This is a genomic window from Streptomyces sp. NPDC047072, assembly GCF_040643855.1.
In the GTDB taxonomy this organism is placed as follows: Bacteria; Actinomycetota; Actinomycetes; order Streptomycetales; family Streptomycetaceae; genus Streptomyces.
The window spans coordinates 57,104-113,333 of the sequence record NZ_JBEYVC010000015.1; the positions used below are offsets into that span (position 1 = coordinate 57,104).

General features: G+C 71.3%; 47 protein-coding genes, 1 pseudogene and 1 riboswitch. Of the genes and pseudogenes, 11 read left to right on the plus strand and 37 right to left on the minus strand.

The genetic code is table 11. The annotated features are described in order from the left end of the window. Window positions 1-192 precede the first annotated feature (192 nt). The gene (locus tag ABZ896_RS09575) at window positions 193-1,368 is read right to left on the minus strand and encodes an MBL fold metallo-hydrolase (protein WP_360924568.1); all 1,176 of its coding nucleotides are present in this window, start codon (window positions 1,366-1,368) and stop codon (window positions 193-195) included. Between the two features lie 182 nt (window positions 1,369-1,550). Here ABZ896_RS09575 and ABZ896_RS09580 point away from each other — a divergent pair, with 182 nt between their 5' ends. Beyond that, window positions 1,551-2,729: a Glu/Leu/Phe/Val dehydrogenase dimerization domain-containing protein gene (locus ABZ896_RS09580; protein WP_360924571.1), complete on the plus strand. Its 1,179-nt coding sequence runs from the start codon at window positions 1,551-1,553 to the stop codon at window positions 2,727-2,729. A 76-nt stretch (window positions 2,730-2,805) separates the two neighbouring features. Then, a complete protein-coding gene (locus tag ABZ896_RS09585; protein ID WP_360924574.1) occupies window positions 2,806-3,417 on the plus strand; it encodes a TetR family transcriptional regulator C-terminal domain-containing protein in 612 nt (203 codons plus the stop codon). A 93-nt stretch (window positions 3,418-3,510) separates the two neighbouring features. Here ABZ896_RS09585 and ABZ896_RS09590 read toward each other — a convergent pair whose 3' ends face one another. The 7 genes from ABZ896_RS09590 to ABZ896_RS09620 all read right to left on the minus strand — a co-directional run bounded on the left by ABZ896_RS09590 (window position 3,511) and on the right by ABZ896_RS09620 (window position 14,536). Continuing rightward, on the minus strand, window positions 3,511-4,296 hold the full coding sequence (locus ABZ896_RS09590) for an SGNH/GDSL hydrolase family protein (protein WP_360924577.1): 786 nt from the start codon (window positions 4,294-4,296) through the stop codon (window positions 3,511-3,513). A 145-nt stretch (window positions 4,297-4,441) separates the two neighbouring features. After that, complete coding sequence (locus tag ABZ896_RS09595; protein ID WP_360924580.1) at window positions 4,442-5,158, minus strand: DUF6250 domain-containing protein; 717 nt, start codon at window positions 5,156-5,158, stop codon at window positions 4,442-4,444. Continuing rightward, window positions 5,142-7,040, minus strand: a complete 1,899-nt coding sequence (locus ABZ896_RS09600; RefSeq protein ID WP_360924583.1) for a hypothetical protein — start codon at window positions 7,038-7,040, stop codon at window positions 5,142-5,144. Before ABZ896_RS09600 ends, ABZ896_RS09595 begins: the two co-directional genes overlap by 17 nt. Next, on the minus strand, window positions 7,037-8,077 hold the full coding sequence (locus ABZ896_RS09605) for a GDSL-type esterase/lipase family protein (protein ID WP_360924585.1): 1,041 nt from the start codon (window positions 8,075-8,077) through the stop codon (window positions 7,037-7,039). The genes ABZ896_RS09600 and ABZ896_RS09605 overlap by 4 nt, the downstream gene beginning before the upstream one ends. Beyond that, window positions 8,074-10,800: a Tat pathway signal sequence domain protein gene (locus ABZ896_RS09610; RefSeq protein WP_360924588.1), complete on the minus strand. Its 2,727-nt coding sequence runs from the start codon at window positions 10,798-10,800 to the stop codon at window positions 8,074-8,076. Before ABZ896_RS09610 ends, ABZ896_RS09605 begins: the two co-directional genes overlap by 4 nt. Window positions 10,801-11,023: 223 nt before the next feature. After that, window positions 11,024-11,989: a LysM peptidoglycan-binding domain-containing M23 family metallopeptidase gene (locus ABZ896_RS09615; protein ID WP_360924591.1), complete on the minus strand. Its 966-nt coding sequence runs from the start codon at window positions 11,987-11,989 to the stop codon at window positions 11,024-11,026. A gap of 4 nt (window positions 11,990-11,993) precedes the next feature. Beyond that, a riboswitch (cyclic di-AMP (ydaO/yuaA leader) is annotated at window positions 11,994-12,157 on the minus strand. Window positions 12,158-12,460: 303 nt separating this feature from the next. Beyond that, on the minus strand, window positions 12,461-14,536 hold the full coding sequence (locus tag ABZ896_RS09620) for an alpha-galactosidase (RefSeq protein ID WP_360924594.1): 2,076 nt from the start codon (window positions 14,534-14,536) through the stop codon (window positions 12,461-12,463). Window positions 14,537-14,740: 204 nt separating this feature from the next. Between ABZ896_RS09620 and ABZ896_RS09625 the strand changes: the two genes are divergently transcribed. Continuing rightward, the gene (locus tag ABZ896_RS09625) at window positions 14,741-15,538 is read left to right on the plus strand and encodes a tyrosine-protein phosphatase (protein ID WP_360924597.1); all 798 of its coding nucleotides are present in this window, start codon (window positions 14,741-14,743) and stop codon (window positions 15,536-15,538) included. Between the two features lie 3 nt (window positions 15,539-15,541). Here ABZ896_RS09625 and ABZ896_RS09630 read toward each other — a convergent pair whose 3' ends face one another. The 20 genes from ABZ896_RS09630 to ABZ896_RS09725 all read right to left on the minus strand — a co-directional run bounded on the left by ABZ896_RS09630 (window position 15,542) and on the right by ABZ896_RS09725 (window position 36,530). Continuing rightward, a complete protein-coding gene (locus tag ABZ896_RS09630) occupies window positions 15,542-15,664 on the minus strand; it encodes a DUF6126 family protein (RefSeq protein ID WP_360924600.1) in 123 nt (40 codons plus the stop codon). After that, window positions 15,661-16,266: an XRE family transcriptional regulator gene (locus ABZ896_RS09635; protein WP_360924603.1), complete on the minus strand. Its 606-nt coding sequence runs from the start codon at window positions 16,264-16,266 to the stop codon at window positions 15,661-15,663. The genes ABZ896_RS09630 and ABZ896_RS09635 overlap by 4 nt, the downstream gene beginning before the upstream one ends. Window positions 16,267-16,342: 76 nt before the next feature. Further along, entirely contained in the window at window positions 16,343-17,728 is a 1,386-nt protein-coding gene (locus tag ABZ896_RS09640) for an aspartate aminotransferase family protein (protein WP_360924605.1), read from the minus strand. Beyond that, a complete protein-coding gene (dxs, locus tag ABZ896_RS09645; RefSeq protein ID WP_360924608.1) occupies window positions 17,725-19,623 on the minus strand; it encodes a 1-deoxy-D-xylulose-5-phosphate synthase in 1,899 nt (632 codons plus the stop codon). Before dxs ends, ABZ896_RS09640 begins: the two co-directional genes overlap by 4 nt. Window positions 19,624-19,650: 27 nt before the next feature. After that, a complete protein-coding gene (gene ispG / locus ABZ896_RS09650; RefSeq protein WP_360924611.1) occupies window positions 19,651-20,808 on the minus strand; it encodes a flavodoxin-dependent (E)-4-hydroxy-3-methylbut-2-enyl-diphosphate synthase in 1,158 nt (385 codons plus the stop codon). A gap of 4 nt (window positions 20,809-20,812) precedes the next feature. Further along, on the minus strand, window positions 20,813-21,835 hold the full coding sequence (hpnH, locus tag ABZ896_RS09655; protein ID WP_360924613.1) for an adenosyl-hopene transferase HpnH: 1,023 nt from the start codon (window positions 21,833-21,835) through the stop codon (window positions 20,813-20,815). A 5-nt stretch (window positions 21,836-21,840) separates the two neighbouring features. Next, window positions 21,841-22,473, minus strand: a complete 633-nt coding sequence (locus ABZ896_RS09660; RefSeq protein WP_360924616.1) for a 1-hydroxy-2-methyl-2-butenyl 4-diphosphate reductase — start codon at window positions 22,471-22,473, stop codon at window positions 21,841-21,843. Continuing rightward, the gene (shc, locus tag ABZ896_RS09665) at window positions 22,473-24,506 is read right to left on the minus strand and encodes a squalene--hopene cyclase (protein WP_360924618.1); all 2,034 of its coding nucleotides are present in this window, start codon (window positions 24,504-24,506) and stop codon (window positions 22,473-22,475) included. The genes ABZ896_RS09660 and shc overlap by 1 nt, the downstream gene beginning before the upstream one ends. A 118-nt stretch (window positions 24,507-24,624) precedes the next feature. Next, on the minus strand, window positions 24,625-25,689 hold the full coding sequence (locus ABZ896_RS09670) for a polyprenyl synthetase family protein (protein ID WP_360924703.1): 1,065 nt from the start codon (window positions 25,687-25,689) through the stop codon (window positions 24,625-24,627). A gap of 71 nt (window positions 25,690-25,760) precedes the next feature. Next, entirely contained in the window at window positions 25,761-27,155 is a 1,395-nt protein-coding gene (hpnE, locus tag ABZ896_RS09675; RefSeq protein WP_360924621.1) for a hydroxysqualene dehydroxylase HpnE, read from the minus strand. Continuing rightward, window positions 27,152-27,274 carry a DUF6380 family protein gene (locus ABZ896_RS09680; protein ID WP_360924624.1) on the minus strand — a complete coding sequence of 41 codons (123 nt, stop codon included), beginning with the start codon at window positions 27,272-27,274 and terminating at the stop codon, window positions 27,152-27,154. Before ABZ896_RS09680 ends, hpnE begins: the two co-directional genes overlap by 4 nt. After that, entirely contained in the window at window positions 27,274-28,224 is a 951-nt protein-coding gene (gene hpnD, locus ABZ896_RS09685) for a presqualene diphosphate synthase HpnD (RefSeq protein WP_360924627.1), read from the minus strand. Before hpnD ends, ABZ896_RS09680 begins: the two co-directional genes overlap by 1 nt. After that, window positions 28,221-29,123: a squalene synthase HpnC gene (hpnC, locus tag ABZ896_RS09690; protein ID WP_360924630.1), complete on the minus strand. Its 903-nt coding sequence runs from the start codon at window positions 29,121-29,123 to the stop codon at window positions 28,221-28,223. Before hpnC ends, hpnD begins: the two co-directional genes overlap by 4 nt. A 387-nt stretch (window positions 29,124-29,510) precedes the next feature. After that, entirely contained in the window at window positions 29,511-30,290 is a 780-nt protein-coding gene (locus tag ABZ896_RS09695) for an ABC transporter ATP-binding protein (protein WP_360924632.1), read from the minus strand. Further along, complete coding sequence (locus tag ABZ896_RS09700) at window positions 30,283-31,212, minus strand: ABC transporter permease (RefSeq protein WP_360924635.1); 930 nt, start codon at window positions 31,210-31,212, stop codon at window positions 30,283-30,285. The genes ABZ896_RS09695 and ABZ896_RS09700 overlap by 8 nt, the downstream gene beginning before the upstream one ends. Before the next feature lie 97 nt (window positions 31,213-31,309). Further along, window positions 31,310-32,194 carry a glycosyltransferase family 2 protein gene (locus ABZ896_RS09705; RefSeq protein WP_360924638.1) on the minus strand — a complete coding sequence of 295 codons (885 nt, stop codon included), beginning with the start codon at window positions 32,192-32,194 and terminating at the stop codon, window positions 31,310-31,312. Continuing rightward, window positions 32,191-32,970, minus strand: a complete 780-nt coding sequence (locus ABZ896_RS09710; RefSeq protein WP_360924641.1) for a CDP-alcohol phosphatidyltransferase family protein — start codon at window positions 32,968-32,970, stop codon at window positions 32,191-32,193. Before ABZ896_RS09710 ends, ABZ896_RS09705 begins: the two co-directional genes overlap by 4 nt. Further along, the gene (locus ABZ896_RS09715) at window positions 32,948-34,009 is read right to left on the minus strand and encodes an iron-containing alcohol dehydrogenase family protein (RefSeq protein WP_360924644.1); all 1,062 of its coding nucleotides are present in this window, start codon (window positions 34,007-34,009) and stop codon (window positions 32,948-32,950) included. The genes ABZ896_RS09710 and ABZ896_RS09715 overlap by 23 nt, the downstream gene beginning before the upstream one ends. Next, a complete protein-coding gene (locus ABZ896_RS09720) occupies window positions 33,997-34,749 on the minus strand; it encodes a phosphocholine cytidylyltransferase family protein (protein WP_360924647.1) in 753 nt (250 codons plus the stop codon). Before ABZ896_RS09720 ends, ABZ896_RS09715 begins: the two co-directional genes overlap by 13 nt. Next, window positions 34,746-36,530, minus strand: coding sequence for a DUF5941 domain-containing protein (locus tag ABZ896_RS09725; RefSeq protein WP_360924650.1), 1,785 nt, complete (start codon window positions 36,528-36,530; stop codon window positions 34,746-34,748). Before ABZ896_RS09725 ends, ABZ896_RS09720 begins: the two co-directional genes overlap by 4 nt. Window positions 36,531-36,807: 277 nt before the next feature. Between ABZ896_RS09725 and galE the strand changes: the two genes are divergently transcribed. The 3 genes from galE to idi all read left to right on the plus strand — a co-directional run bounded on the left by galE (window position 36,808) and on the right by idi (window position 39,649). Next, window positions 36,808-37,779, plus strand: coding sequence for a UDP-glucose 4-epimerase GalE (gene galE, locus ABZ896_RS09730; protein ID WP_360924653.1), 972 nt, complete (start codon window positions 36,808-36,810; stop codon window positions 37,777-37,779). A 132-nt stretch (window positions 37,780-37,911) separates the two neighbouring features. After that, the gene (locus ABZ896_RS09735; RefSeq protein ID WP_360924656.1) at window positions 37,912-38,853 is read left to right on the plus strand and encodes a cation diffusion facilitator family transporter; all 942 of its coding nucleotides are present in this window, start codon (window positions 37,912-37,914) and stop codon (window positions 38,851-38,853) included. A gap of 202 nt (window positions 38,854-39,055) precedes the next feature. Beyond that, entirely contained in the window at window positions 39,056-39,649 is a 594-nt protein-coding gene (gene idi, locus ABZ896_RS09740; RefSeq protein WP_360924659.1) for an isopentenyl-diphosphate Delta-isomerase, read from the plus strand. 6 nt (window positions 39,650-39,655) lie between these two features. Here idi and ABZ896_RS09745 read toward each other — a convergent pair whose 3' ends face one another. After that, entirely contained in the window at window positions 39,656-40,126 is a 471-nt protein-coding gene (locus tag ABZ896_RS09745) for an ATP-binding protein (protein ID WP_360924662.1), read from the minus strand. A gap of 126 nt (window positions 40,127-40,252) precedes the next feature. After that, window positions 40,253-40,858: a DUF308 domain-containing protein gene (locus ABZ896_RS09750; protein WP_360924665.1), complete on the minus strand. Its 606-nt coding sequence runs from the start codon at window positions 40,856-40,858 to the stop codon at window positions 40,253-40,255. A gap of 117 nt (window positions 40,859-40,975) precedes the next feature. Between ABZ896_RS09750 and ABZ896_RS09755 the strand changes: the two genes are divergently transcribed. Next, entirely contained in the window at window positions 40,976-41,731 is a 756-nt protein-coding gene (locus ABZ896_RS09755; RefSeq protein ID WP_360924667.1) for an enoyl-CoA hydratase/isomerase family protein, read from the plus strand. On the opposite strand, the gene ABZ896_RS09760 is transcribed toward ABZ896_RS09755, so the two are convergent. After that, window positions 41,703-42,353, minus strand: coding sequence for a DJ-1/PfpI family protein (locus ABZ896_RS09760; RefSeq protein WP_360924670.1), 651 nt, complete (start codon window positions 42,351-42,353; stop codon window positions 41,703-41,705). The two genes, ABZ896_RS09755 and ABZ896_RS09760, sit on opposite strands and share 29 nt — an antisense overlap. Window positions 42,354-42,396: 43 nt before the next feature. Then, a complete protein-coding gene (locus tag ABZ896_RS09765) occupies window positions 42,397-43,356 on the minus strand; it encodes a GlxA family transcriptional regulator (protein WP_360924673.1) in 960 nt (319 codons plus the stop codon). A gap of 112 nt (window positions 43,357-43,468) precedes the next feature. Here ABZ896_RS09765 and ABZ896_RS09770 point away from each other — a divergent pair, with 112 nt between their 5' ends. From ABZ896_RS09770 to ABZ896_RS09780, 3 genes are all read left to right on the plus strand, one after another. Beyond that, complete coding sequence (locus tag ABZ896_RS09770) at window positions 43,469-44,338, plus strand: hypothetical protein (RefSeq protein WP_360924676.1); 870 nt, start codon at window positions 43,469-43,471, stop codon at window positions 44,336-44,338. 116 nt (window positions 44,339-44,454) lie between these two features. Beyond that, window positions 44,455-44,586, plus strand: coding sequence for an LPFR motif small protein (locus ABZ896_RS09775; protein ID WP_252100555.1), 132 nt, complete (start codon window positions 44,455-44,457; stop codon window positions 44,584-44,586). An 80-nt stretch (window positions 44,587-44,666) separates the two neighbouring features. Then, the gene (locus tag ABZ896_RS09780) at window positions 44,667-47,066 is read left to right on the plus strand and encodes a Tex family protein (RefSeq protein ID WP_360924679.1); all 2,400 of its coding nucleotides are present in this window, start codon (window positions 44,667-44,669) and stop codon (window positions 47,064-47,066) included. A gap of 57 nt (window positions 47,067-47,123) precedes the next feature. Here the strand turns inward: ABZ896_RS09780 and ABZ896_RS09785 are convergent, their stop codons facing one another. The 3 genes from ABZ896_RS09785 to ABZ896_RS09795 all read right to left on the minus strand — a co-directional run bounded on the left by ABZ896_RS09785 (window position 47,124) and on the right by ABZ896_RS09795 (window position 52,137). Beyond that, on the minus strand, window positions 47,124-49,277 hold the full coding sequence (locus tag ABZ896_RS09785) for a tetratricopeptide repeat protein (protein ID WP_360924682.1): 2,154 nt from the start codon (window positions 49,275-49,277) through the stop codon (window positions 47,124-47,126). A 147-nt stretch (window positions 49,278-49,424) separates the two neighbouring features. Continuing rightward, entirely contained in the window at window positions 49,425-51,065 is a 1,641-nt protein-coding gene (locus ABZ896_RS09790; RefSeq protein ID WP_360924685.1) for an ABC-F family ATP-binding cassette domain-containing protein, read from the minus strand. Between the two features lie 49 nt (window positions 51,066-51,114). Beyond that, a complete protein-coding gene (locus ABZ896_RS09795) occupies window positions 51,115-52,137 on the minus strand; it encodes an oxidoreductase (RefSeq protein WP_360924688.1) in 1,023 nt (340 codons plus the stop codon). A gap of 66 nt (window positions 52,138-52,203) precedes the next feature. Between ABZ896_RS09795 and ABZ896_RS09800 the strand changes: the two genes are divergently transcribed. Continuing rightward, entirely contained in the window at window positions 52,204-53,154 is a 951-nt protein-coding gene (locus tag ABZ896_RS09800; protein ID WP_360924691.1) for an FAD-dependent oxidoreductase, read from the plus strand. A 13-nt stretch (window positions 53,155-53,167) separates the two neighbouring features. Here the strand turns inward: ABZ896_RS09800 and ABZ896_RS09805 are convergent, their stop codons facing one another. Continuing rightward, window positions 53,168-54,868 carry a BCCT family transporter gene (locus tag ABZ896_RS09805; RefSeq protein ID WP_360924694.1) on the minus strand — a complete coding sequence of 567 codons (1,701 nt, stop codon included), beginning with the start codon at window positions 54,866-54,868 and terminating at the stop codon, window positions 53,168-53,170. A gap of 88 nt (window positions 54,869-54,956) precedes the next feature. After that, window positions 54,957-56,129: pseudogene (locus ABZ896_RS09810) on the minus strand (M14 family metallocarboxypeptidase); the annotation flags it as partial. Between the last annotated feature and the right edge of the window lie 101 nt (window positions 56,130-56,230).

Below are 56,230 nucleotides of genomic sequence, written 5' to 3' on the forward strand. Positions count from 1 at the left end.
CAGCCGTTCACCGGCTTACGGCCCACCCGCGGATGTCCGCGCCCACGCGCCGGAGCGACTCCTCCGCCGCCGTCGATGTCACTGCCCGTATCGGTCGACCAGCAGCCCGGCCCGAGGCGGCTCCAACGAAACAGCCCAGGGTGTGCTTTCCGCACTCCCTGGGCCCACCACGCGCTCCGACTCCTCCGTGCCTCAGACCTCCGCGACCGCCTCCGGCTCCCCCGAGACCGTGGGCAGCACGGCCCATCCCCCGGCCGGAGCCTGGGATACGCCCCGCCACCATGGGTTCACCGCCGGCAGGGCGCCCGGTTCGAACGGCTCGCCCAGCCGGGGCGTGGCCATCGCGACGCCCTCCTTGTGCGCGAGCTCCATCGTCCGCTCGCCCGGCTCCGCCCACGGGTGCGGCGCGAGATTGAACGTGGCCCAGTGGATCGGCAGCAGCGCACCCGCCGCCGCGTCCCCGCCCTGGAGGTCGAGGTGCGAGCGCACGGCCTCGTCCGGGGTCATGTGGATGTCCGGCCAGAAGTCGGAGTACGCCCCGAGCTGGATCATCGTGGCGTCGAAGGGGCCGTGCTGCGCCCCGATCTCCCGGAAGCCGTCGAAGTACCCGGTGTCACCGCTGTGGTAGACCCGGTGCTCCTCGCCCGCGACGACCCAGGACGCCCAGAGCGTGTGCTGGGTGTTGCGCAGCCCGCGCCCGCAGAAGTGGCGGGCCGGGGTGGCGGTCAGCGTCAGCCCGGCGACGCGCGTCGACTCGTGCCAGTCCAGCTCCCTGAGCCGGTCGGCGGAGACACCCCAGTGTTCGAGGTGGGCGCCGACGCCGAGCGGCACGGCGAACACCGTGTCCGTCCCGGCCAGTGCCTTGATCGTGGGCATGTCCAGGTGGTCGTAGTGGTCGTGGGAGATGACGACCACGTCGACCGGTCCGAGCGCGGCCAGCGGCAGCGGCACCGGATGCAGCCGCTTGGGCCCCGCGAAGGCGAAGGGGGAGCAGCGCTCGCCCCACACCGGGTCGAACAGCACCCGCCGTCCGTCGATCTCGGCGAGCACGCTGGAGTGCCCCATCCAGGTCAGCCGCAGCCCGGTGACGGGCGGCTTGGCCAGGTCGGCGAGGGTCGTCGGGTGCACGGGGATGGTGCCGGTCGGGGCGCGGCGCAGCCGCCGCTCGCTGTCGAAGTAGACCTTCCCGAAGTCCACCGCGGAGCCGGAGGGCCGGGTCCGGGAGGGGCCGCCGGGATTCTCGAAGACCCCGTCCTTGTAGTGGGGGGATCTGCGGATGCGCGCCATGCGCTCACCGCTCGGGTCCGCGCCGAAGGCCGCGGGCTGGAGCGCGCGGAGCCCGGAGCTCAGGGAACGGAAACCGGTCACGGTACCTCCAGATGGAGTCGGCGAGGAGTCCATTATGGTCCGCCCCTCTGACAGCGCCGGGTCGGCGCGGTCACAGGAGAGGACGCAGCGCCGGGCGATCACGTTGACAGGAAGCGGCCGGATGCAAATACTGACTCCCCGTTCAGTAGCCTCCCGCAGCCCCGCCGACCTCCGGAGCCCCCGTGACCTCCCCCTTGCTGTCGCTCACCTGGACCGATCATCTCACCGGCCGCCAGGGCTTCCTGGTCGTCGACCGGCTGGTGCGCGGGGTCGCCAGCGGCGGCCTGCGGATGCGCCCGGGCTGCACCCTGGAGGAGGTCGCCGGGCTCGCCCGTGGCATGACCATGAAGGAGGCGCTGCACTACGACCCCGCGGCCCGCTACGTCCCGCTCGGCGGCGCGAAGGGCGGCATCGACTGCGACCCCCGGGACCCGGAGGCGTACGGCCTGCTGGTCCGCTACCTGCGCGCCATGCGGCCGTACGTCGAGAGCTTCTGGACGACCGGCGAGGACCTCGGGCTGAGCCAGGACGTGGTGGACCGGGCGGTCACGGAGGCTGGGCTGGTCTCCTCGGTGCAGGCGGTCTACCCGCTGCTCGACGACGAGACGGCGGCCCGGCGACGGCTCGCGGACGCGTTCGCCGTCGAGGTGGACGGCATCGGGCTCGACGAGCTGGCCGGTGGCTGCGGGGTGGCCGAGTCGGTGCTCACGGCGCTGGACCGGGCGGGGGTGCCCTACGCCGGGACACGGGTCTCGGTCCAGGGGCTGGGCACCATGGGCGGGGCCACGGCGCGCTTCCTCACGCGCGCGGGGCTGACGGTGGTGGCCGTGGCCGACATCAAGGGCACGGTCTGCAACCCCGAGGGCCTCGACGTGGAGGCGCTGCTCGCCGCGCGGGACGCCCACGGCACGGTGGACCGCTCGGTCCTGCGGCCCGGCGACCGTGAACTGCCCGGTGACGCCTGGCTGTCCGTGGCCGCGGAGGTGCTGGTGCCGGCGGCGGTCTCGTACGCGATCGACACCGGCAACCAGGACCGGATCACCGCGCGCTGGATCGTCGAGGCGGCGAACATGCCGGTCCTGCCCGCGGCGGAGACGCTGCTGGCCGCGCGCGGGGTCGCCGTCCTGCCGGACGTGGTGGTCAACTCCGGGACCAACGCCTGGTGGTGGTGGACGCTGTTCGGCGACATCGGCGCGGACGCGGACGAGGCGTTCGCCCAGGTACGACGTTCCATGCGCGCCCTCGTCGGGCAGATGCTGGACCGCGCGGAGGCCGACGGCACCTCACCGCGCGCGGCCGCCCATGCACTCGCGGCGGACCGGCTGCCGGTGATCTCCGAGCGGTTCGGCTGGTACCGGTGACCCGGGGGCGCCGTCGACCCGGTCCTCGCAGCTGAACGGGTGAGCGCCACACAGGGTGACGGATTAGGGTGACCGGGTGACGAGAGTGCGGTTGACAGTGGCCGAGCGGCGCGAGGAGCTGCTGCGGGCCGCCATCGAGCAGATCGAGGCGCGGGGCGTGGCGGCCGTCAGGATCGCCGATGTGGCCTCGGCGCTGGGGGTGAGCAACGCCCTGGTGCTCTACCACTTCTCGACGAAGGACAAGCTGGTCGCGGCGGCCTTCACCTATGCCGCCGAGGGCGATCTGGCGCATCTGGGCAAGCTGCTCGGCCGTCGGACCACCGCGCTGCGCAGGCTGCGGTCCGCCGTGCGCTGGTACGCCCCTACGGGCCAGGCCAAGGGCTGGCGGCTGTGGATCGAGGGGTGGGCGGTGTCGCTGCGTGACGCCGGACTCCAGGAGGTCACGCGGGACCTGGACCGGCGCTGGAAGTCGGCGCTCACGGAGGTGCTCGCCGAGGGCGTGGCCGCGGGCGAGTTCCGCTGCCCCGACCCGGAGGCCACCGCCCTGCGCCTCACCGCCCTGCTCGACGGTCTCGCCGTACAGCTGACGTCCTACCCGGGCGCGGTGTCGCGGTCCCGCGCGCAGGAGTGGGTGGACGAGGCGCTGGCCCGGGAACTCGGAGTGGAGCGCGCTTCGTTGACGGCGTAGGAGACGGCGGAACGCCGCCTCCTCACAGAGCCGCACCGGACCGAGTCCCCCAAAGAAGGTCCCCGAGGCACCCCACCCGGCTCGCACTCCCCGTCAGGCCACCGGGGCGATCCGTGTCTTGATGTCGTCCGGCGAGAGCGTGCCCTTGGCGGTCACGTGGTCGCCCGAGGACTCACCGCGCAGTCGGCGGCCGATCCACGGCACCAGGTACTCGCGCGCCCAGTGGACGTCGTCGCGGCGGATCTCCAGCGCGCCGCGCGCCGGCAGCGGGGGCCACGGCTGGTCGGGGTCGGCCGGGATCTCCAGCCCGAGCACCTGCCCCGCGCGCAGCGCCACACGCGTGTGCCCCTCCGCCGAGAGGTGCAGCCGGTCGCCGTCCCAGGCCCGGCGGTCCTGGACCGTCTTCAGGGACCACAGGTCGAGCACCGGGCAGCCGTAGCGGTCGGCGACCGCCCGCACATGTCCGTTGTACGTGGCGATCTTGCCGCGCAGATGCTTCAGCACGGGCACGCCACGGGTGTCGAAGCCGGTCGTCACCATGACGGTGCCGCACACCTCGGTGAGCCGGGCGATCGCCCGCTCGAAGCGCTCGGCGACCTCGTCGGGGTCGGTACCGGGCCGGATGATGTCGTTGCCGCCGGCACAGAAGGACACGAGGTCCGGCGCCAGTTGGACGGCCTGCGGAAGCTGGTCCTCGACGATCTGGTCGAGGAGCTTTCCCCGCACGGCCAGGTTGGTGTACTTGAAGTCGCCCTCGGGCCGCCGGTCCGCGAGAAGCACCGCGAACCGGTCGGCCCATCCGACGAACGCCCCGTCGGGGCCGGGGTCGCCGACGCCCTCGGTGAAGCTGTCCCCCACCGCCACGTACGACCCGATCACTGATCTGCTGTCATTCTTCGAATCGTCTGCCACAGCAGTTCATGATTCACCTTCGAATGTGACCTACGCGACCGTAGGAAGGACTTGACGGCCGGTGAGATAAGCCACTTGTAAAGTGTTCACCAAACTTGGAATAGGTCTCTGATCAGGAATGTTGACGCTGCGACCGCCAGACCCGGAAGTCATTGATCCGGAAGTGGCTCCAGGTGGTCCGGAAGGCGAAATGCCCACTCGTGTACGGCTGCGGGTCGGTGTAGTCGAAGACGAGCCGTCCGTTGTCCCACCACTGCACCTTCGAGCCGTCCGAGACGATCCGGACGTGGTTCGGCTCGTTCGCGACGAGCAGCGGCTCGGTGTAGTCGTAGACCAGCGGCCGGACCCCGGCCTCCCCGACGTACCGCCGCAGCCGGGTTGTGGTGTTGGTGTTGGCGCCGTAGCCGACGTAGTACGTCTTCAGGTAGTCGTACTCCGCCAGCGCCCCGCCGCGGTGCGTGGCGAAGATGTCCTGCGGGGACCGGACGTCGACCGCGTTCCAGAAGTTGTTGAGGTCGGAGACCCGGTCGTTGACCCCGCCCGCCGACACGGGCGTGGCGGTGTACTCGATGACGTACGGCCCTTCGAGCCGCTTCCTGAACCAGATCGTCGCGCCGGCGGGCACGTCGACCTCCAGGGTGCCGCGCGAGGCGGTGACCGTGCCGCCCTGCTCCAGTTCGACGGCCCACCGGCCGAGGCCGTGGCGGAAGTCGTCGTGGGCGATCAGGCGGCGGTGGCGGGGCGAGGCGCTCGCGGTGGTCGCGGGGGCGAGGGCGGCCAGGGCGGCGCCCGCGGCGAGGGCTCCGAAGGCTCTACGCGTGGTCGTCACGGGAGACGGCTCCTTCCGGGAGGGTGATCGGGGGCTTCGGCACACGACGGGTCTCGGTGCCGAGGTAGTAGTCCGTGTACGTCGACTGCAGATAGCCGCGTACGGTCCAGCCGAGGCGGTACTCGGGGTTCTGGGCGAGGGTGTAGAGGCGGGTGCGGGTCGGCTCGGTGGTCGTGTAGAGCCGCAGCGAGCTGTGGTCGGCGGTCTCGGCGAGGATCTCCTCGCGCCAGTCGCCGAGGAGGTCGCCGTAGAACGGAGTGGCGTTGCGGGCACCGGAGACGACTCCGGACGGGTCGAAGACGCGGGTGCTGGTCTCGGTCGCCGGGTCCCACTTGTCGACGTGGGTCAAGTCGAGGAGTTCGGATCCCTTGTCCCCGTCCCACCAGATACGGAAGTTGACGCTGGGCGTGGTCGTGGAGACCTTGCCGTCCCGGACGTTGAAGACGCCCGCGCCGGGCCGGGTGACGTCGGCGGTGGAGGTCCAGTACTCGTAGCCGGGGTGGCCCGGGTCGATGTCGGCGGCGTTGCCGCGCCCGACGTCGAGGTCAGCGTCGCTGACGGGATCGGCGGGGTGCGCACCCGTGACGAGCCGCTCGCCGGTGTCGGCGTCGTAGTAGTACCAGGGGAAGTTCGAGACGATCCCCAGCTCGGACTGCTGGATGGCGAACCCCTCCAGGCCGGGCCGGCCGGGGTCGAGGTCGGCGATGTCGAAGCGGTCGCCGTGGATGGCCTTGTCGACGACGTAGCGCAGAGTGCCGTCGCTGTTCACCACGTAGTTGCCGTCCGCGATCTCGTCCCTGCCGTCCTGGTCGACGTCGACGGTCCGGATCTGATGGAAGCTCGTCGCGCCGGAGGCCGGGTCCACCACGTACTTCCAACGGCGTGTCAGGTCGGTGCCGTTGTAGTCCCAGGTCTGGAAGAGCACCCGGAAGGATCCGCGTCTGGCGCCGACCCTGGTGACCAACTTGGTGACCAGGCTGGGGTGTTCAGCGTCGAGGTACGCGATGCCAAAGTGCCCGCCCGAGGGTCCGTCCGCGACGAAGTCGTCGGGCACGGGCTGCCGGGTGCGCTCGGTGCCGGTCGCGCCGTCGATCACCGAGACGAACTGGCTCGCGGCCGTGGCCGCCGTGACCTTCGAGCCGTCCGCGAAGGTGGTCCCGTCGGCCGTGTGCACCAGCACCTCGGCCCTGCCGTCGCCGTCGAGGTCGTGCACCGTGACGTTGTCGTCGTTGCGGTACCCGCCGATGGCGGTGGAGCCGCTGATCGCCGCCGGCGCGGGGTCGTTGGCGCCGTTCCCGCCGACCTGGGTGTACGACCCGGGCCCGAGGTCGACGCGCCACAGCCGCTCGCCGGTGAGCGTGTACGCCTCCAGCAGGTCGGGCTTGTCCCGGGTTCGGGAGAGGCGGCTCACGACCAGTTCATAGCGTCCGTCGCCGTCCAGGTCGCCGGGCCAGGCGTGCTGCACGGTGTAGCCGTCGGCGACCGCGAGCGGGATCTCGGCGTAGCCCTGGGAGAAGTCGAGGGCGGCCGGACTCGCCTTCCGCACACGGCCGTTGACGATCGCGCGCACGGTATAGGTACCGGCACCAGGGGTGCTGTCCTGGTACGTCGTCGACTTGGTGACCGGCACCCGGTTCAGCCGCCGCCCGTTCTTGTACACGTTGAAGGCGATCGCGTTGCCGTACCGCGCGTACTCGGTGCCGAGCAACCGCCAGCTGAGGAAGGTCCCGTCACCCGAAGGCACCGCGACCAGACCGCGGTCCAGGTTCTCGACGACCCTGCGCGACTGCTCGACCGGATGGGCGGTGGGCGCGGAGAACAGCCCCGCCAACAGGGCGGCCGCGGTGACGGCGACGGTTCTTCGACGTCGGGTGGCGCTCACTGGTGCTCCTTCTCGATGAGGGCGACGATCCGGTCGGCGACCTTGCGATGTCCCTGGGCGCTCGGATGGACGGTGCCGTTGAAGTCCCCTTGCGCCGCGTCGAGCCAGCCGGTCGTGTCCACGAACTCGGTCCGCCGGTCCGCGAGTTCGGCGACCACGGCCGCGATGTCGGCGGCATGGCTGCCGTCGAAGGGGCGCAGGGCGAGGATGCGGGCGTGCGGTGCGGCGGCCCGGAGTCGCGCCAGATAGCCGCGATAGGCGGCACGGAACTCGGCGGAGCCGAACGCGGTGTCGTTGGTGCCCTGGTTCACCACGATCACATCGGCCCGGCGGTCCGAATCCGCCCTGGAACCCGCGTAGTTCCAGCCGTACGCGTCGGACGCGGCGGGCACTCCCCCGTTCCCGGTCTGGATCACGCCCTGCCGCCCGAAGCCGACCTGGGTGAGCGAGGCGTGCAGGGCGTCGGCGACCAGGGTGGGGTAGGCGGCCGTACCGTCGGCGCAGTCCGAGGTGTTGACATCGCAGAGGGCCATGACGCCTTGGGTGATGGAGTCGCCGTAGAAGACGAACTGCCCGTGCATCAAGGCTCGTTGGGGCAGGAGGTGCCCCCGCAGACCGGTCAGCACGACCCCTGTTTCCAGAGGCGGGGTCCATCGGTCGACCCGCGAGAAGACGTCCTTGACGGAGATCTCGACGGTGTGGGGCCCGCGGCCGTCGGCTGTGATCGTCAAGTCCCCCTGATCGACGGCGTGTACCTCCTTGGCGCCGCCGTCGACCGACACGTAGATCTGCGCGGGCACGGTGATCGACGAGACGTCGAAGAGGGCGTGCGCCCGCGAGCCGGCGAAGCGGAACCGCAGCCGGGAACCGGAGTTGACCGTGACGGCCGCCTCCGCGGTCCGCCCCCAGTGGCCCTCGTAGGCGATACGGCGATCATCGGGGCGTACGACGTCCGAGTCGCCGGACGCGAGGGCGGGCGGCGTCGCGCCGACGAGCAGCCCGGCGACCGTGGCCGCGGTCAGAAGGGTGCGTCTCATGACGGGATCCGGTCTCCGATCAGGGCCAGGTTCTGGATCGCCGCAAGCGCCCACTGGGCCGAGGAGTTGGTGGAGATCCAGGGGATCTCCTTCGTGGTGCGCAGGACGTCCGGGGTCTTGATCGTGACCCGGTTCCAGTCGTTGGAGGGGAAGTAGGTGTCGCTGCCGGTGAAGAACTCGTTCCAGGCACGGGTGGCGAGCGTCGGGTCGTCCTTGCGCCGCGCCGCGTACGCCGTGATGCGCGAGTGCGCGGCCGGGAGCGCCGACTTCCAGGTGGAGCCGGTGAGTTGCCGCTTCTGTGCATCTGTGGCGTTGTAGTACTGCGCGTAGTTCAGCCAGGCGATGCGGAACTCCGGTTCCTCGTCCCCGAGCAGCGACACGATCTCGCTGTTGGTCTCGACGAGTCCGAAGACGGCGCTGAGATGGGACACGTTGACGGCCGTGTCGGTCGTCACCGCGAACTTCCCGGTGTCGGCGTCGAGGAGACCCGTGCCGGTGAAGAAGCCGTTGGGCTGTGCGGCGATGGTCCGCAGCGAATTGACCAGTCTGGCCTTCGCCTTCGCCGCCCCGGGGCCGCCCCGCTCCCACGCCGTGAGCCAGGCCGCCGAGATCCCGCCCCAGTCGGTGCCGAAGCCGACCGACAGGGCATGGCGGTCACCGGGCTCGTAGCCGTCGGTGCGGACCTTGCGTTGCGGGTCGACCTCCAGGAACGTCAGCTCCACGTCGACGAGTTCGCCCAGCAGGTCACCGGTGCGTTCGTCGCCGGTGAGGAAGTAGTAGAAGCGGCGGTTGGCGGCCGTGGAGATCCGGACCTGCTTGGCGCTGTCCGCCCAGTGCTGCACACCGTGCCGGGTACCGAGGCCCGCCCACTTGCCGAGGTGGTAGACGTCGACCTCGCCGGTGTGCCGGGTCATCGCCTCCGCGAACCGGAACACCTCGGCGAAGCCGGTGCGCAGGAAGTGGTACCAGAGCCACAGGTCGGTGCCCAACTCCGAGTTGTCCCAGGCGAATCCGCCGACGTCGTAGCGCCACACGTGCCGGTCGTTGTCGTAGGTGTGCTGGACGTCGCCGTAGTCGAGGAAGCCGTACCAGCGACGCTCCTCGCGCTGGTCGCGGTAGTAGGCGAACAGGTCGTCGAGGTGGTCCTCGATCACCGCGCGGGCCTTCGAGGAGCGGTCGACGGGCGCCCAGTCGCCGAACACGCCCGCGGAGTGCAGGCGTTGGGGCGTGGCGGTCAGCAACGGTGGGGTTGCCACGGCGGCAGCCTGAGCGGCGAGTTCGGAGACCGACGGTGTCTTCTCCACGGCCCAGAAGGTCAGTTCACTGGTCCGCGCGATCCCGTACGGCGTCCCGAAGCCCGGCTCGTAGTCCTCGTACGTGATCTCCAGGCCGCCGTCCGACTGCTTCTCGTAGGTGTCCTGGCCGAGCCCGTCGTGGTAGAAGCGCAGGTCGAGGGGTTGCGCCTCGGGCGAGTAGAGCCAGAGGGTGACCTCGGCGGCGTCGGAGGCCGCGCCCCGGACGTCCAGCTGCGTGGGGTGGCGCTGCCAGAAGTCCCGTAGCCCGAAGGAGAGTCCGCCGCCCGCGCCACCGACGTACCCGAAGCCACCGGCGCGCTGCCCGGCGGCGGCCGGGATCCAGCCGTAGCCCGCCTTGGTGCGTTTACGGATCTGGTAGCCGTCGGCGGTCGGCTGGGTGAGCGTGTAGTCGCCCCACTGGGGGATGTACGCCAGCCGGCTCGCCACCCGAGGATCCCAGGTGGCGGTGTCGGGCAGCTTCTCGCCGGCGATCTGTGCGGCCCGCACCGCCGCGCCCGGGTCGCGGCGCAGCCCGGTGATGCCCTGCACGGCCTCGCTGAAGAGCCCGCCGCCGGAGTCGGCGAACCGCACATGCCGGTCGTACGGCCGGTCGCTCAGCGGCACGGTGAAGCGGACGCCGAGTCCGCGCAGGAAGTCGCCCCGGTCGGAGCCGGGCCGCTGGTCGCCGTCCCAGACGAAGGTGTGCACGAGCCGGAAGGAGTCGGCACCGGCGGAGAAGGCGAACCGCAGCACGAAGGGCAGCCAGCTCCGGCCGCCGTGGCGGTGCCGGCCCTCGACCCGGATCACGGCACGGACGGGCCCGTCCTGCTCGACGGTGACCTTCTCGACCCGGCCCGCGAAGCTGTCGAGGTCCGCGCCCTCGCGCACGGACTCCTGGCGGAGCGCGACCAGGCGGCCGTCGCGGGCGATCTCGGCCGAGCCGCGCCGGATGCTGCGGACGACCGTGTCGGAGCCCTTGGCCGCGAAGACGGCGGTGATCACGCCGGTCGACACCTCGACGCGGCCGCCGCTGCCCCGGGAGACGGTGACCCGGCGGGCGGGCGCTGCCGGAACGCCGACGCCGAGGACGTACCGGTCTGCCTTCGGCGCGTCCGGGGCGATCGCGTGCGCGGTCCACTTCACCGAGCCGTCCGGCCAGTAGGCGGTGGGCCAGGTCTGGACCGGCACCTCGTCGCCGTCGGAGGTGACCAGCCGGAAGGGCTGCTCCGGCCGGAAGGTGCCGCGTGCCCAGGGCACGCCCCAGGTGGCACCGGCATGGGCGTCGGGGACCGAGCCCTCCAGCCAGTGCAGTTCGGTGGCGGCCCCGGGAGCCGCGTCGGCGGTGCGGGACAGGGCCCAGGAGAACGGGGCGGTGGCGGCCGCGACGGCGGCGCCCTTGATGACGGTGCGTCGATCGACGCCGGACACGGTGACCTCCGAAGGCCGTAGAAAGCGCTTACGCAGCAACGGAGTTCACTGTGTCCCCACCCTCCCCTCCCTGTCGACGCCCTGAGCACCCCTGCCACAAGACCGCAATGAAGTGATCATGAACGCGCAAACACCCGCGCGCGGAGGAGCCGCCGTAAAAACACACCGAAGGCCGGCCCCGGGGATCGTGGGGTCCGGCCTTCGGTGGCACTGAGGAACGGGGTCAGCCGACGGAGACGCCCTTCGAGCGGAGGTAGGAGACCGGGTCCACGTCGGAGCCGTAGTCCGGCGTGGTGCGGATCTCGAAGTGCAGATGCGGGCCCGTCACATTGCCGGTGGCGCCGGAGAGGCCGATCTGCTGGCCCTCGGTCACGGTCTGGCCGGCCGAGACGGAGAGCTGCGAGAGGTGGGCGTACTGCGCGTAGTAGCCGTCGTTGAGCTTGATGACGACCTGGTTGCCGTACGCGCCGCCCCAGCCCGCAGAGACGACCGTGCCCGCGGCCACGGCCTTGAGCGAGGTGCCGGTCGGGACGACGAAGTCGACGCCGGTGTGGTAGCCGCTGGACCACATGCTGCCCGCCACGCGGTAGCCGGTGCCGACGGTGGCACCGCTGACCGGGAGGGTGTAGCCGCTGGAGCTGGTGGTCTCGGCGGTCCGGGTGGCGGCGGTGGAGCCGCCGGAGGACTTCGACTCGGTCTTCGAGGGCGACTTCGAGGAGGACTTCGACGAAGACGAAGACGAGGATGACGACGCCGAGGACTCGGTCTTCGCCGTGCCCGTCGTGGCCTTCTTGCCGATCGTCAGCTTCAGGCCGGGGTGGATCAGCGACGGGTCGGCGCCGACCGCCTGGCGGTTGTCGGAGTAGAGCTTGCGCCAGCCACCGCTGACATTCTGCTCGTCGGCGATCTTCGAGAGATAGTCACCGGCCCGCACGGAGTAGGTGCGCACGGTGGAGGCCTTGGTGGCGGACTTCTGCGCGGCGGTCTTTTCAGCGGACTTCTCGACGGTCTTCTGCGTGACCGGCAGGGACTGCACGGCCTTTTCGGAAACCGACTGGGAGGTGGCCGCGTGGGCGCCGGTGGCCCCCAGGAGCGGCAGCGCGAGCGCGGCGCCACCGGTTCCGGCGACGGCGATCGAGCGGGAGAAACGGGGGGACTTGGGGCGGCGGTGCTTACCCTTCGCGGGCATGGCGAATTCCTCTCCGGCGCCTGCGAGGTGAGCTGTCGGGTGCGAGCTGGAGATGCCCGGCCGCGTGGGGACGCGGCTTAACCCCTAGCCTGTTCCGGAGACCGGAACAGGCGGTACTGCCTGTGGGTCCCCCGCTCCTGCCGTGCACGGGTGAAGTGTGTGCGGAATCCGGTCGGCGGCAGGATTGGGCGTCCGTCCGGATCGGTGAGGAACGTAAACGAGTAAGACGCAAAGGGACAAGTGAGGGGTTCCGCGCACAAGCGTTCCTGTAGATCGCTTATGAGAATTACCGGTCACCCTGCGTCCATCACAGAGTGACCGGTGCACCCGAAACCCCTTGAGAACCGCTTGAATTACGTGAACATGACGGGCGACACACCGTCACGGATATGACGCTGCTCACGTCCCGAATTCACAGCAACCCTTATCCCGGAAGGAGTTGGAAGGAAGCCATCAATTCGGACAGAAGCCCTAGATACGACGCAGCCGGAGAACCGTCGCATCGAGGTCGCCGCGCAAACCGGTGCGAAGTCCGTGATGCAGCAATACGGCCCCTCGGTGAACTTCGCCCGTTTCGAGGCATTCGTACGACGCCGTCGGGTCAAGTCCGCGCAGCCGCAGGGCCGGGACGGGCTCGCCGTAGTGCTGGGACTGGAGCCAGGCGAGGACCACGGTCTCGTCGCCGAGGACGTACTGCACCGCGCTCTGCCCACCGCGCGGGGGCCGCAGCCGGTAGAGGTCGCCGCGCTGCACCACCGGACGGATCTTCTTGTAGAGCTCCACCCACTCCCCCGCCTCGGCCAGCTCCTCCTCGGTCCACTCCGAGAGGTCGCCGCCGACGCCGAGCACCCCGGCCATGGAGCTGACGAACCGGAACCGCAGCGAGCTCACCCGGCCGTTGAGCTGGGTGTTGGGGCTGTCGGTGACCCAGGCGGCCATCACGCGCGCGGGGTGGATCTGGCTGAAGCCGTGCTGGATGGCGAGCCGGTCCAGCGGGTCGGTGTTGTCGGAGGTCCACACCTGGTCGGTGCGGCTGAGCACCCCGAGGTCGATCCGGCCGCCGCCGCCCGAGCAGGACTCGAAGGCAACAGTCGGGTGGGCCGCCCGCAGCCGGTCCAGCAGGGCGTAGAAGCCGCGCACGTGGTCGACCCAGAGCCGCTGCGGGTAGGGCTCGCCGGGCCAGCCCGCGTCGGTGAAGCAGCGGTTGAAGTCCCACTTCACGTAGTCGATCGGGGCACTCGACAGCAGGGTGTCGAGCTGCTCCCACAGGTACTCCTGGACGTCCTCGCGCGCGAGGTTCAGGATGAGCTGATTGCGGAACTCCGTCCGCTTTCGCCCCTCTTGGTACTGCACCCAGTCGGGGTGGGCGCGGTACAGGTCGCTGTCCGGGTTGACCATCTCCGGCTCGACCCAGATGCCGAACTGCATGCCGAGCGCGTGCACGTAGTCGCCGAGCGGCTTGAGGCCACCGGGGAAGCGGTCGGGGTTGGGCGCCCAGTCGCCGAGCCCGGCCCGGTCGCTGGTGCGGGTGCCGAACCAGCCGTCGTCGACCACGAACAGCTCGACGCCGATCGCCGCGGCCCGCCGGGCGAGCGAGCCCTGCTGCTCCTCGGAGATGTCGAAGGTGGTGGCCTCCCAGGAGTTGAAGAGCACCGGCCGGTCCCGGTCGGCGTCCGGGATGACGTACGCCCGCTGGTAGGCGTGCCAGGCGCGGCTGGCCCCACCGAAGCCGCCGTCGCTCCACAGGCCCGCGAAGACGGGGGTCGTGAAGCTCTCGCCCGCCGCCAGGAGCAGCAGCCCGGAGTCGTCGTAGCCCGCGCCGCCGGTGATCTGCACGCGCGCGTCGGGAAGCTGGGCCACGGCGATCCGCCAGGACCCGGACCAGCCGAGGGCGGTGCCGTAGACCTCGCCACGCTCCTCGGTCGCGTCGGTGTCGAGGGCCACCCACGGCAGGTGCTGGTGCCCGGTGTGGCCGCGGCGGCTGCCGATGACCTTCTCACCGTAGGTGAGGGGGGTCTGCGTCAGCACCGACTCGGCGGCCCAGCGGCCGTGCAGCTGCGAGAGGCGCCAGCCGTCCTCGCGGTCGGGCAGCGTCCAGGTGGCGGAGTCGGCGCGCAGCAGCTCCAGCGGTTCGGTGCCCTGGTTGTCGAGGGTCACCCAGCGCTCCACGACGTCGTCGCGCGTGCGGTAGTGCAGGGTGAGGGCGAGCCCTCCGTCGCGGAACCGCAGCCGCAGTTCGTCGCCCTCGGTGTCGTACGTCTCGAAACTCCACTCGGTGCCCCGGCGCTCCGGCGTGCGCACCGACAGGGCGGGGCGCACGAAGCGGGGGCCACCCTCGACCGGGTACTCCTCGCGGCCGTCGAGCTGGGACTCGAAGGGCCAGTAGTCGGGCAGGGGGCGCACGGCCAGGGCCTCGGCGTCGGCGAGCGCGATGCGCGCACCCCAGTGCAGATGCAGCAGCTCACCGCTGTCGGTGAGATGCAGGGCATAACTGCTGGCCGGTCCGGACAGAACCCACGTACGGCCGTTCTCGGCGATCTCCAGCATCGAGCCCCTCACAGATACGAACAGGTGCCAACAGGTGCACTCAGGCACCAACATCATCAAGTGCCGCGAGGCTGGCTGCAACGCCTGTGGAGAACTCATTACGTGCCCTGTGGACAACTGATTGCCCTACGAATGCATGTCGTATCGTCGAGAGCGTGTCCGCCGGCGAGCAGCGTCGGCGCGGCCCGGCTGGGAGGAGCCCCCGTGACGCAGCAGATCCCGTCGACCGAACCCGAGCTGTCCGGCGTCCGCAACTTCCGGGACGTGGGCGGGCTGCCGACCGAGGACGGCCGGCGGGTGCGGTACGGCGTGCTGTTCCGCAGCGGTCACCTGGCGCACGCGACCGAGGAGGACGCGGCCTTCCTGTCCTCCCTGGGGCTGCACACGATCTTCGACTTCCGCAACGCGGCGGACCAGAAGCTGGAGGGCCCGGACGTCGAGCTGCCGGGCGTGACCAATGTGAACCTCCCGCTGAGCGACCCGGCGGAGGGCACCTGGTTCTGGAAGATGGTGCGCGACGGCGAGATAGACCAGCTGCGCGAGATCCTCGGGGACGGCAAGGCCGCCGCCCGGATGACGGGCTCCTACCGCACCATCGTCAAGGAGCGCACCGCCGAGCACTCCCGGGTGCTGCACTCCCTGGCCGAGGACAGTGTGCCCGCCCTCATGCACTGCGCGGCCGGAAAGGACCGCGCGGGCGTCTCCATAGCGGTGACGCTGCTCGCCCTGGGCGTGGAGCGCGAGGCGATCATCGCCGACTACCTGGAGTCGAACGCCAAGCACCGCCGCTACAAGGTGCGGCGCAGCGGCGACTCGGAGTCGGCCTACTCCCCCGAGGTCATGGAGCTGCTCAGCCCGCTGTTCGAGGCGCGCGCGCAGTATCTGACGGCGGCCTTCGAGACCATCGAGGAGACCTGGGGCGACGTCGGGACCTATCTGGAGCAGGGCCTCGGGCTCACCCCCGAGATCCGCGAGCGGCTGCGGGAGCGGATGCTCGACTGACGTTCACTGGTCGGCGCCGAGTGCGAAGAGCAGGTAGATGAACGCCGCGAAGACGTGCCCCACCGCGAGATAGATGATCAGCCGGATCCACAGGGCGCGGGGGAACTTCTCCTCCATGTCGCTCATGGCGTCTCTCCAGGGGTGGGGCCCAGGCACAGTGCGGCCGTGGGGCTCTGCAACAGGGTGTGGACGAACAGGAGTTCCACGCCGCCCGGGTCCTCGGCGGCGATGCGGTGCGGGGTCAGCGAGTCGAAGTGCGCACTGTCGCCGGCGGCGAGCCGGTGGGTGGTGTCCCCGAGGCGCAGCCGCAGCCGGCCGCGCAGCACGTAGAGCCATTCCTCGCCGGGGTGCACGCGCACGATGTCGCCCTGCGAGCCGTGCGGCACCTGGACGCGCAGCGCCTGCATGCCGCGGCCGGGCGCGCCCGCCTGGACGTACGTCCAGCCGCCCGCAGCGGTCGGTTCCATGTCGGCGGCGCGTACGACGGCGTCCCGGTCGGCGACCGTCTCGCCGAGCAGCTCCGAGACCGTCGTACCGTAGATGCGGGCCAGCGCGAGCAGCATCGGCAGCGAGGGCTGGCGCTGTCCGGTCTCCAGCCGGGAGAGGTGGGCCGGTGACAGCCCCGCGGCGCGCGCCGCGGCCTCCAGGGTGAGGGAGGCGCGGCGACGCAGGTCGCGGAGCTGGGGAGCCACCGAGGGCAGCTCCGTGAAGGCTTCCGGGGAGCTCATGCCTCCATTGAGCCGGAGATTTGCCTCTGCGGCAATTTTCTTGCCTCAGAGGCAAACCCACCTACGGAGGCAGCGGTCAGCGGTTGGCCACCGCCTGCTTCACCAGGGTCTTGCTGAAGTCCCACATCAGCCCGGAGCCGGTGTGGGCGTCGTCCATGACGTCGGTGAAGGCGTCCACGAACCGGTCCACCTCCTTCTCCCCCACGACGAGCGGCGGGATCAGCTTGATCACCTCCAGGTGGTCGCCGGAGACCTGCGTGAGGATCCGGTGCCGCTGGAGCAGCGGGACGACCACCATCTGCGCGAACAGCCCCTTGCGGGCGGCCTGGAGCATGGTCCAGCGGCCGCGCAGCTTGAGCGACTTGGGCTTCCCGAACTCGATCCCGATCATCAGGCCCCGGCCGCGCACGTCGGCGAGCAGCTCGTACTTGTCGACGAGCGCCGCGAGCCGGGACTTCAGCAGATCGCCCGTGCCGCGGGCGTTCGCGACGATCTGCTCGTTCTCCATGACCGACAGCACGGCGAGCCCGGCCGCCATGGCCTGCGCGTTGGAGCCGAAGCTCGCCGAGTGCACCAGCACCCGGTCCATCGACGAGTAGACCTTCTTGAAGATCCAGTCCTTGCCGAGCGTGGCCCCGACCGGGACATAGCCGCCGGAGAGCGCCTTGGCCACGCACACCAGGTCGGGCTCGACGCCCTCCTCGTGCTGGTAGGCGTAGAAGTCCCCGGTACGGCCGAGCCCGGTCTGCACCTCGTCGGCGATGAGCAGCGCCTTGTGCCTGCGCAACAGCTCTTGGGCGGCGCGCAGATAGCCGGGCGGGGCCTCCAGCACACCCTTGCCCTGGATCGGCTCGACGACCAGGGCGGCGACGTCCCCCTTCTTCAACTCCCGTGCCAGGGCGTCGACATCACCGAGGGGTACGGCGGTGTCCGGCAGCAGCGGGGCGAAGCCGTCCCGGAAGCCGGACTCGCCGTTGACCGACAGCGAGCCGGTGGTCAGTCCGTGGAAGGCGTGGTCGCAGTACAGGACCCGCGGCTTCCCGGTGGCGTACCGGGCGAACTTGAGCGCGGTCTCCACCGCCTCGGTGCCGCTGTTGCCGAAGAACACCCGGTCCAGGTGCGGGCTGTGCGTGAGCAGCTTCTCGGCCAGCAGCCCGGGCAGCGGCTGGCAGTCGAAGCGGGTGAGGTCGGCGAGGTCGGCGTCGAGGACGTCGTGCAGCGCCTTGCGGACGACGGGGTGATGACGGCCCAGGCCCATCACCCCGAACCCGGCGAGCATGTCCAGGTAGTCGTTGCCGTCCGCGTCCCAGAAGTACGCGCCCTCGCCACGCTCGTAGACCTTGTCGAAGCCGATCGTGTGGAGCATGCGCGGGAGTTGGTGGTTCAGGTACTTCCCGTGCAGCTCGTAACGCTCGGCTCCGCGCTCGGCCAGGAGTCTGCCGAGGTCGAACTCCGTGGTCATTCAGTCTTCTCCTTGACGAGGGCCTGTTCCTTGACCGCCAGGCTCGCGCTGATCCGTCCCGCCACCTCGACCGGCGTCAGCCCGATGTCGGCGAGCACCTCGCCCCGCTTGGCGTGCGCGAGGAACTGCTCCGGGATCCCGAACCGCCGTACGGGCACGTCGACTTCGGCGTCGCCCAGCGCGAGCGCGACCGCCGAACCGACCCCGGCGGCCCGGCTGTTGTCCTCGACGACGGCCACCAGCCGGTGCTCGGCGGCGAGGCCGGGCAGCGCCGGGTCGACGGGCTTGACCCAACGGGGGTCCACGACCGTGCAGTTGATCCCGCGGGCCTCCAGCAGCTCGGCGGCCTGGAGGCAGACGGGAGCCATGACACCGACGGCGACGAGCAGCACCTCGGGCCGCTCTCCCCGATGCAGCACGTCCATGCCGCCCACGTGGTCGACGGCCGGTACCACGGGTCCCACCGACTCCTTCGGGAACCGCACCAGAGTCGGCGCGTCGTCCACCGCGACCGCTTCCCGTAGCTGCGCCCGCAGTTGGTCGGCGTCGCGCGGCGCGGCGATCCTGAGGCCAGGGACCACCTGGAGGATCGACATGTCCCACATGCCGTTGTGGGAGGCGCCGTCGACACCGGTGACCCCGGCCCGGTCCAGGACGAAGGTGACCCCGCAGCGGTGCAGGGCGACGTCCATCAGCAGCTGGTCGAAGGCGCGGTTGAGGAAGGTCGCGTATACGGCGACGACCGGGTGCAGCCCGCCCGTCGCGAGGCCGGCCGCGGAGACCGCCGCGTGCTGCTCGGCGATGCCGACGTCCCAGACCCGGTCGGGGAACCGCTCCGCGAACTTCCCGAGCCCCACCGGGTGGAGCATGGCCGCCGTGATCGCGACGACGTCCTCCCGCTCCTCCCCGATGGCGACGATCTCGTCGCCGAACACCGAGGTCCAGGAGGGGCTGGCGGCCGGCGTGAGCGGCTCGCAGGTGAGGGGGTCCATCACACCGACGGTGTGGAAGTGGTCCTCCTCGTGCGCGAGGGCGGGCTCGTACCCGCGCCCCTTCTCGGTCAGACAGTGCACGAGCACCGGCCCGTGGAAACGTTTCGCGCGCCTGAGCGCCGACTCGACGGCCCCGATGTCGTGTCCGTCGATCGGGCCGACGTACTTCAGCCCCAGGTCCTCGAACATGCCCTGCGGGGCGAAGGCGTCCTTGAAGCCCTTCTTCGCGCCGTGCAGGGACTCGTAGATGGTGTTGCCGACGACCGGCGTGCGCAGCAGCACGCCCTTGCCCCAGGCGAGCACCTTCTCGTACGAGTCCGTGGTGCGCAGGGTGGCCAGGTGGTTGGCGAGGCCGCCGATGGTCGGCGCGTAGGACCGCTCGTTGTCGTTGACGACGATGATCAGCGGCCGGTCCTTGGCGGCCGCGATGTTGTTGAGCGCCTCCCAGGCCATTCCGCCGGTGAGCGCCCCGTCGCCGATCACCGCGACGACATGGCCCTTCTCGCCCTGCACCTGGCGGGCCTTGGCGAGTCCGTCGGCCCAGCCGAGCGCCGTGGAGGCGTGGCTGTTCTCGACGATGTCGTGCTCGGACTCCTCGCGGGAGGGGTAACCGGACAGACCACCCTTGCCGCGCAGCTTGGAGAAGTCCTGACGACCCGTCAGGAGCTTGTGGACATAGCTCTGGTGGCCGGTGTCCCACACGATGCGGTCCACCGGTGACTCGAAGACCCGGTGGAGCGCGACGGACAGCTCGACCACCCCCAGATTGGGCCCGAGGTGCCCTCCGGTCCTGGCGACCGCGTGTACCAGGAACTCCCTTATCTCTTCCGACAGTTCACCGAGATCCGCCTCGGACAGCGCCTTAAGGTCGCGTGGTCCCCGGATGTTCTCCAGAATGGTCACGCTCGGGCCCCCTTCGGTCCGTGCTGTTCAACTCACGGTGACGGCCGGCTCCCCCGACGCGACGCCGTCCTGTTCCATCTGTTCGGCGATCTTCATCGCCTCTTCGATGAGGGTCTCCACGATCTTCGACTCGGGTACGGTCTTGATGACCTCGCCCTTGACGAAGATCTGTCCCTTGCCGTTGCCGGAGGCGACCCCGAGGTCGGCCTCCCGCGCCTCGCCGGGACCGTTGACCACACACCCCATCACCGCGACCCGCAGGGGCACTTCCATGCCCTCCAGGCCCGCCGTGACCTCGTCGGCCAGCTTGTAGACGTCGACCTGTGCCCGCCCGCAGGACGGACACGAGACGATCTCCAGGCGCCGCTGCCGCAGGTTCAGCGACTCCAGGATCTGGATGCCGACCTTGACCTCCTCGGCGGGCGGGGCGGACAGCGAGACCCGGATGGTGTCGCCGATGCCCCGGGACAGCAACGCCCCGAAGGCGACAGCCGACTTGATGGTCCCCTGGAAGGCGGGGCCGGCCTCGGTGACGCCCAAGTGCAGCGGGTAGTCGCACTGTTCGGCCAGCTGCTGGTACGCGCTGACCATCACCACGGGGTCGTTGTGCTTGACGGAGATCTTGATGTCCCGGAAGTCGTGCTCCTCGAAGAGGGACGCCTCCCACAACGCGCTCTCCACCAGGGCCTCGGGAGTCGCCTTGCCGTACTTCTGGAGCAACCGCCGGTCCAGCGAACCGGCGTTGACCCCGATCCGGATCGGCGTGCCGTGATCGCGGGCGGCCCGCGCGATCTCCTTGACCTTGTCGTCGAACTGCTTGATGTTGCCGGGATTGACGCGTACGGCGGCGCAGCCGGCCTCGATCGCCGCGAACACGTACTTGGGCTGGAAGTGAATGTCCGCGATCACCGGGATCTGCGACTTCCTCGCGATGGTCGCCAGCGCGTCCGCGTCGTCCTGCGTGGGGCAGGCGACGCGGACGATCTGGCAGCCGGACGCGGTGAGTTCGGCGATCTGCTGGAGGGTCGCGCCGATGTCCGACGTACGGGTCGTCGTCATCGACTGCACCGACACCGGGGCCCCGCCCCCGACCGCCACCGGACCGACCATGATCTGCCGCGACACGCGCCGCTCGGCGATCGGCCGGACCGGTACCTCGGGGACGCCCAGGGGGATGGCGGTCATGCCGTCACTCCCGGTTGCCCGCGACGGTCTCGCGCATGGCCCGCAGGGACTCCTTGAGCGAGCCCATGGTGGCGAGGACGGCGGTCGGCTCGTAGCCGCAGTGCGCCATGCAGTTGGCGCAGCGCGGGTCCTTGCCGCGGCCGTACTTGTCCCAGTCGGTCTCCTCGATGAGTTCGCGGTACGTCGGCACGTACCCGTCGCTCATCAGGTAGCAGGGGCGCTGCCAGCCGAAGAGGGAGTAGTTCGGGATCGCCCAGGCGGTGCAGGGGAAGTCGGCCTTGCCCTCCAGGAAGTCCAGGAAGAGCGGCGAGTGGTTGAAGCGCCACTTGCGCCGGTTGCCGCCCGCGAAGGCCTTCTTGAACAGCTCACGGGTCTGCTCCACGCCCAGGAAGTGCTCCTGGTCGGGCGCCTTCTCGTAGGCGTAGGCGGGCGAGATCATCATCTCGTCGACCTTGAGGTCGTCGTTGAGGAAGTTGAGCACCTCGATGACGGTCTGCGGGGTGTCGGTGTTGAAGAAGGTCGAGTTGGTGGTGACCCGGAAGCCGCGCCGCTGAGCCTCCTTGATCGCCGCGACCGCCTCGTCGAAGACGCCCTCCTTCGCCACCGACTCGTCGTGCCGCTCACGCAGCCCGTCGATGTGCACGGCGAAGGCGAAGTACGGGGAGGGCTTGAACTTGTCGAGCTTCTTGCGCAGCAGCATCGCGTTGGTGCAGAGGAAGATGTACTTCTTCTTCGCCACCAACTGCCGGACGATCTCGTCGATCTGAGGGTGCATCAGCGGTTCTCCGCCGGCGATGGACACCATCGGCGCACCGGACTCAAGCACCGCCCCGACGGCCTGCGCCACCGGCATGCGCTGCTTCAGCACCCCGGCCGGGTGCTGGATCTTGCCGCAGCCCTCGCATTTGAGGTTGCACGCGAAGAGGGGTTCCAGCTCCACGATCAGCGGGAACTTGTCCCGCTTGCGGAGCTTCTGTTCGGCCAAGTATGTAGCGACCTTGATGGACTGACGCAGCGGCATGGCCATCTGGCTCACCTCCTGGGGAGCAGCAAGGAACGGTGCCATTCGTAGAAAGCCGGAAGTACGGAACGAAGGACGCGGAAGGCTGATATTCCACCGCGCACCGTGCCGATACGGACGAGTTCATGTTGTGGAGCGTCCACGACCACCCGGACGGCCGCAACGGGGCGCTCGCCCGCGCGCACGGCGCTCAGAAGCGTGGCCGCGGACTCCATGTCGACCGCGATCGCGCCGGTGCTGAGCAGGTCCGCCCGCTCATGGCCGCGGACGATGTGATCGGAGCCGACGAGCGGTCCGGTATGCACGGTGCATCCCGGTACGGCCCTTACGAGCTCCTTGACGAGTAGGTCGCTTTCCGCACACGGAACGGTTCCGCCCGGATCGCGGGTCTCCTCGGCGACCACCAGATCGCCGGGGCGCATGCCGGGGGCGAGCCCCGCACAGAACCCACTGGCGAGTACGGCGGCTCCTCGGAGCGCGGGCTCGGCCAGGGCCCGGGAGACGGCCCGCTCGGCCGCCGCGGGCCCCATACCCGTCTTCAGCACGGTGACGGGCCCGCCCCGTTTGCCCGTACGCAGGGCCAGTCGCTCGATGCCGAGCGCACAGGCGATCAGCAGCGGGACCGGAGCGGGCCGGGTGCTCATCAGCGTTCCCCACCTCCGGAAGCGCCCGCCGCGGCTCCCGAGACACCCGTCCCCGTCCCGGAGAACGGCTCTCCATGGACGTAACGCCCGAGCGCCGTCAGCGGGAACACCTGCCGGTACAGGTGGTAGTTGATGGAGAAGTCCCACGGGAAGCCCGTCCCGGTGAAGTAGGGCTCGTCCCAGGAGCCGTCCTCGCGCTGGGTGCTCGCGAGCCACTCGACGCCCCGCTCGACGGCCTTGGAATCCCGCTCCCCCGCCGCCAGCAGCGCCATCAGCGCCCAGCCGGTCTGTGAGGCGGTGGAGGCCCCGCGGCCGCTCCACTCCTTGACGTACTTGTAGGAGCGCAGGTCCTCGCCCCAGCCGCCGTCGTCGTTCTGCACCTTCTCCAGCCAGGCCACGGCGCGCCGGATCGCCGGGTGCGAGGCGGGGAAGCCGGCCGCGACGAGGGCGGGGACGACGGACCCCGTGCCGTACACGTAGTTGACGCCCCAGCGCCCGAACCACGAGCCGTCCGGCTCCTGTTCGGCGAGCAGCCACTCGATGCCGCGCCGGGTGCGCGGGTCGTGGGCGAGGCCCTCGACGGCGAGCATCTCGACGACGTGCGCGGTGACGTCGGCGGACGGCGGGTCGATGACCTCGCCGAAGTCGCAGAACGGCAGCCGGTTGGGGAACGGACTGGTGTTGTCGACGTCGAAGGCGCCCCAGGCGCCGTTCTTCGACTGCATCCCGAGGTTCCAGCGCACCCCGCGCCCGATGGCCTTCTCGACCCGCTCGGGGTCGTGGTGGCGGACCCGGCGCAGGGCGAGGACGACCTCGGCGGTGTCGTCGATGTCGGGGTAGTTGTCGTTGTGGAACTCGAACGCCCATCCGCCGGGCGGGAGTTGAGGCCGCTTCACGGCCCAGTCGCCGGGCCGCACGATCTCCTCGCCGAGCATCCAGTCGGCGGCCTTGACCAGTTGGGGATGGTCGGCGGGCACGCCCGCGTCGGCGAGGGCGATGGTCGCGAGGCAGGTGTCCCACACCGGCGACTGGCAGGCCTCGATCATCCGGGCCCCGTCCTCGCGCCAGATGGCGAAGCGGTCCAGGGACTCCAACCCGGCGCGCATGACCGGGTGTTCGAGGTCGTAGCCCAGCAGGTGGAGCGCGATCACCGAGTACACGGCCGGGGGCTGGATGCCGCCCCAGCAGCCGTCGTTCTCCTGCCGCTCGATGATCCAGCGGGCGGCGGTGTTCATGGCCGCCCTGCGCAGCCTGCGCGGCACGACCTTGCGCAGCTGGTGCAGTCCCTTGTCGAGCCGCTGGAACGCGCCGTCCCAACTCGCCACCGGGGCAAGCGGCTTGGCAGGGTTCGGGTCGGCCGGGTCGGCGTGCAGCTCGTCGAGGGCGAAGGGCGCGGGCCGTACCGGCCGCTTCGCGGAGACGATCGTCAGCGGGACGATGGTCTGCCGGGCCCAGCACCCGAAGTCGTAGATGTTGAGCGGGACCCACTTGGGGAAGTAGATGAGCTCCGGCGGGAGTTCGGGCAGGTCCTCCCACTTCCACCAGCCGAACAGCGCGAGCCAGATCCGGGTGAAGACCCGCGCGGAGGCGATGCCGCCCCGCTCACGGATCCACGCGGAGGCCTTCGCCATGTGCGGGGCGTCCGGCGCGTCGCCGTTCAGCCGGAGGGCGACGTACGCCTCGATGGTGGTGGAGAGTTCGCCGGGTCCGCCGTAGAAGGAGGCCCAGGTGCCGTCCTCGCGTTGCTCGCCGCGGATGAACAGGGCGGCGGCACGGGTGGTGGACTCGTCACGGATGCCCAGGAACTGACGGAGCAGCAGATCCTCGGCGTCCATGGTCACATTGGTTTCCAGATCGCCCTTCCACCAACCCTGCGCGTCCTGTCGGGCGAGCAGGAAGTCGGTGGCGCGCCGGACCGCGCGTACGGCGGCTTCTTGTACCCCGGTCGCCACGGGGGTGCGGATGTCGGTTTCGCTGGCCGCGGCGGCACGGGGCGGCAGGGCCCCGGTGCTTCCGTCGGTCGTCGCTGTCATGGCTTCCCCTTCGTGCAGTGTGCAATGTGGTGCTCTGCTGTGGGTCCGCCGTCGGCCGGTACTCGTGCGTGCGCGGTACCGGCCGGCGACTACGCGAGGGCTATTCGACCGATAGTGATCATCTCTTCCGTACGACGACGAAGTCGGCGAGCGCCGTGAACCGCGCCCGTACCCGGTCGGGCATGTCGATGGCGTCGAGCGCCTCGATGGCGACGGTGTGCTGGCGGCGGGCCTCGGCGGCCGTCCAGTCGCGGCCGCCCGCCTCCTCGATCAGGGCGGCGCGCAGGGCGAACTCCTCCTCGGAGAAGTTCTCGAAGTCGCTGGCCTTGGCGTCCGCGGCGAGGATCTCGCCGAGGCGGTCGGAGGCGGGACCGTGCGCCGCGAGGGCGGCCACGACCGGCAGGGACTTCTTGCGCTGGCGCAGGTCGCTCCAGGTCTGCTTGCCGGTGGAGACCGGGTCGCCCCAGATGCCGAGCAGGTCGTCGACGGCCTGGAAGGCGAGGCCGAGGTGGTAGCCGTACTTCTCCAGGGTGTCGGCGGTCCGGTCGTCGGCGCCGCCGAGCACCGCGCCGATGGAGGAGGCGCAGGCGAGCAGGGCGCCGGTCTTGTTGCCCTCCATCTCCAGGCACTCCTCGACGCTGACGCGGTCGCGGTGCTCGTAGGAGATGTCCTGGGCCTGGCCGTCGATGAGGGCGCGGGTGGCGGTGGTGAGGCGGCGGGTGGCGCGGCCGGCCTCGACGGTGCCGAGTTCCAGCAGGACCTCATTAGCGAGGGCGAACAGGGCGTCGCCGACCAGGATGGCCTGGGCGGGGCCGTGCACCTTCCACACGGTGTCGCGGTGGCGGCGCTGCTCGTCGCCGTCCATCAGGTCGTCGTGCAGGAGCGAGAAGTTGTGGACCAGCTCGACGGCGACCGCGCCGGGGACGCCGGTCTCGGGCGCGGCACCGGTGACCTCGGCCGAGAGCACCGCGAGGGCGGGGCGCACGGCCTTGCCGCCGTCGCCGTCGGCGGGGTTGCCCTGGGCGTCGATCCAGCCGAAGTGGTAGGCGGAAACGGTGTCCATCGGGGGCGCGAGACGGTCCACGGCCGCCTTCAGCACCGGAGTGGCCAGGGTCCGGCCGCGCTCCAGGAGCGCGGTCACGTCCACCGCGGACCTCGCAGCGGCCTTCTCGGCCGGGGGCACAGTGGGCACAGTCTCTCCTCTTGTTGCGGTACCGGAGGTGCTGGGGCCTGTCGCGCCGTGCTGATCGAGCATCACGCCGCCTCCTCGAACTCGAAGAGACGGGCGGGGCGGGGCCGGCCCAGGGCGGTGAGGGCGGCGTCCGCCGCGCTCACCCCACTGCGGACCGCACTCTCCATGGTCGCGGGCCACCCTGTGGCGGTCCACGCGCCGGCCAGGTACAGGCCGGGGGCTTTCGTACGGGCGCCGGGCCGCAGCCGTCCGACACCGGGGGTGGGAGCGAACGTCGCCGTGCGCTCCCTGGTCACGAAGAAGTCCTTCACCTCGGCGCCGCGCGCGAGCGGCAGCAGCCGCTCCAGCTCGGGGAGGTAGCGCTCGCGCAGTTCGGCGACCGGTGTGTCGATCTCGTCGTGCGCGGCCGACTGGGACAGGGCGAGGTACTGGCCCTCGCGCAGTCCGGAGGCGTCGGTGCGGTCGAAGACCCACTGCACCGGGGTGCCGAGGGCGGCGAAGAACGGCTTGTCGAGGACCTGGCGGTCGTAGACCACATGCACGTTGAGGATCGGCGCGGTGCCGATCGCCCGGAGATTTTCCGGGGCGTCGAGCGCCCCCTCGGGCAGCAGGTCAGCGGCCTCGCCTTGGGCCACGGCGAGCACCACCGCGTCCGCGCGGAGCGTCTCGCCGGGAACCTGAACGCTCCAAGTGCCGTTCTCGTCAGTAGAGATGGAGGTGACGCGTGTACGGACCTCGGTACGCACGCCCGCGGAGTCGAGCGCCTTGCGGGCCAGCCTGTCGTGCAGTTCACCCAGCGGGACATGGGCCCAGCCGATGTCGGCCGCGCCCGGGTCGGACAGCAGACCGGTCTTGAACACCATCGCGGCGAGCCCCAGCGAGGCGTCGCCCGCGACCGCGTTGAGGGTGGCGACCCCGACCAGGTCCCACAGGGCCTCGACGGCACGCGCCGACTGACCGTGCGCGGTCAGCCAGCTACCGAAGTCCTGTGCGTCCAGGCTCGGATCGGCGAGGTCGAGCCCCTTGAGCGCGAGCGCGGCACGCCCCACCTTGGCCCGTTCGGCGAGCGAGAGATGCGGATACGTCGCGAGGCTGCGCCCCAGATGCAGGGGCACCGGCAGCGCGTCGCGCCGCAGTCTGCCGAGCCGTCGGCCCGCGGGCCGGGCCACGTCGAGAACGGGCACGTCGAGACGATCCTGCAAGGGCGCCAGCGCCGTCCCCTCGATGCGGTCGAGGAACCAGCGGTAGGCGGTGCAGCACCGCAGGTAGACATGCTGTCCGTTGTCGACGGTCAGGTCGCCGCGCTGGAAGGAGAAGGCGAGCCCGCCCAGGCGCGGCCGGCCTTCGAGCAGGGTGACGCGGACACCCGCGTCCGCGAGCGCGAGCGCGGCGGTGATGCCGGCGAGCCCGCCGCCGATCACGACGGCGTCCCGCCCGGGCCTGCTGCCCTCGGTCATCGCGCACCCTCCCCTGGACGGCCGGCTGTCGCAGTCAGGGACGCCGTCCCCACCCGGAGGGTTGCGTGCCACTTTTCTCCGGCGGCATCACCTTGGACCGAATTGTCCACGCCGTCCATCAGGCGCGCCTCCTGACGGTCCGCCGGGTGACATGGCGGGCGTCCAGACCGGACAGACCGCGCACGGCGACGTACGCCTTCTCGCGTCCCGGCAGGGAGACCCGGCCGCGCAGGACGGCCTCCGGGTCGCGCTCGATGCGGTCGAGCAGCCGCAGGTAGATGCCGGCCATGGCGGCGACGCAGGCGCCGCTGCGCCGGTCGAGCATGGGGAGCAGCCGGTAGCCCTCGGCGAAAAGGGCGCGGGCCCGTCGCACTTCGAAGTGGACGAGGCCCGCGAAGTCGGCGCCCTCCGGTGGTTTCGGCCCGTCGAACCCGGCCGAGCAGCCGAACTTCGCGAGGTCGTCGGAGGGCAGGTAGACGCGTCCGCCCTCGGCGTCCTCGCGGACGTCCCGGAGGATGTTGGTGAGCTGGAGCGCGAGCCCCAGCGTGTCGGCGTACTCCGGGGCGCGTTCGGCGCCGCGCGCGCCGGCTTCGGTGCCGAACACGCCGAGTGAGAGCCGGCCGATGGCGCCCGCCACACAGCGGCAGTACACCTTCAGGTCGTCCCAGGTCTCGTAGGCCTCGCCGCGGACGTCCATCAGGACGCCGTCGATCAGCTCGTCCAGGCCGCCCAGCGGGATCGGGAACACCTCGGCGGCGTGGGCGAGCGCGACGGCGACCGGGTCGGTGTCGTCCTCCTCGACCTCCCCCGCACGCACCCGGGCCAGCATCGCCCGGGTCTCCTCGAGTCTCACGGCCTTGACGTCGTCCGCCAGCGGGCCGTCACCGATGTCGTCGACGCGTCGTGAGAACGCGTACAGCGCCGACATGGCCCGGCGCTTGGACGTGGGCAGCAGTCGGATGCCGTACGCGAAGTTACGGGCCTGCTGTCCGGTGACGGTCTCGCAGTAGCTGTAGGCGGCGAGTACCGGTGCGGACACGTGCGGCGATGACTCCACGGTCCGGATCACCCCTCTCCTCGCAGAGTGACGCCCACCTCGCGCAGCAGTCGGAGCTTGCCGGGCTTGGGCGGGCCGGGAAGTACGTCGTATTCGGCGGCGGCGATCGCGTGGATCGCCGCCCTTCCCCCCGCCACGAAACCCGCGAGCAGCAGCTTCAGCCTGCCGTGGACGCTACCCACCAGGGGGGCGCCTTCATTCAGGAGGTCGCGGGCGCGTTGTGCTTCATATGCAACCAGTGCGCGCACCGATGCGCCCGCGGTTTTCGTGGCGAGATCCGCCTCCTGGACATGAAAGCGCTTCATGTCCGCGGCGGGCAGGTAGATGCGGTCGCGGCCGAGGTCCTCGGCGACGTCCTGGAGGTGTTCGACGATCTGGAGGGCCGTGCAGACCGCGTCGGAGAGCCGGATCCGCTCGGGGGTCGAGGTGCCGGTGACGGCGAGCACGAGACGGCCGACGGGGTTGGCGGACAGCTCGCAGTAGGCGAGCAGGCCGTCGTAGGTCTCGTAGCGGGTGACGAGCTGGTCCTGACGGTTGGCGGCGATCAGGCCGAGGAAGGGCTCGGGGGTCAGCGCGCGGCGCCGGACGGTCGGCTGGAGGCGGCGCAGCAAGGGGTGGCGCGGGGTGCCGTCGAACACGCGCTTCAGGTCCTCCTCGAAGGCGTCGAGCAGGACCAGCCGGTCCTCAGCGGCCTCGGGCGCGACTCCCAGCAGCTCGGCGTCGGCGCCGCCGGGGGCCAGGTCGCCGTCGCCGATGTCGTCGACGAGGCGGGCGAAGCCGTAGACCGCCATCAGGTCGGCGCGCCAGTCCCCCGGCAGGAAGAAGGGGGCCACGGGGAAGTTCTCCGCCGCGGCCTTGTCGAGCGTTCCGCGCTCCGTCTCGTCGGGGCGCGTCGTGCCGGTTCCCGTCATCGCCGCCTGCCCGGGACGGGGAGGGCACGTGCTGCGCTGAGCTGGGGAGTCTCCGTAGCCATCGCCGTCACATCTCCCGTTCTACACCGCAGACCCAATACACACTATTTCGGACACGCCGCCCGGCCGTCCGCGCGGCGTCCCCGTGTGCGGGTGTCGCGCATTATCGCCCCACTTGCCGCGATTCAGCACCGGTACAGCTTACGTTGTACAACGCGCCGAGGATCGTCGGGGTGTCCTGCACATCACAACAACACTTCGATTGGCCCCAAGATTCCTACGGGGCGCCGAAGTTGACGTTTCCTTTGCAGACGCGGGGCCCCGCCGGAGCAGTTCCGGCGGGGCCCTGGGAAGCCGGGCGGTCTTTTTCGTCCGGGGCGGGGTGGACTACTTGCCCGTGAACTTCTCGTACTCCTTGATGACCTCGTCGGTCGGGCCGTCCATGCGCAGCTCGCCGCGCTCCAGCCACAGGACGCGGTTGCAGGTGTCACGGATCGACTTGTTGTTGTGGCTGACCAGAAACACCGTGCCGGCCTCCTTGCGGAGTTCCCGGATCCGTTCCTCGGAGCGCTTCTGGAACTTGCGGTCGCCGGTGGCGAGGGCCTCGTCGATCATCAGGACGTCGTGGTCCTTGGCGGCCGCGATGGAAAAGCGCAGACGGGCCGCCATGCCGGAGGAATAGGTGCGCATCGGAAGGGTGATGAAGTCGCCCTTCTCGTTGATCCCGGAGAAGTCGACGATCTCCTCGTAGCGCTCCTTGATCTGCTCGCGGGACATGCCCATGGCGAGCCCGCCCAATATGACGTTCCGCTCGCCCGTGAGGTCGTTCATCAGGGCCGCGTTCACTCCGAGGAGGGAGGGCTGGCCGTGGGTGTAGACGCGGCCGCTCTCGGCGGGCAGCAGGCCGGCGATGGCACGCAGCAGGGTCGACTTCCCGGAACCGTTGGAGCCGATCAGACCGACCGCCTCGCCCTTGTACGCGGTGAAGGAGACGCCCCGCACGGCGTGCACCTTGCGCACGCCCCGCTCCTCGCCGCGCTTGAGGATCCGGCTCAGGGCGGCGGTCGCGCTGCCCTTGCCGGTCTTCGCGCCGTTGACGCGGTAGACGATGTGCAGGTCGTCGGCGATGACGGTGGGGATCTGCGCGTCCTGGATGTCCTCAGCCACGGCCGTACCTCTCCTCAGCCTTCCAGAAGTAGACGAAGCCGCCGAGCGCGAAGAGCGCGGCCCAGCCGCCGGCGGCCGCCCAGACGTGGTCGGGCAGGTTCTCGGAGCCGTAGTCGTCGAGCAGCGCGAAGCGCATCAGGTCCATGTAGATGGCCGCCGGGTTCCACTGCAGGACGGTGGCCACCCACTGCGGCTTGTCGGCCAGCATGACCGGGATGGAGAACATCACGCCGGAGGCGTACATCCAGGTGCGCATCACGAACGGCATGAGCTGCGCCAGGTCGGGGGTCTTGGCGCCCGCGCGGGCCATGATCAGCGCGAGGCCGGTGTTGAAGAGGAACTGCAGGGCCAGCACCGGCACGATCAGCGCCCAGGACAGGTCCGGGTAGTGGCCGAAGCCGACCGCCACCGCGAACAGCACGACCATGGAGAACAGCAGCTGCTGGAGCTGCTGGAGCGCGAAGGAGACCGGCAGGGAGGCGCGCGGGAAGTGCAGCGCGCGCACCAGGCCGAGGTTGCCGGAAATGGCGCGCACCCCCGCCATGACCGAGCTCTGCGTGAAGGTGAACACGAAGACGCCCGTGACCAGGAACGGGATGTAGACGTCCTTCGACATGCCCCGGCTGGCGTTCAGGATGACGCCGAAGATGAAGAAGTACACCGCCGCGTTGAGCAGCGGGGTGGCCACCTGCCACAGCTGGCCGAGCTTGGCCTGGCTGTACTGGGCGGTCAGCTTCGCCCGCGAGAACGCGAGGATGAAGTGACGCCGGTCCCAGAGCTGGCGGACGTAGTCGACGAGGGAGGGGCGGGCGCCGCTCACGGCGAGCCCGTACTTGGCGGCGAGCTGCGCCGCCGTGAGGCCCTCGTCGGGCGACCTGGGCGCGCTCACCGCGACCGGGCCGTCATGCGTTGTCTCACTCACTGGTGGTTGGCTTTCGTCTTCGAGATGCTTTGCCGGTGCCGGCAGGGCATGAGCAGGGGGCCGCGGTGCGGCCCGGGTGCTCTCGGATACGAGCTTGTCAGATGACCGGGGGCCGGCCCAGTCGAGTCAGCCGCCACACCGTACGCCACTTCATGGGCCGGCGCGGACCGCACGAGGTGCTCCAGCCCTCCCGGAAGCCCCCGAACCAGGCTTTGAGGGCGGGACGCGAGGGACGGCGCAGCAGGGTCAGGAGCAGCCAGACGCCGAGGTAGACCGGCACCAGGGGCGCGGGCAGGTTGCGGCGGGCGAGCCAGACGCGGTTGCGGGCGACCATGCGGTGGTAGACCGCGTGCCGCGAGGGCGCGGTCGTGGGGTGGTACAGCACCATGTCGGCCCGGTAGTCGATCATCCAGCCCGCGTCGAGGGCTCGCCATGCAAGGTCGGTTTCCTCGTGGGCGTAGAAGAATGCGTCCGGCAGGCCGCCGACTTCGGCGAGGACCCGGGTGCGGACGGCGTTGGCGCCGCCGAGGAAGGTGGTGACCCGGGAGGAGCGCATCGGGTCGGAGGCGCGCAGCCGCGGGACGTGACGGCGCTGGGTGACGCCGGTCTCGGGGTCGGCGATGCGGAAGCTGACGATGCCGAGCTCGGGGTCCTCGGCGAACGCCTCCCGGCACAGCTCGGCGGTGTCGTGGTTCGGCAGGAGGCCGTCGTCGTCGAGGAACATCAGGATGTCGACGTCGCGGCCGCCGGCGCCGAAGGCCTCGATGCCGACGTTGCGGCCGCCGGGGATCCCGAGGTTCTCCGGCAGCTCGATGGTGCGGACACCGTCGGGGACGTCCGGGACGGGCGAGCCGTTGCCGACGACGACCACCTCGACTCGGTCGCCGTCCTGCTTGGCGACCGAGTCGAGCAGGGCCCGCAGTTCCTCGGGGCGGTTGCCCATGGTGATGATCACCGCGCCGACCTTCATGCCCGTGCTCACTTCAGCCTGCTGGAGGCCAGGATCGACACGAGGTGCAGGAGGGTCTGGAGGAGCGCGATGCCGGCGAGCACCGCGACACCGAGCCGGGAGAAGAAGAGGTCGCCGCGCGCCTGGTCGGCGATGGCGAGGACCAGGATCAGCAGGGACGCCTCGATGCCGAGGATCAGCCGGTGGAACTTGAGAAGGGCGGCGGCCTTGCGGGCCAGCGCCATGCCGGAGGAGCGCATCTCGGACGCCGACTCCTGGACCGGCGGCTTGCCCGTCTGGTGGCGGGCGACGCCCACCAGGTCGGTCTCGGCCTTGATGAGGATCGCGCCGAGCGCGGCGAGCGTGCCGAGGAAGGCCCACAGCCAGTCGATACGGCCGCTGCCGAACAGGTCGGCGGCGCGCAGCCCGAAGCCGACGAGCACGGCGGCGTCGGTGAGGTAGGCGCCGACGCGGTCCAGGTAGACGCCGTTGAGGGAGTACTGCTTCTTCCAGCGCGCGATCTCGCCGTCGACGCAGTCCAGCAGCAGGTACATCTGGACGCAGACGACACCGAGGACGGCCCCCGGGATCCCCGGCACGAGGAGTGCCGGGGCCGCGAGGACACCGAAGACGGTCATCAGATACGTGAGCTGGTTGGGCGTGACCCTGGTGTTCACCAGGTAGCGGTCCACCCGCAGGGACACCTCACGCATGTAGAGGCGTCCCATCCAGTGCTCACCGCTGCGCCGGTCCTTGACCCCTGCGGGGTGCACGACCGGGCGGAGTTCAGCTACCGATGGCCTTGACATAGTCGGCGTAGATGTCCTTGATCTGGTCGGTCTTGAGGTCGAGGTGTTCGAGGATCGTGTAACGGCCGGGGCGGGTCTGCGGCGCGTACTCCACGGCGCGGACGAACTCCGCCGTGGTGAAGCCGATCTCCTCCGGCAGCACCGGCAGTCCGTGCCGGCGCAGTACTTCGGTCATGTACCCGGCCTCCTCGTGCGCTCCGCGCAGGTACATCGCGAAGGCGGCACCGAGCCCGCACTGCTCGCCGTGGGCGGCGGCGCGCTTGGGGTAGAGGAGGTCGAAGGCGTGGTTGATCTCGTGGCAGGCGCCGGAGGACGGGCGGGAGTCGCCCGACACCGACATGGCGATACCGGTCAGGACCAGCGCCTCGGCGAGGACCTGGAGGAAGCCGTCGTCGCCGACGCCGCCCGGGTGCCGGAGCACCGCCTCGCCGGCCTGCCGGGCCATGGCGGCGGCGAGACCGTCGATCTTCTCGCCCTTGATCCGGTTGGCCAGCTCCCAGTCCGCGACCGCGGAGATGTTGGAGATGGCGTCGCCGATGCCGGAGCGCACGAAGCGGACGGGCGCCTCTCGGATGACGTTGAGGTCGATGACCACCGCGATCGGGTTCGGCACGCCGTACGAGCCGCGGCCCGCGTCGTTGTCGAGGGTGGCGACCGGGGAGCACAGGCCGTCGTGGGCGAGGTTGGTGGCGACGGCGACCAGCGGGAGTCCGACCCGGGCCGCCGCGAACTTCGCGCAGTCGATGATCTTCCCGCCGCCGAGTCCCACGACGGCGTCGAAGTGGCCGGCCTTTATGTCGCTCGCCAGCCGCACCGCGTCGTCGATGGTGCCGCCGCCGACCTCGTACCAGGTGGCCCCGGGCAGGGTCGGCTCCAGCCGCCGCCGCAGCCGCGCCCCGGAGCCGCCGCTTACGGCGATGGCGAGCTTGCCGGAGTGCGAGATCCGTTCGTCGGCGAGGACGCAGGCCAGGTCGTCGAGGGCACCCGGGCGGATGTCCACGACCACCGGCGAGGGAATCAGCCGGGTCAGTACTGGCACGCGATCTCCCGTCCGCGGGCGAGATCGTCGTGGTTGTCGATCTCCACCCACTTGACGTCGCCGATCGGCGCCACGTCGATCCGGAAGCCGCGGTTCACGAGCTCCTGGTAGCCGTGCTCGTAGAACTGCTGCGGGTCGGTCTCCCAGACCGTCTTCAGGGCGTCGGCCAGCTCGGGGGCGGCGTCGCCCTCGATGAGCGTCACGCCGATGTACTCGCCGGTCGCCTCGGCCGGGTCCATCAGCTTGGTGATCTTCGTCATGCCCTTCTCGGGGTCGACGACGACCTTCATCTCCTCGTCGGCCAGCGACTTCACCATGTCCAGCGCGAGGATGATCCGCTTGCCCTCACCACGGGCGGCGAGCAGTGTCTTCTCGACGGAGACCGGGTGGACGGTGTCGCCGTTGGCGAGGATCACGCCGTCCTTGAGGGCGTCCCGGCCGCACCACAGGGAGTAGGCGTTGTTCCACTCCTCGGCCTTGTCGTTGTCGATGAGGGTGAGCTTGAGGCCGTACTTCGCCTCCAGCGCCGCCTTGCGCTCGTAGACGGCCTCCTTGCGGTAGCCGACGATGATGCCGACCTCGGTCAGCCCGATCTCGGCGAAGTTGGCGAGAGTGAGGTCGAGAACCGTCGGTTCGCCCTCTATGCCCGCGGGGCCCACCGGCACCAGAGCCTTGGGAAGGCTGTCGGTGTAGGGGCGCAGACGCCGCCCGGCGCCCGCCGCCAGCACGAGGCCGATCATGCGGTTTCTCCTTCGTCGTGTACGGCGGGTGCCCCTGCGGACACCCAGAAGCGGATGCTCTCGACGAGCACCAGCAGGGCCACGGCCACGGCGAGCACCGTCAGCGCGACCTTGAACTGCGAGGCGGTGAGCGCGGCGGCCAGGACGGTGACGAGCAGGGTCCGTCCTTCATGCCCCCCGACGGCGCGCACCAGCCAGGCCGGGGGCGCTCCGGCGTTGCCGCGGATGCGGTACACCGTGTCGTAGTGATGGTAGGCGACGGCCCCCACCAGCCCGAAAGCCGCAGGAAGGGCTCCGTTCACGTCGGCTTTGGCCGCGAGGATCAGGACGGTGCCGTATTCGGCGGCGCGGAAGAGCGGGGGGACGAGCCAGTCGAGGGCGCCCTTGAGGGGGCGGGACAGGGCCAGGCCGGCGGCGAGCACGTAGACGACGGCGCCAGCGGGGGCCGAGGTGACGCCCAGGAAGACGGTTACGGCGAGGGTTGCCGTGCCCAGGAGCGCGACCAGCAGCGGGGCACCGGTCCGGGCGGGCTTCACGCGGGCGACAAAGGAGGCGAGCGGCCCGTTGTCCGCCAGATCCGCCAGCGCCGTCGCCGCCCGGTCCGTCCGCCGCGCCTTGCGGGTCAGCGAGCGCAGCACCCGGCCCGCCGTCGTGTACGTCGCCGCGAAGGCGCAGCCGACGAGAAGGACGTAGAAGGTGATCCGGGGGGTGGTGACGGCGGTGAGGATCGCGATCATCGCCCAGCGCTCGCCGATCGGGAGGACGATCATCCGGCGGACCCAGACCGTCCAGCCGACGCTGTCGAGCTTGTCGGAGAGGGCGGCCGTGGGGCTGGTGTTGGCGGTCGCGTCGTGGTTCGCCTCGTTGAAGGAGAAGTCGACGACGTGCCGGCAGGTCTGGAGGATCATCGCGCCGAGCGCGAGGGCCCATACGTCGTCGCCGCCCCGGGCCGCTCCGAGGGCGAGGCCCGCGTAGTAGGCGTACTCCTTGGCGCGGTCGAAGGTGGCGTCGAGCCAGGCGCCGAGCGTGGAGTACTGCAGGGAGTAGCGGGCGAGCTGGCCGTCGGTGCAGTCCAGGACGAAGGACGCGATGAGCAGGACACCGGCCGCGACGAAGCCGCCGCGCGTGCCGGTCGCCGCGCAGGCCGCCGCGATCAGGGCAGTGAGCAGGGAGGCGGTGGTGACCTGGTTGGGGGTGAGGCCCCGGCGGGCGCACCAGCGGGCGAGGTAGCGGGAGTACGGGCTGATGCAGAACGTGGTGAAGAAGCCGTCGCGGGACTTCACGGCCGACTTCAGGCGTACGGCCTCGTCGTCGACGTTGGCGACGGCCTGCCGTGCCTCGTTGCGGGCCTGCGGGTCGGCGGGGACGGCGGCGACCAGGCTGCCGAGCTCGGGGCGGTGCACGCCGGCGCCGTCCGCGTCGAGGGCGGTGACCAGGCGGTCGGGCAGACTGTCCACGGCCACGGCCGTACCGCCGCCCGCGGAGTTCTCGCGGGCCAGGGCGCGGGTGACGGTGGTGCGGGCCTCGGGCTGCGCGGTGACGGCGCCGGGGAGCGCGGCGAGCGGGAAGCGGGGGTCGGTGAGGCCGAGCCTGAGGGCGTGCACGTGGCCGACGAAGCGGGCGTCGACCAGGGCGACCCGCTGGTCGCGGGGTGCCTCGGCGACCAGGCGCTCGGCGTCCGCGGCGTCGGCGGCGACCCGTACGTCGAAGCCGAGGGAGCGCAGATCACCCTCGATCGACGAACCGGGGACCGGCTGACCGGTGAGGATGGCGGTCGACAACCGAACTCACTCCCTGGGTGCCGACGCGCGGGCGCCGGTCATGTGCACGGTGGGGGCGCCCCTTGGTCGGACCAGGCGGGCGGCATGTCGGCAGAGGCTATCGGATGCCAAGAAGGCGACGTTCACCGCCCGTTCACGGGACGATCAGCGCCGTCTCCCCCGGCCTTTGCCGCGATCATCATCGGTGATCGGGGCCTCCGCCGACAAACCGCGCCCCCCAGAGCGGACATCCGGGACATCGCGTCGGCTCCGGGAGGTCGGCATAGGGTGGGCGACCATGACGTGGCTGATCACCGGCGGTGCCGGGTACATCGGAGCACATGTGGCGCGGGCCATGACGGACGCCGGGGAGCGGCTGCTGGTCCTGGACGACCTCTCGGCCGGCGTCCCCGCCCGGCTGCCCTCCGAGGTACCGCTCGTGCGGGGCTCCTCTCTGGACGGCGCCCTGCTCAAGCGGCTGCTGGCCGAGCAGGCGGTGACCGGTGTGGTGCATCTCGCGGCGCGCAAGCAGGTGGCCGAGTCGGTGGCGCAGCCGGTGCGCTACTACCAGGAGAACGTCGGCGGCCTCGCCACCCTCCTGGAGGCGGTCGCCGAGGCCGGGGTGCGGCGCTTCGTCTTCTCCTCGTCGGCGGCCGTCTACGGCAACCCGGAGGCGGGGCTGATCACCGAGGAGACGCCGTGCGCCCCGGTGAACCCGTACGGCGAGACGAAGCTCGCCGGGGAGTGGCTGGTCAGGGCGGCCGGGCAGGCGCACGGGATCTCCACCGTCTGTCTGCGGTATTTCAACGTCGCCGGGGCGGCCGCGCCGGAGCTGGCGGACACCGGGGTCTTCAACATCGTCCCGATGGTCTTCGACCGGCTCACCCGGGACGAGGCCCCGCGGATCTTCGGCGACGACTATCCGACGCCGGACGGCACGTGTATCCGCGACTACATCCATGTGTGCGATCTCGCCGAGGCGCACCTCGCGGCCGCCCGGCGCCTGACCGAGGGCGGCATCCGGGGCGACCTGACGGTCAACGTCGGTCGCGGCGAGGGGGTCTCCGTGCGCGAGATGATCCGGGTGATCGGCGAGGTGAGCGGGGACCGTCGGCCGCCGCTCGTGGAGGCCCGGCGGCCGGGTGACGCGCCGGTCTCGGTGGCCTCGGCCGCGCGGGCCGCCGAGACGCTCGGCTGGAGCGCCACGCGCGGAGTGCGGGAGATGGTCGAGTCGGCCTGGGAGGGCTGGCTGCGCCATCACGGGCAGTAACTGAGGCTGCCCTGACCTGCGCATTGTTTTCGCAGGTCAGGGCACATGACAACGGTGTTCAGTGCCGCGTTGCCGGATACCCCCTCCCCGTAGTTCACTGTGATCCCGGACGCGACACAGGAGGCGGCTGCCATGGGGGCTGGGCACGATCACGGACACGCGCACTCGCACGCGCCCGAGGGCGGTACGGCGACCGCGGCCTTCCGCGGCAGGCTGCGGGTGGCGCTGTCGATCACGCTCGCCGTCATGGTGATCGAGATCGTCGGCGGCATCCTCGCGGACTCCCTCGCCCTGGTCGCGGACGCGGCCCACATGGCGACGGACGCGCTGGGCCTGGGCATGGCCCTGCTGGCGATCCACTTCGCGAACCGCCCGGCGAGCGGCAGCCGCACCTTCGGCTACGCCCGCGCCGAGATCCTCGCCGCGCTCGCCAACTGCCTGCTGCTGCTCGGGGTCGGCGGCTACGTCCTGTACGAGGCGATCCAGCGGTTCATCACCCCGGCCGGCACCGAGGGCGGGCTGACGATCGTGTTCGGCGCGATCGGCCTGGTCGCGAACATGATCTCGCTGTCGCTGCTGGTGCGCGGGCAGCAGGAGAGCCTTAACGTGCGCGGGGCCTTCCTGGAGGTGGCGGCGGACGCGCTGGGCTCGGTCGCCGTGATCATCTCGGCCGTGGTGATCCTGGCCACCGGCTGGCAGGCCGCGGACCCGATCGCCTCGCTCGTCATCGGCCTGATGATCGTGCCCCGCACCGTCAAGCTGCTGCGCGAGACCCTCGACGTCCTGCTGGAGGCGGCCCCCAAGAACGTCGACATGGGCGACGTGCGGACGCACATCCTCGCCCTGGACGGCGTCGAGGACGTCCACGACCTGCACGCCTGGACGATCACCTCGGGCCTTCCGGTGCTCTCGGCGCACGTGGTGGTGCGCTCCGACGTCCTGAGCGCGATCGGCCACGAGAAGATGCTGCACGAACTCCAGGGCTGCCTCGGCGACCACTTCGACGTCGAGCACTGCACCTTCCAGCTGGAGCCGGTCGGGCACGCGGAGCACGAGGCGGGGCTCTGCCACTGACCCCGCCCAGAAGACCCCGCCCGGACAGGTGCACGAAAAGCCGGGTTCTGCCGGAATGCACCGATCCGGCCCGCCCCTGCGTCCTCCACCCCACAACCGCGTCCGGCGGTTCCGTGTCCGCCGCGCTGGGCACGATCACCTGCCGGGAGTGCCGGATTCGTACGGCACACTTGGGGCGCGAAGACCGACGCGAAGGATGGGTATGCCGATCACACCTGCCACCACGACGCAGATCCCGTCGAACGGTGCCACGGAAGCGATCCTGCTGGAACTGGTCGACGAGAACGGCGTGACGATCGGCACCGAGGAGAAACTCGCCGCCCATCAGCCACCGGGCCGGCTGCACCGGGCCTTCTCGGTGTTCCTCTTCGACGAGCGGGGCCGGCTGCTCCTGCAGCAGCGGGCGCTCGGCAAGTACCACTCCCCCGGGGTCTGGTCCAACACCTGCTGCGGCCACCCCTACCCCGGCGAGTCGCCGTTCGCGGCGGCCGCCCGGCGGACGTACGAGGAGCTGGGGGTCTCCCCGACCCTGCTCGCCGAGGCGGGCACGGTCCGCTACAACCACCCGGACCCGGACTCCGGGCTGGTCGAGCAGGAGTACAACCACCTCTTCGTCGGCCTGGTGCAGTCGGCCCTGCGGCCGGACCCGGAGGAGGTCGGCGCGACGGCGTTCGTGACCCCGGACGAGCTGACGGAGCGGCACCTCAAGGACACCTTCTCGGCCTGGTTCATGACCGTCCTCGACGCGGCGCGCCCGGCGGTCCGGGAGCTGACGGGACCGGCCGCGGGCTGGTGACCTGAGTCAGAGCGGCCGTACGGCCTCCAGCGGCAGGGCGGCCCAGATCACCTTCCCGCCGCTGGAGGTGTGCTCGACGTCGCAGGTCCCGCCCGCCTCCCGGGTCACCTCGCGTACCAGCAGCAGTCCCCGGCCGCCGGTCGGGCTGTGGGGGTGGTCCAGGGCGGTCGGGCGGTAGGGGTGGTTGTCCTCGACGGACACCCGCACCCACTCCGCGCCGACGGCGACCTCCACGGCGAGCATCGGCGACAGCAGTGCCGCATGCCGTACGGCGTTCGTGACCAGCTCGGAGACGATCAGCAGGAGCCCCTGGACGAGGTCGTCCGAGACCGGCACCCCCTGGCGGTACAGCAGGTCCCGCACGGCGTGCCGGGCCTGCGGGACCGAGGCCTCGACGGCGGGAGCGGTGAACCGCCACACGCCCTCGTAGGGCAGCGGCTCCGGTGTCACCGGGGACCCGCGCCCGTGGTTCTCCATCGTTCGGTCGCCACCCTCACGCTCGATTGTCACCACACGTCGAGTGTTGGTAACGGGTCGCTCCGCTCCGGTTGCCTGAACAGAAGTCAGCGGATATCGAGCGCTTGTGACCAGCGACTTCCCGAACTATTCGGGTGGTGCCGTTTTGGTGGCGCTTTCTTGCTGTCCGGCGACCATTCCGATGATCCGACGCCCGCCGAAGCCGGTGGCCATCAGGCCCAGGCCGTCGAAGAGCAGCGCCAGCGAGAAGAAGCAGCCGATCACGTACTTGCTGCTGCTCGGCCAGGACGCCAGTACGAGGATGCCCAGCAGCAGGCCGAAGGCGCCCTGGACGAGCGTCCAGCCGAACTGGGGGCCGCGCACCACCAGGCTCCCGGCCAGCCGGAACACCCCGCCGGTCAGGAACAGCAGCGCCGCGAACATGGTCAGCGCCGCGGCCGCCGCCTCGGGGCGTCCGATCACGACGACCCCGGCCGCGAGGTTCAGGGCGGCGACCACGACGCCGAGCCAGAAGAAGTTGGAGTCGCGGGCCTGCACGGCGTGCGCCAGGCCGACGAGCCCGCCGATCAGCAGCAGCCAGCCGAACAGGAGCATCGAGGTGAGCGTGGCGACGCCGGTGTACACGAGCCCGACGAGCCCGGCCAGGACCAGGACGACGCCGAGCGCGGCCAGCACGCCGAAGCCCCGCTGCAGTTTCGCCGCCTCGCGGTGCGGCTTGGTGGACCGGGCCATCAGGACCTCCTCCGGGTCGGCCAGTCCCCCCTCTCCCTACGTCTTGTCCCCACGACCTGGCACGTCGTAACACCCCGCCCCGGCCGGAAGGCGCAGGCGGCGGCTAGCATCCGGCCCATGGAGCCCCAGCTGCTGCACACCGTCACCGACTCGGTCGCCACCGTGGTGATCCGCCATCCGGCCAAGCGCAACGCCATGACGGCCGCGATGTGGCGGGCGCTGCCGCCGCTGCTGGCGACATGGGCCGCAGACCCTGGCGTACGGGTTCTCGTACTGACCGGGGAGGGCGGGACCTTCTGCGCCGGTGCCGACATCTCGACGCTCCAGGGGTCGCCGGAGGAGGCGCAGGGGCTCGCGGTGGCCGCCGAGGAGGCCCTCGCGGCGTTCCCGAAGCCGACGCTGGCGGCCGTCCGGGGGCACTGCGTCGGCGGTGGCTCGCAGCTGGCGGCCGCCTGCGATCTGCGGTTCGCCGAGGAGGACGCGCTGTTCGGCATCACCCCGGCGAAGCTCGGGATCGTCTACCCGGCCTCCTCCACGCGGCGGTTGACCTCGCTGGTCGGTCCGGCCACCGCCAAGTACCTGCTCTTCTCGGGCGAGTTGATCGACGCCGGGCGGGCGCTGCGCACGGGCCTGGTCGACGAGGTGCTGCCGGAGGGCGAACTCGGCAAGCGGGTCGCCGAGTTCACCCGGATCCTCGCCGCGCGCTCGCAGCTGACGCAGGCCGCGGCGAAGGAGTACGCCGACGGGCGCACCGACCGCGAGCCCTACTGGCGCGAGCAGATGCGCGCGAGCGGCGACACGGCCGAGGGCGTCGCCGCGTTCCTGGAGCGCCGCCGGCCGCACTTCACGTGGTCGGTTCCTGGCCCAGGATGAACCGGCTCATCGACCGGATCAGTTCGACGACGTCCGCGGGCGCCTTCTCGGGGGACCCGGCGTCGTAGGGCGGCTGCGGGTCGTACTCGATGCCCAGTTGTACGGCCTGGGCGACGAAGTCGCCCGAGAGGCGGCCGAGCAGGGCGAGCCCCATGTCGATGCCGGAGGAGACACCGGCCGCGGTGACGTACTTGCCGTCGACCACCACCCGCTCCCCCGTCGGCTCCACGCCGAACCTCTTCAGCTCGTCGAGGGCCAGCCAATGGGAGGTCGCCCGGCGCCCCTCCAGGAGCCCCGCGGCGGCGAGCAGCAGGGAGCCGGTGCACACGGACGTCGTCCAGGTGCTGGTGGCGTCGGCGGCGCGGATCCAGTCGAGGAGCGCCCCATTGGTCATCTGCGGGGTCTGGCCGGGGCCGCCCGGCACGACCACGACGTCCGGGCTCGGCACCTCGGCGAAGGTCCTGTCGGCGACGAGGGCGAGGCTGCCGCTGTCGGTACGCACGGGGCCGGTCTCCTCCGCCACGAAGACGACCTCGGAGTCCGGTAGCCGGCCGAGGGTCTCGTACGGCCCGACCGCGTCGAGGGCGGTGAAACGGTCGTAGAGGACGATCGCGAACTGCATGGTTCCCCCTTGGGTCTGCTTCTGGCGGTTCGGTTACGGGTGTTCAGTGGGCCGGTGTCGGCCGGAACCGGCGCCGGTACTCGGCCGGGGCCGCGCCGAGGGTCCTGACGAAGGCGCGGCGCATGGCCTCCGGGGTGCCGTAGCCGCAGGCCCTGGAGATCTCCTCGACGCCGTCGGCGGTGTCCTCCAGGAGGCGGCGGGCGTGCTCCAGGCGGACCCGGTCGACGTACCGGCCCGGTGTCATGCCCGTCTCGGTCTGGAAGGCGCGGGCGAAGTGGCGGGGCGAGAGGCTGGCGCGGGCGGCCAGCGTCTCCACCGAGAGGTCGTCGGCCGGATGCTCCGTGATCCACTGCTGGACCTCGCGCAACGGCTCGCGCTGGGCCGTCTGCGCGGCGAGCTGGGCGCTGAACTGGGCCTGGTTGCCCGGCCTGCGCAGGAAGACGACCAGGTGGCGGGCGATCGACAGGGCGACCTCGCGCCCGGCGTCCTCCTCGACCAGTGCGAGGGCGAGGTCGATGCCGGAGGTGACGCCGGCGGAGGTGGCCAGCCTGCCGTCGCGGACGTAGATGGGGTCCGGGTCGACCTCGACGGCCGGATGCTCGCGGGCGAGCTTGTCGCAGACCGACCAGTGGCTGGTCACCCGGCGGCCGTCCAGCAGGCCCGCCTCGGCCAGCAGGAGCGCGCCGGTGCACACGGAGACCAGGCGCTCGGCGCGCGGTCCGTGCTCGCCCAGCCAGGCGAGGACCCGTGGGTCCGGGCGCCGGGTGCCCGCGCCGCCCGGGACCAGCAGGGTGTGGGCGGGCGGGGCGTCGGCGAGCGCGTGGTCCGGGACCAGGGTGAGGCCGCTGGAGGTGCGCACGGGACGGCCGTCCGGGGAGGCGGTGCGGATGCGGTAGGTGCCCGGGCGGTGCAGTTCGGCGCCGTTGAAGACCTCCACCGGGCCGCTGACGTCAAGACTCTGGACGTCGTCGAAGAGGACGACGAGAACGGTTCGCTGCGCCATGCCCTCGATTCTTCGGGAGCCGCCTCATGGCAGCAATGACGAGGACCCCACCTTTCCTGCCCTGCGCGACGCACCCTCGAATCGGATACCAAGCGGTCGGTAACCTGCCCCCATGACTACTGCAGCCCTGGAGCCGCGCGCCGGCCGCCGCTGTCACCACCGCCTCAACTCCCTGCACTCCGCGCACTACTTCTCCCCCGACCTGGGCACGGAACTGGCCGCGATCGGTGTCACCCATCCGAGGGCCGTCAACTTCGCGGTGCGGTCGGCCGCGCTGGGGGCGGTCGGTCCCGGTGCGGTGGCGGCGGCCTTCTACAACTTCAAGTACGAGCTGGTGGCCGAGCACGTTCCCGCGGTGTGGCGGACCGCGTCGCCCGAGCAGGTACTGGCGGCACGCGTGCGTGCCGTGGACGCGAACCTGACCCGGCTGCTCGGCAAGGAGGCCCTGGCGTCCGACGAGATGGCCGAGGCCGCACGGCTCGCGCTGCGGGCCACCGAGGCGTGCTCGCGCTCCGCGCGCCCCCTGTACGCGGCGCACGCCGACCTGCCGGTGCCCGAGGAACCGCACCTGGCGTTCTGGCACGCGACGACGCTGCTGCGGGAGCACCGCGGCGACGGTCATCTGGCCGTCCTGATGTCCGCCGGGCTCGACGGTCTGGAGGCCGTGGTCACCCACACGGCGACGGGCAAGGGCATGACGCCGTCCTGGGTGTTCACCACGCGCGGGTGGACGCGCGAGGAGTGGGACGCGACCGCCGGACGGCTCCGGGAGCGGGGACTGCTCGGCGCCGACGGCGAGCTGACCGAGCGGGGCGTCGCGCTGCGGGAGGAGATCGAGACAGAGACCGACCGGCTGGACCGGGCCCCCTACGAGCACCTCGGCGCCGAGGACGTGGCACGGCTGACGAAGCTCGGGACGGCGTTCGCACGGACCGCGCTCGCCGCCGGCGCCTTCCCGGCGGACCTGATCGGCAAGGGCTGAGGACCGCCGCGGGGCGCGCCGGGATCCGGCGAAGATTGCCCGGCCGTCCCGGAGGTACCCGTCCCTCTCCCGGTCACCGTGGCCGGGAGGAGGAAAACGAGGAAAGGGAGACGTCCATGTTCCGCGCGATCGCAGACGTACTGCGACAGATCGGTGGCGCCATCGCGACCGTCGTGACGCTGCCCTTCCGGGCGCTGGCCCGGCTCTTCGGCGGCGCTTCGGGCTCGACACGCAGCCGCAGGGCCTGATGCCCGTGCCCTGATCCCCGGATGTCGGTGCCGCCTGCCACAATTGCCGCGCAACCTCAGTGAGAAGGCGGTACGGGATCGTGACGACACCCGGGTCCAGCGGGTCCACCCACCCAGGGTCCATCGAAGGCAGGATCGCCGAGGAGCTCGGCGTACGGGAGCGGCAGGTCAAGGCCGCCGTGGAACTGCTCGACGGCGGTTCCACGGTCCCCTTCATCGCCCGCTACCGCAAGGAAGCGACCGAGATGCTCGACGACGCGCAGTTGCGCACGCTCGAGGAGCGGCTGCGCTATCTGCGGGAGCTGGAGGAGCGGCGGACGGCGATCCTCGACTCGGTGCGCGAGCAGGGCAAGCTCACCGAGGAGCTGGAGGCGCAGATCCGGGGCGCGGAGACCAAGGCGCGCCTGGAGGACATCTACCTCCCGTTCAAGCCGAAGCGGCGCACCAAGGCGCAGATCGCCCGCGAGGCCGGTCTGGAGCCGCTCGCCGAGGGCCTGTTGGGCGATCCGGGCGTCGCCCCGCACGCCGCGGCGAGCGCCTTCGTGGACGCCGACAAGGGCGTGCCCGATCCGCAGGCCGCCCTCGACGGCGCCCGCGCGATCCTCACCGAACGGTTCTCCGAGGACGCCGACCTGATCGGCGAGCTGCGCGAGCGCATGTGGGTGCGCGGGCGGCTCGCCGCCAAGGTGCGCGACGGCAAGGAGGAGGCGGGCGCGAAGTTCGCCGACTACTTCGACTTCGCCGAGCCCTTCACGGACCTGCCCTCGCACCGCATCCTGGCGATGCTGCGCGGCGAGAAGGAGGAGGTCCTGGACCTCGTCCTGGAGCCGGAGGAGCCGTCCGAGCAGCCCGGTCCCTCCTCGTACGAGGGGATCGTCGCCGCGCGGTTCGGGATCGCCGACCGCGGCCGTCCCGGCGACAAGTGGCTGACGGACACGGTCCGTTGGGCCTGGCGGACCCGCATCCTGGTGCACCTCGGCATCGACCTGCGCCTCAGGCTGCGCACGGCCGCCGAGGACGAGGCGGTCAACGTCTTCGCGGCGAACCTCCGGGACCTGCTGCTCGCCGCCCCGGCGGGCACGCGCGCGACGCTCGGCCTCGACCCGGGCTTCCGTACGGGTGTGAAGGTCGCCGTGGTCGACGCGACCGGCAAGGTCGTCGCCACCGACGTCATCTACCCGCACGTCCCGGCCAACAAGTGGGACGAGGCGATCGCCAAGCTGGCGCGGCTGACCAAGCAGCACGCGGTCGAGCTGGTCGCGATCGGCAACGGCACTGCGTCCCGCGAGACCGACAAGCTCGCCGGTGAACTCATCACCAAGCACCCGGAGTTGAAGCTCACGAAGGTGATGGTGTCCGAGGCGGGCGCCTCGGTGTACTCCGCCTCCGCGTTCGCCTCGCAGGAGCTGCCGGACATGGACGTGTCGCTGCGCGGGGCGGTCTCCATCGCCCGCCGGCTCCAGGACCCGCTCGCCGAGCTGGTGAAGATCGACCCGAAGTCGATCGGCGTCGGCCAGTACCAGCACGACCTGTCCGAGGTGAAGCTGTCGCGCTCGCTGGACGCGGTGGTGGAGGACTGTGTGAACGGCGTGGGCGTGGACGTGAACACCGCCTCCGCCCCGCTGCTCTCCCGGGTCTCCGGGATCACCTCGGGTCTCGCGGAGAACATCGTGGCGCACCGCGACGCCAACGGTCCCTTCGGTTCGCGTACGGAGCTGAAGAAGGTGGCCCGGCTGGGTCCCAAGGCGTACGAGCAGTGTGCGGGCTTCCTGCGGATCCGCGGCGGCAGCGACCCGTTGGACTCCTCCAGCGTGCACCCCGAGGCGTACCCGGTGGTGCGGCGCATGGTGAAGACGGCGGGGCAGGAGGTGGCGTCCCTCATCGGCAACACCGGCGTGCTGCGCTCGCTGCGGCCGCAGGACTTCGTGGACGAGACGTTCGGTCTGCCGACGGTCACCGACATCCTCAAGGAGCTGGAGAAGCCGGGGCGCGACCCGCGGCCCGCGTTCAAGACGGCCACCTTCAAGGAGGGCGTCGAGAAGATCGCCGACCTGGTCTCCGGGATGGTGCTGGAGGGGGTCGTGACGAACGTGGCGGCCTTCGGGGCGTTCATCGACGTCGGTGTCCACCAGGACGGGCTGGCGCATGTCTCCGCGCTGTCGAAGACGTTCGTGAAGGACCCCCGTGACGTGGTGAAGCCCGGCGACATCGTCAAGGTGAAGGTGCTCGACGTCGACATCCCGCGCAAGCGGATCTCGCTGACGCTGCGGCTGGACGACGAGGCGGCTCCGCAGGAGGGGCAGCAGGGCGGGGGCGGCGGTGAGCGACGCCAGCGGGGCGGACGGCCGCCGCAGCAGCGTCAGAACCGTGGCGGGGGCGGCGGCGGGGGTGCCCGCAAGACGCAGGCCCCGGCTCCGGCCAACAGCGCGATGGCCGACGCGTTGCGCAAGGCGGGCCTGCTGGACCCGAAGAAGCGCTGACGCGTCCAAGACGTGCCCACGGGGTCTCCTCGGTGGTCGAGGGGTCCCCGGGGCCCGTCAGTGGTGGTGGCCGTAGACCTCCGCCCGGGTACCGGCCCGGGCGCAGGCCTCGTCGGCCACGGCGCGGGCCGCGGCCGCCTCGGTGTGCAGGCCGGCGGACTCCAGGGCCAGGGCGAGGTTGGACCCGGCGAGTCCGGTCGCGTACCAGTTGTCGTACTCCTGGCGGATCCGCAGCGCCTCACGCAGGGCGGTGATCGCCTCCTCCGCCTCGCCCGCCAGGTACAGGGCATAGCCGAGGCTGTTCAGGGAGTCGCCGTAGTAGATCCGGTCGCGCCCGCGGTGCAGGCCGCAGGCCCGGCGGAAGGCGACGGCCGCCTCGGCGTGCCGGCCGGCGGCGTCCAGGGCGAGCCCGAAGTTGTGCTGGGCGCGGCCCTCGTTCCACCGGTCGCCCAGTTCCCGGAACCGGTCACGGGCGCGCAGGTGGGTGGCGCGGGACAGGTCGAGCGCCCCGGACCGGCGCTGCGCGTTGCCCAGGCTGTTCCAGGCCATGCCCTCTCCCGTGGGGTCGCCGATGTGCCGGAAGAGGCGGGTCGCGTGGGTGAGGGGTGCCACCGCCTCGTCGGGGCGTCCGCCGCGGAAGAGCGCGTCGCCGAGGTGGTTGCAGGCGGTGGCCTCGGCGCGCTCGTCGCCGAGATCGCGCGCGAGCGTGCATGCGGTCCGGGCGACGGCGATCCAGTCCGCGAAGAACCGGCGCCAGCGCAGGTATCCGGCGAGGTGCCGCGCGAGGGCGACCCGGTCCTCCCGGTCCTGCTCGTCCGGCCCCTGGACGACGAGGGCCACCAGGTTGGCGCGTTCGCTGTCGAACCAGGCGAGCGCCGCGTCACGGCGGGCGACGGCTGCCGGGGACGGGTCGTGCACCGGGGCGGGCATGTTGCCGTCGCTCGACTCGGCCTGCCGGCGCAGGTGTTCGCGTACCCGCGTCCGGGCCCGGTCGGCGGCCCTCGTGAGCTGCGGGTCGCACACTCCGCCGCCCGAGGCGTGGCTGCGGACGAGGTCGTGGATGCTCCAGCGCTCCCGGGACTCGTCGTCGCCCTGTCCGCGCGTCACTAGATGCGCGCAGGCGAGGTCGTCCAGCAGGTCCAGGGCCGTCGCCCGGGGCAGATCGGTGATCACCGCCGCGGTCTGGGTGTCGTAGTCGGCGCACGGCATCCGGGCCAGCAGGCCGAGGGCCCGGGCACGGTCGTCGGGCAGCCGGCGCAGCGACGCCTCCAGCACGGGGCCGAGCGCGAGCGGTCTGCCGTACTGGTCGACGCCCCGGCTGCGCAGGGTCTCCGTGCGGCGGGTCCCGGAGCGGAGTTCGGCGACGAGGGTGGCGACCCGGCCGCGGGAGCGGCGGTGCCTCAGCAGGGCGGCCGCGATCTGGAGGGCCAGAGGCATGTGACCGCACAGTCCCGTGAGTTCGCCGAGCGACTCGGCCTCCCGGTCCAGCCGGTCGTCCCCGGTGTCCCGCAGCCGCAGCGCCTCGGTGACGAGCGCGGCGGAGTCGCCCGGGCTCAGCGGGCCTAGCGACAGTTCCCGGGCGGGCAGCGAGGGATGGGACTCCCGTGAGGTGAACACGACACGGTGCTCGGCGCTGCCGGGCAGCAGCGGCGGGAGCTGAGCGGCCTCGCAGACGTTGTCGAACAGCAGCAGGACCCGTCTGCCCCGGTCGGCGAGGGTGGCGAGACGGCTGAGGTAGAGGGCGTGCTGGTCGATCTCCTCGGAGGGCAGGTGGGCGCCGCCCACTCCCAGGGCGTACAGCAGCGAGGCGACGGCCTGCGCGGGCGTCACCGGGGTGTCGTCGTAGCCTCCGAGATCCAGGAAGAGGGTCCCGCCGGGGAACCAGCCGTGGTGGCGGGCGAGGTGGGCGGCCTGGAGGGCGAGGGCCGTCTTGCCCATGCCGCCGAGCCCGGTCACGGCCCACAGCGCGGATCGGCCGGCGGCTGCGGTGCCGTCGGGCGGTCGCAGTCCCTCCAGCAGCGCGGCCAGTTCGCGCTCGCGTCCGGTGAACCCGGCGGGGGCGACGGGCAGGGCGGAGAGCACGGTCGGCTCGTAGGGGGCGTGGCCGCACGGGGCGCCGACCGACACCGGACCGTGGAAGTGGCCGCCCCGGAAGTCGACGTGGTCCTGGTACCCGACCGCGTCCGCGGGCCGCTGCTCCCCTGGGTCCACGCGTCCCCCTCCCCCGACCGCCGCACTGCGCGAAGGCGCAAAACGGTAGGGCATCCCCTGGCGCGAAAGGGCCTGATCGGGAGATTCCGGTACGCGGTCGCAGGCGTACGGCGATGGCGGCCGCGCGGCGGTGGGGGCGAGCCGGTGTCAGCGCTCGGTCACCTTGCCGTCCGTCACCTCCAGGCGGCGCGTCACATGAACGGCGTCCAGCATGCGCCGGTCGTGGGTCACCAGGAGGAGCGTGCCCTCGTAGGCGTCCAGGGCCGATTCGAGCTGTTCGATCGCCGGCAGGTCGAGGTGGTTGGTCGGCTCGTCCAGGACCAGGAGGTTGACGCCTCTGCCCTGGAGGAGGGCGAGCGCCGCCCTGGTCCGCTCTCCCGGTGACAGCGTCGCCGCCGGGCGCAGGACGTGGTCGGACTTGAGGCCGAACTTGGCCAGGAGGGTGCGGACCTCGACCGGTTCGGTGTCGGGGACGGCCGCGCAGAAGGCGTCCAGGAGGGACTCGTCGCCGAGGAAGAGGCCCCGGGCCTGGTCGACCTCGCCGAGCAGGACACCCGAGCCGAGGGACGCCTGGCCGGAGGTGAGCGGGACCCGGCCCAGCAGGGCGCCGAGGAGGGTCGACTTGCCCGCGCCGTTGGCGCCGGTGACGGCCACCCGGTCCGCCCAGTCGATCTGCAGGGTGACCGGGCCGAGGACGAAGTCGCCCTGACGTACCTCGGCGTCCCGGAGTGTCGCGACCACGGCGCCCGAGCGCGGGGCCGACGCGATCTCCATCCGCAGCTCCCACTCCTTGCGCGGCTCCTCGACGACATCGAGGCGCTCGATCATGCGCTGGGTCTGGCGGGCCTTCGCGGCCTGCTTCTCGCTGGCCTCGGAGCGGAACTTGCGGCCGATCTTGTCGTTGTCGTTGCCCGCCTTGCGGCGCGCGTTCTTCACGCCCTTGTCCATCCAGGACCGCTGCGTCTGGGCCCGGTCCTGGAGGGCGGACCTCTTGTCGGCGTACTCCTCGTACTCGTCGCGGGCGTGCCGGCGGGCCACGTCCCGCTCCTCCAGGTAGGCCTCGTAACCGCCGCCGTAGAGGTTGATCTGCCCCTGGGCCAGGTCGAGTTCGAGGACCTTGGTGACCGTGCGGGTGAGGAACTCGCGGTCGTGGCTGACGACGACGGTCCCGGCGCGCAGGCCCTTCACGAACCGCTCCAGGCGCTCCAGGCCGTCCAGGTCGAGGTCGTTGGTGGGCTCGTCGAGGAGGAAGACGTCGTAGCGGGAGAGCAGGAGGGAGGCGAGGCCCGCGCGGGCGGCCTGGCCGCCGGACAGGGAGGTCATCGGCTGGTCCAGGTCGACGGCGAGGCCGAGGGAGTCGGCGACCTCCTCGGCGCGCTCGTCGAGGTCGGCGCCGCCGAGGTTCAGCCAGCGGTCAAGGCTCGTGGCGTACGCGTCGTCCGCGCCCGGTGCCCCGTCGACCAGGGCCTGGGTCGCCTCGTCCATCACCCGCTGGGCCTCGGCGACCCCGGTGCGGCGGGCCAGGAACGCGCGGACGGTCTCGCCGGGGCGGCGCTCCGGTTCCTGCGGGAGGTGGCCGACGGTCGCGGTCGGCGGGGAGAGCCTGAGCTCGCCCTCCTCCGGCGCGAGCAGTCCGGCGAGCATCTTCAGGAGCGTGGACTTGCCCGCTCCGTTGGCCCCGACCAGGCCGATCACGTCCCCGGGCGCGACGACGAGGTCGAGCCCGCCGAACAGGGAGCGGTCGCCGTGGCCGGCGGCGAGGTTCTTGGCGACGAGGGTGGCAGTCATCAGACCGCCGATCCTAATGGCCGTACGACAGGACGGGCCTCCGGGTTTCTCAGCGGGCCATCGCCTCCACCAGCACGCTTCCCGAGGTCCGCGCCACCACGAAGGACTCCCCCCGGACCGCCTTGGCGTCCAGGGCGATGCGGTGGCGGCCCGCCTCCAGGACGCCGTCGAAGACCTCCTGGGCGTGGGTGCGGTAGAGCCGGTCGAGGCGGTACGCGGTGAGGCGCACCCGGCACGGTGAGGTGACCTCGACGCCCGCCTCGCCGTCGGCGGCGACCAGGCGGGTCAGCCGGCGCTGTTCGACCGGGCTGCGGTCCAGGGCGTGCTCTATCTGCGCGACGAGCAGCGGGACGATCGGCGCGAGGCCGTCGACGTAGGCGACCTGGACGCCCGCGCGGTCGAAGGAGGCGCGGACGGCGGCACGTTCCTGCTCGGTGACCGCGCGGCCGAAGGCGACCGCGCCGTAGCCGCGCAGTTCCTCCGCCGGGACCTCGCCGACCTCGCGGGTGATGTCGGCGCCGATGCCGATGGTGCGCAGGGCGGCGGCGAGCTTGGCGAGGACCGCGACCCGCGCTCCGATCAGCAGGACGCGGCGGCGGGGGCCCTCGGCCTCGCTGCCGAGGAGGGAGCCGAGCGCCGCGCGGTACTCGGCGCCGTGGAAGCGGAACGGCCCTATGCCGTGGTAGCCGTTGAGCTCCAGGTCCGCCTCGGGTTCGGTCTGCCAGGCGAAGTCCCGCCAGATGAAGTCGTCGCCGTCCCGCTCGATGACGGCGGTGACGGCCCCGCAGGCGAGGTCCTCGCACTCCGGGCAGCCGTAGATGACGTAACGGCCCTGCGGAAGCGGGGCGTCCGTCTCGCCCAGGAGGCTGCGCACCTGGGCGGTGAAGATGGCGGGCGGCACGTCCGAGGCGAGCGGGGACACCGCGTCGAGGTCGGAGAGCTGGAAGAGCAGCGGGCGGCCCTCGACGACGAAGTCCAGGAAGTCGCGGTGTATCTGGTAGTCACCGTTGGCGAGGACTCCTCCGGCACGCATCGCCGGTGCCAGGGCAAAGGTCGCGTATGCGGCAGACATGCTGTGAGTATTCCCGCCCCGGGACCACTCTGAGCACGGCATGCCTCATTCCGCTAACGTCCCCGCGTGGACAGTGCGCGCGGTGGTGAGGTCGTGGTGGTCGGGGGCGGTGTCGTCGGGTTGACGACGGCCCTGGTGCTCGCGGAGCGGGGATGGCGGGTGCGGGTGTGGTCCCGGGATCCCGTCGAGCGGACCACCTCGTGGGTTGCGGGCGCGCTGTGGTGGCCGTACCGGATCGAACCGGTGGTCTCGGCGCGCGGCTGGGCGCTGCGCTCGCTCGACGTGTACGAGGAGCTGGCGACCCGGCCCGAGGCCACCGGCGTACGCATGGTCGAAGGGGTACTGGGCGAGACGGCCCTGGACGAGGCCGACGCGTGGGCCGCGGCCCGGTTGCCGGGGCTGCGGGTGTCGACCGCCGAGGAGTACTCCGGCTCGGGCGTGTGGGCCAGGCTCCCGCTCATCGACATGTCGACTCATCTCCCTTATCTGCGGGAGCGGTTCCTGGCGGCGGGTGGTGCGATCGAGGAGCGTACGGTGTCCGGCTTCGCGGAAGCCGACGCGCCGGTCGTGGTCAACTGCACGGGGCTCGGCGCGCGGGAGCTGGTGCCGGATCCCTCCGTACGACCGGTGCGCGGGCAGTTGGTCCTCGTGGAGAACCCGGGGATCCACACCTGGCTCACCTCCACCGGCCCCGACGGCGAGATGGCGTACTTCTTCCCGCAGCCGGGGCGGCTCGTGCTGGGCGGCACGGCGGACGACGACGTGTGGTCGACGGAGCCGGATCCGGCGGTGGCGGAGGCGATCGTACGGCGATGCGCGGCGCTGCGGCCCGAGATCGCCGGGGCGCGGGTCCTGGAGCACCGGGTGGGGCTCCGGCCCGCGCGGGACGCCGTACGGCTGGAGCGGGAACCGCTCGCCGACGGGCGGGTGCTGGTGCACAACTACGGGCACGGCGGAGCGGGTGTGACCGTGGCCTGGGGGTGTGCGGAGGAGGCGGCCGGGCTCGCCGCCTCCTGACATCGGTGGGCGGTCAGGCGTGGTCGTGGCCCAGCGGGTCGCCCTCGGTGTCGGTGCCCGGTCCCGGGCCGACCTTGATCTCGAAGTCGCCGTCGTACTCCCGGTGTCCGGTGATCACCGCGAGTTCCACGGCCTCGGAGCCCATCTCGCCGCGCACGATGACCGGGTCCGCGCGCAGGTCACGCATGAGGGCGACGCACATGCCGATCATCACCAGGACGAACGGCGCGGCGGCGAGGATCGTGAGGTTCTGCAGGCCGGTGAGCGCGTCGCCCTGGCCGCTGCCGACCAGCAGCATGATCGCGGCGACCGCTCCGGTCACCACACCCCAGAACACGACGACGAAGCGGCCGGGTTCGAGCGCGCCCTTCTGGGAGAGCGTGCCCATCACGATGGAGGCGGCGTCGGCGCCCGAGACGAAGAAGATGCCGACAAGGATCATCACCAGCAGGCTGGTGGCGGTGGCGATCGGGAACTCCTGGAGGAGACCGAAGAGTTGGCCCTCGGGGGTCTCCTCGCCGGCCAGCGCACCGCCCTCCCTCAGCTTCATCGCCGTACCGCCGAAGATCGCGAACCAGACCAGGCTGACGGTACTGGGCACGAGGATGACGCCGCCGACGAACTGGCGGATGGTGCGGCCGCGGCTGATGCGGGCGATGAACATGCCGACGAAGGGCGTCCAGGAGATCCACCAGGCCCAGTAGAAGACGGTCCAGCTGCCGAGCCAGTCCGCCACTCCCTTGCCGCCGCTGGCCTCGGTGCGGCCGGCCAGCTGGGGCAGGTCGCCGAGGTAGGAGAAGATCGAGGTGGGCAGCAGGTCGAGGACGATGACCGTGGGGCCCGCGACGAACACGAACACCGCTAGGACCAGCGCCAGCACCATGTTGGTGTTGGACAGCCACTGGATGCCGCGCTCGATGCCGGAGACGGCCGAGGCGACGAACGCCAGGGTCAGGACGGCGATGATGGCGACGAGGAGGCCGGTGCTGACGTCGTCCATCCAGTCCAGCTCCCGGAAGCCTGAGCCGATCTGGAGCGCGCCGAGGCCGAGCGAGGCGGCCGAGCCGAAGATGGTGGCGATGATCGCGAGGATGTCGATGACCCGGCCCGCGGTGCCGTTCGCGTGCTTCTCGCCGATCAGCGGGGTGAAGACGGCACTGATGGTCTGGCGGCGGCGCTTGCGGTAGGTGCTGTAGGCGATGGCGAGGCCGACCACCGCGTAGATCGCCCAGGGGTGCAGCGTCCAGTGGAAGAGGGTGGTGGCCATCGCGGTCTCCATGCGTTCGCCGGAGCCCGCGGGGTCGGTGCCCGGGGGAGGGCTCGTGTAGTGCGAGAGCGGCTCGCTGACGCCGTAGAACATCAGGCCGATGCCCATGCCAGCGCTGAACATCATGGCGACCCAGGACACCGTCCTGAACTCGGGTTCCTCGCCCTCGGCGCCGAGGTGGATGCGGCCGTAGCGGCTCATCGCGAGCCACAGGGCGAACACCACGAAGCACGAGGCGGCCAGCATGAAGGCCCAACCGCCGTTGTGGATCAGGCCGTTCAGCAGCGTGGTGGAGACGTCCTCCAGCGAGTCCGTGGCCGCCCAGCCCCAGATCACGAAGGCCACGGTGATGGCCGCGGTGACTCCGAACACCACCGGGTCGGTCTGATGGCCGAGGACGCCCGCGGGCCACCCCCGGCCCCCTCTCTCTTTCAGCTCTTCAGTCATCTGCGGCACCTTCCCCTGGAGCGCTGAATACGCCGGGTTTCACACATTTCCCCAGGACCTACCACAGGTGCCGCAGATCTGAGCCCCTTCAGCAGCCGGTGTCGGGCTGCCCCACCGTGAGGCGGTACGGGGCGCGTTCGTCGAGGAGCAGCGGGACGAGGGCGCGCAGGGGCTGGTTCAACGGGACGTAGGGGCCCTTCGTGCGCACACCGTGCAGGGCGAGTTCGTCCTTCACCTCCGTGTACTGGGCGTCGGTGAGCCGGTAGCCGCAGGGCGGGTCCTGGATCACCTCGGCGGGTTCGGGCGGGTCGTTGTCGGCGCCGCCGAGGTAGACGGGGCCGGTGTCCGTGGGGTGGCGGGCTTCGGTCGTGGCCGCCTCGATCTGTGCGCGCCGGTCGTCGGTGAAGGCGAACAGGCCCTTGAGGGCGGACAGTTGGGAGTTCACTCGGCGCCGGTTGTTGGTCGGCTCGTCCGCTGTTGTGACAGGCTCGACCCTGCTCTCGATCAGCAGCCCGATCGCGTGCTTGACGCCGGACATGTTGCGCAGGATGCGTTCCTGGCCGTCGCCGGCGACCTGCTTGACGGGGTCGCCGGTGACGGGGTCGGTCCAGATGCCGTACGTGCCGGTCGAGTAGCCGTCCTGCTGGGCGGCCGGTCGCACGTAGGCCTGGGACAGGGTCTCGGCCTCGTCGTGGACGGCCCGGTCGGTGTTGAGGTTGCGGGGCCAGAGGTCGAAGAGGTCCTTGTCGTAGTACCGCGGGGTGGCGGTGTACTCATGCAGGTCGTAGATGACATCCGGTTGCCGGTCGCGGAGGACCTTCGCCATGGCACGGGCCTCGGCGGTCCTCAGTGCCAGGTGGTCGCGGTTGATGTCCACGCCGTCGCTGTTGCCCCGGGTGTCGGCGGCCCGGCCGTCGGGGTTCGCGGTCGGGACGACGAGGACCGTGGTGCGGTCGAGGAAGCGCCGGGTCCGGGCGTCCTTCGCGTACGCCAGGTCGCGCACCGTGGTCAGGCACGCCTCGCGGCCGGAGGGCTCGTCGCCGTGCTGGCTGCAGACGAGGAGCACCTTGGTGGGGGCGTGGCGGGCGCCGACCTGGACGAGGTGGAGCGGGCGGCCCTGTTTCGTCGTACCGATGCGGGTGAGGGAGACGGCGGCGCTTGCGCGATCTACCGCTGCGAGGAAGCTCTGCTCCTCGGACTCGGTGGTCCAGCGGGCGCCGTCGGACTCTTCGAAGCCGGTGCGGGGCGGGGCGTTCTGCGCGGGAGCGGCTGCTGGGGTTCTGGGCCGTGGTGTTCGTGCTGCTCCTGGCGGTGCACCCCGGCCGGCAGACCTTCGACACCAAACTGGGTGTCACCACGGAT

Bases quoted from the DNA above. Each gene is read 5' to 3' on its own strand.
- ABZ896_RS09605 (WP_360924585.1), bottom strand. From the start codon at position 8,077: ATGAGACGCACCCTTCTGACCGCGGCCACGGTCGCCGGGCTGCTCGTC.
- ABZ896_RS09615 (WP_360924591.1), bottom strand. From the start codon at position 11,989: ATGCCCGCGAAGGGTAAGCACCGCCGCCCCAAGTCCCCCCGTTTCTCC.
- ABZ896_RS09620 (WP_360924594.1), bottom strand. From the start codon at position 14,536: ATGCTGGAGATCGCCGAGAACGGCCGTACGTGGGTTCTGTCCGGACCG.
- ABZ896_RS09630 (WP_360924600.1), bottom strand. From the start codon at position 15,664: ATGAGCGACATGGAGGAGAAGTTCCCCCGCGCCCTGTGGATCCGGCTG.
- ABZ896_RS09635 (WP_360924603.1), bottom strand. From the start codon at position 16,266: ATGAGCTCCCCGGAAGCCTTCACGGAGCTGCCCTCGGTGGCTCCCCAG.
- ABZ896_RS09640 (WP_360924605.1), bottom strand. From the start codon at position 17,728: ATGACCACGGAGTTCGACCTCGGCAGACTCCTGGCCGAGCGCGGAGCC.
- ispG (WP_360924611.1), bottom strand. From the start codon at position 20,808: ATGACCGCCATCCCCCTGGGCGTCCCCGAGGTACCGGTCCGGCCGATC.
- hpnH (WP_360924613.1), bottom strand. From the start codon at position 21,835: ATGGCCATGCCGCTGCGTCAGTCCATCAAGGTCGCTACATACTTGGCC.
- ABZ896_RS09660 (WP_360924616.1), bottom strand. From the start codon at position 22,473: ATGAGCACCCGGCCCGCTCCGGTCCCGCTGCTGATCGCCTGTGCGCTC.
- shc (WP_360924618.1), bottom strand. From the start codon at position 24,506: ATGACAGCGACGACCGACGGAAGCACCGGGGCCCTGCCGCCCCGTGCC.
- hpnE (WP_360924621.1), bottom strand. From the start codon at position 27,155: ATGACCGAGGGCAGCAGGCCCGGGCGGGACGCCGTCGTGATCGGCGGC.
- ABZ896_RS09680 (WP_360924624.1), bottom strand. From the start codon at position 27,274: ATGGACGGCGTGGACAATTCGGTCCAAGGTGATGCCGCCGGAGAAAAG.
- hpnC (WP_360924630.1), bottom strand. From the start codon at position 29,123: ATGACGGGAACCGGCACGACGCGCCCCGACGAGACGGAGCGCGGAACG.
- ABZ896_RS09710 (WP_360924641.1), bottom strand. From the start codon at position 32,970: ATGTCAAGGCCATCGGTAGCTGAACTCCGCCCGGTCGTGCACCCCGCA.
- ABZ896_RS09720 (WP_360924647.1), bottom strand. From the start codon at position 34,749: ATGATCGGCCTCGTGCTGGCGGCGGGCGCCGGGCGGCGTCTGCGCCCC.
- galE (WP_360924653.1), top strand. From the start codon at position 36,808: ATGACGTGGCTGATCACCGGCGGTGCCGGGTACATCGGAGCACATGTG.
- ABZ896_RS09735 (WP_360924656.1), top strand. From the start codon at position 37,912: ATGGGGGCTGGGCACGATCACGGACACGCGCACTCGCACGCGCCCGAG.
- idi (WP_360924659.1), top strand. From the start codon at position 39,056: ATGCCGATCACACCTGCCACCACGACGCAGATCCCGTCGAACGGTGCC.
- ABZ896_RS09745 (WP_360924662.1), bottom strand. From the start codon at position 40,126: ATGGAGAACCACGGGCGCGGGTCCCCGGTGACACCGGAGCCGCTGCCC.
- ABZ896_RS09750 (WP_360924665.1), bottom strand. From the start codon at position 40,858: ATGGCCCGGTCCACCAAGCCGCACCGCGAGGCGGCGAAACTGCAGCGG.
- ABZ896_RS09755 (WP_360924667.1), top strand. From the start codon at position 40,976: ATGGAGCCCCAGCTGCTGCACACCGTCACCGACTCGGTCGCCACCGTG.
- ABZ896_RS09760 (WP_360924670.1), bottom strand. From the start codon at position 42,353: ATGCAGTTCGCGATCGTCCTCTACGACCGTTTCACCGCCCTCGACGCG.
- ABZ896_RS09765 (WP_360924673.1), bottom strand. From the start codon at position 43,356: ATGGCGCAGCGAACCGTTCTCGTCGTCCTCTTCGACGACGTCCAGAGT.
- ABZ896_RS09770 (WP_360924676.1), top strand. From the start codon at position 43,469: ATGACTACTGCAGCCCTGGAGCCGCGCGCCGGCCGCCGCTGTCACCAC.
- ABZ896_RS09775 (WP_252100555.1), top strand. From the start codon at position 44,455: ATGTTCCGCGCGATCGCAGACGTACTGCGACAGATCGGTGGCGCCATC.
- ABZ896_RS09790 (WP_360924685.1), bottom strand. From the start codon at position 51,065: ATGACTGCCACCCTCGTCGCCAAGAACCTCGCCGCCGGCCACGGCGAC.
- ABZ896_RS09795 (WP_360924688.1), bottom strand. From the start codon at position 52,137: ATGTCTGCCGCATACGCGACCTTTGCCCTGGCACCGGCGATGCGTGCC.
- ABZ896_RS09805 (WP_360924694.1), bottom strand. From the start codon at position 54,868: ATGACTGAAGAGCTGAAAGAGAGAGGGGGCCGGGGGTGGCCCGCGGGC.